General features: G+C 37.5%; 52 protein-coding genes and 1 pseudogene (2 of these 53 cut by a window edge). 36 read left to right on the top strand and 17 right to left on the bottom strand.

All coding sequences use genetic code 11. The features are described 5' to 3' along the window. Positions 1-1450, bottom strand: partial view of a glucose-6-phosphate dehydrogenase gene (gene zwf, locus IV512_RS01135; RefSeq protein ID WP_209399848.1) — the 5' portion only. The gene continues 83 nt to the left of window position 1, outside the view; 1450 of the gene's 1533 nt are visible here — the first part of the coding sequence; the start codon lies at positions 1448-1450; the stop codon falls past the left edge of the window. Positions 1451-1610: 160 nt separating this feature from the next. Here zwf and gndA point away from each other — a divergent pair, with 160 nt between their 5' ends. The 5 genes from gndA (at position 1611) to IV512_RS01110 (ending at position 8082) form a co-directional block, all read left to right on the top strand. Continuing rightward, a complete protein-coding gene (gene gndA, locus IV512_RS01130) occupies positions 1611-3023 on the top strand; it encodes an NADP-dependent phosphogluconate dehydrogenase (protein WP_209399846.1) in 1413 nt (470 codons plus the stop codon). Positions 3024-3105: 82 nt separating this feature from the next. Next, positions 3106-3633 (top strand): DUF3124 domain-containing protein, encoded by a 528-nt coding sequence (locus IV512_RS01125; RefSeq protein WP_209399844.1) that lies wholly within the window; start codon positions 3106-3108, stop codon positions 3631-3633. 134 nt (positions 3634-3767) lie between these two features. Then, positions 3768-5972 carry a response regulator gene (locus tag IV512_RS01120; RefSeq protein ID WP_209399842.1) on the top strand — a complete coding sequence of 735 codons (2205 nt, stop codon included), beginning with the start codon at positions 3768-3770 and terminating at the stop codon, positions 5970-5972. Between the two features lie 59 nt (positions 5973-6031). Then, positions 6032-6382 carry a ribose-5-phosphate isomerase gene (locus tag IV512_RS01115; RefSeq protein WP_209399840.1) on the top strand — a complete coding sequence of 117 codons (351 nt, stop codon included), beginning with the start codon at positions 6032-6034 and terminating at the stop codon, positions 6380-6382. A gap of 74 nt (positions 6383-6456) precedes the next feature. Beyond that, a complete protein-coding gene (locus IV512_RS01110) occupies positions 6457-8082 on the top strand; it encodes a long-chain fatty acid--CoA ligase (RefSeq protein WP_209399838.1) in 1626 nt (541 codons plus the stop codon). A gap of 53 nt (positions 8083-8135) precedes the next feature. On the opposite strand, the gene carB is transcribed toward IV512_RS01110, so the two are convergent. Beyond that, the gene (gene carB, locus IV512_RS01105; protein WP_209399835.1) at positions 8136-10991 is read right to left on the bottom strand and encodes a carbamoyl-phosphate synthase large subunit; all 2856 of its coding nucleotides are present in this window, start codon (positions 10989-10991) and stop codon (positions 8136-8138) included. Between the two features lie 122 nt (positions 10992-11113). Then, positions 11114-11281: a 50S ribosomal protein L34 gene (gene rpmH, locus IV512_RS01100; RefSeq protein WP_072991142.1), complete on the bottom strand. Its 168-nt coding sequence runs from the start codon at positions 11279-11281 to the stop codon at positions 11114-11116. A gap of 182 nt (positions 11282-11463) precedes the next feature. On the opposite strand from rpmH, the gene IV512_RS01095 reads away from it, so the two are divergent. Together IV512_RS01095 and IV512_RS01090 are read left to right on the top strand one after the other, a co-directional pair. Further along, positions 11464-12363, top strand: coding sequence for a DUF6263 family protein (locus IV512_RS01095; RefSeq protein WP_209399833.1), 900 nt, complete (start codon positions 11464-11466; stop codon positions 12361-12363). A gap of 9 nt (positions 12364-12372) precedes the next feature. Further along, complete coding sequence (locus IV512_RS01090) at positions 12373-12888, top strand: hypothetical protein (protein WP_100868900.1); 516 nt, start codon at positions 12373-12375, stop codon at positions 12886-12888. A gap of 56 nt (positions 12889-12944) precedes the next feature. On the opposite strand, the gene IV512_RS01085 is transcribed toward IV512_RS01090, so the two are convergent. Next, on the bottom strand, positions 12945-13400 hold the full coding sequence (locus IV512_RS01085; protein ID WP_209399831.1) for a hypothetical protein: 456 nt from the start codon (positions 13398-13400) through the stop codon (positions 12945-12947). A 142-nt stretch (positions 13401-13542) separates the two neighbouring features. On the opposite strand from IV512_RS01085, the gene mnmE reads away from it, so the two are divergent. The 9 genes from mnmE (at position 13543) to IV512_RS01040 (ending at position 22030) form a co-directional block, all read left to right on the top strand. Continuing rightward, entirely contained in the window at positions 13543-14955 is a 1413-nt protein-coding gene (mnmE, locus tag IV512_RS01080; protein ID WP_209399829.1) for a tRNA uridine-5-carboxymethylaminomethyl(34) synthesis GTPase MnmE, read from the top strand. Positions 14956-15190: 235 nt separating this feature from the next. Continuing rightward, positions 15191-15544, top strand: coding sequence for a helix-turn-helix domain-containing protein (locus IV512_RS01075; protein ID WP_209399827.1), 354 nt, complete (start codon positions 15191-15193; stop codon positions 15542-15544). Between the two features lie 35 nt (positions 15545-15579). Then, a complete protein-coding gene (locus IV512_RS01070) occupies positions 15580-16737 on the top strand; it encodes a site-specific integrase (protein WP_209399826.1) in 1158 nt (385 codons plus the stop codon). Between the two features lie 22 nt (positions 16738-16759). Next, a complete protein-coding gene (locus tag IV512_RS01065) occupies positions 16760-18310 on the top strand; it encodes a hypothetical protein (protein WP_209399824.1) in 1551 nt (516 codons plus the stop codon). An 82-nt stretch (positions 18311-18392) separates the two neighbouring features. Further along, a complete protein-coding gene (locus IV512_RS01060) occupies positions 18393-18743 on the top strand; it encodes a helix-turn-helix domain-containing protein (protein ID WP_209399823.1) in 351 nt (116 codons plus the stop codon). Then, positions 18743-19045: a hypothetical protein gene (locus IV512_RS01055; protein WP_209399822.1), complete on the top strand. Its 303-nt coding sequence runs from the start codon at positions 18743-18745 to the stop codon at positions 19043-19045. The genes IV512_RS01060 and IV512_RS01055 overlap by 1 nt, the downstream gene beginning before the upstream one ends. After that, a complete protein-coding gene (locus IV512_RS01050) occupies positions 19042-20112 on the top strand; it encodes an AAA family ATPase (protein ID WP_209399820.1) in 1071 nt (356 codons plus the stop codon). Before IV512_RS01055 ends, IV512_RS01050 begins: the two co-directional genes overlap by 4 nt. Positions 20113-20180: 68 nt before the next feature. Beyond that, entirely contained in the window at positions 20181-21281 is a 1101-nt protein-coding gene (locus IV512_RS01045) for a DUF6371 domain-containing protein (protein WP_209399818.1), read from the top strand. 140 nt (positions 21282-21421) lie between these two features. Then, the gene (locus tag IV512_RS01040) at positions 21422-22030 is read left to right on the top strand and encodes a hypothetical protein (protein ID WP_209399816.1); all 609 of its coding nucleotides are present in this window, start codon (positions 21422-21424) and stop codon (positions 22028-22030) included. Positions 22031-22224: 194 nt separating this feature from the next. Here IV512_RS01040 and IV512_RS01035 read toward each other — a convergent pair whose 3' ends face one another. Continuing rightward, the gene (locus IV512_RS01035) at positions 22225-22704 is read right to left on the bottom strand and encodes a hypothetical protein (protein ID WP_209399814.1); all 480 of its coding nucleotides are present in this window, start codon (positions 22702-22704) and stop codon (positions 22225-22227) included. A 533-nt stretch (positions 22705-23237) separates the two neighbouring features. Next, positions 23238-23534, bottom strand: a complete 297-nt coding sequence (locus tag IV512_RS01030) for a helix-turn-helix domain-containing protein (protein ID WP_209399812.1) — start codon at positions 23532-23534, stop codon at positions 23238-23240. A gap of 157 nt (positions 23535-23691) precedes the next feature. Between IV512_RS01030 and IV512_RS01025 the strand changes: the two genes are divergently transcribed. From IV512_RS01025 to IV512_RS01000, 6 genes are all read left to right on the top strand, one after another. Beyond that, positions 23692-24228, top strand: a complete 537-nt coding sequence (locus tag IV512_RS01025) for a hypothetical protein (RefSeq protein WP_209399810.1) — start codon at positions 23692-23694, stop codon at positions 24226-24228. A 374-nt stretch (positions 24229-24602) separates the two neighbouring features. After that, a complete protein-coding gene (locus IV512_RS01020) occupies positions 24603-25622 on the top strand; it encodes a HipA domain-containing protein (protein ID WP_209399808.1) in 1020 nt (339 codons plus the stop codon). After that, positions 25619-26008 carry a HipA N-terminal domain-containing protein gene (locus IV512_RS01015; RefSeq protein ID WP_209399806.1) on the top strand — a complete coding sequence of 130 codons (390 nt, stop codon included), beginning with the start codon at positions 25619-25621 and terminating at the stop codon, positions 26006-26008. The genes IV512_RS01020 and IV512_RS01015 overlap by 4 nt, the downstream gene beginning before the upstream one ends. Before the next feature lie 475 nt (positions 26009-26483). Beyond that, positions 26484-26702 (top strand): helix-turn-helix domain-containing protein, encoded by a 219-nt coding sequence (locus IV512_RS01010; protein WP_100872163.1) that lies wholly within the window; start codon positions 26484-26486, stop codon positions 26700-26702. Continuing rightward, positions 26699-27028 carry a HipA N-terminal domain-containing protein gene (locus IV512_RS01005; protein WP_209399804.1) on the top strand — a complete coding sequence of 110 codons (330 nt, stop codon included), beginning with the start codon at positions 26699-26701 and terminating at the stop codon, positions 27026-27028. The genes IV512_RS01010 and IV512_RS01005 overlap by 4 nt, the downstream gene beginning before the upstream one ends. After that, complete coding sequence (locus IV512_RS01000) at positions 27025-28011, top strand: type II toxin-antitoxin system HipA family toxin (RefSeq protein WP_209399802.1); 987 nt, start codon at positions 27025-27027, stop codon at positions 28009-28011. Before IV512_RS01005 ends, IV512_RS01000 begins: the two co-directional genes overlap by 4 nt. Before the next feature lie 800 nt (positions 28012-28811). On the opposite strand, the gene IV512_RS00995 is transcribed toward IV512_RS01000, so the two are convergent. The 10 genes from IV512_RS00995 to IV512_RS00950 form a co-directional block, all read right to left on the bottom strand. Beyond that, positions 28812-29771: a fumarylacetoacetate hydrolase family protein gene (locus tag IV512_RS00995; RefSeq protein ID WP_209399800.1), complete on the bottom strand. Its 960-nt coding sequence runs from the start codon at positions 29769-29771 to the stop codon at positions 28812-28814. A gap of 11 nt (positions 29772-29782) precedes the next feature. Then, a complete protein-coding gene (locus IV512_RS00990) occupies positions 29783-30922 on the bottom strand; it encodes an FAD-dependent monooxygenase (RefSeq protein ID WP_209399798.1) in 1140 nt (379 codons plus the stop codon). 36 nt (positions 30923-30958) lie between these two features. Then, on the bottom strand, positions 30959-32074 hold the full coding sequence (locus IV512_RS00985; protein ID WP_209399796.1) for a S9 family peptidase: 1116 nt from the start codon (positions 32072-32074) through the stop codon (positions 30959-30961). A gap of 112 nt (positions 32075-32186) precedes the next feature. Then, a complete protein-coding gene (locus tag IV512_RS00980; protein WP_209399794.1) occupies positions 32187-33179 on the bottom strand; it encodes a VOC family protein in 993 nt (330 codons plus the stop codon). 191 nt (positions 33180-33370) lie between these two features. Further along, positions 33371-33667, bottom strand: coding sequence for a DUF3861 domain-containing protein (locus tag IV512_RS00975; protein WP_209399792.1), 297 nt, complete (start codon positions 33665-33667; stop codon positions 33371-33373). Positions 33668-33760: 93 nt separating this feature from the next. Then, positions 33761-34975, bottom strand: coding sequence for an MFS transporter (locus IV512_RS00970; RefSeq protein ID WP_209399790.1), 1215 nt, complete (start codon positions 34973-34975; stop codon positions 33761-33763). A 12-nt stretch (positions 34976-34987) separates the two neighbouring features. Further along, positions 34988-36613, bottom strand: a complete 1626-nt coding sequence (locus IV512_RS00965) for an arylsulfatase (protein WP_209399787.1) — start codon at positions 36611-36613, stop codon at positions 34988-34990. A 150-nt stretch (positions 36614-36763) separates the two neighbouring features. Next, positions 36764-39646 carry a TonB-dependent siderophore receptor gene (locus IV512_RS00960; RefSeq protein ID WP_209399785.1) on the bottom strand — a complete coding sequence of 961 codons (2883 nt, stop codon included), beginning with the start codon at positions 39644-39646 and terminating at the stop codon, positions 36764-36766. 595 nt (positions 39647-40241) lie between these two features. Beyond that, a complete protein-coding gene (locus IV512_RS00955) occupies positions 40242-41153 on the bottom strand; it encodes an AraC family transcriptional regulator (RefSeq protein WP_100868913.1) in 912 nt (303 codons plus the stop codon). A gap of 11 nt (positions 41154-41164) precedes the next feature. After that, positions 41165-41923 (bottom strand): cyclase family protein, encoded by a 759-nt coding sequence (locus IV512_RS00950; RefSeq protein ID WP_100868914.1) that lies wholly within the window; start codon positions 41921-41923, stop codon positions 41165-41167. A 218-nt stretch (positions 41924-42141) separates the two neighbouring features. On the opposite strand from IV512_RS00950, the gene IV512_RS00945 reads away from it, so the two are divergent. The 6 genes from IV512_RS00945 to IV512_RS00920 all read left to right on the top strand — a co-directional run bounded on the left by IV512_RS00945 (position 42142) and on the right by IV512_RS00920 (position 49198). Further along, a complete protein-coding gene (locus IV512_RS00945; RefSeq protein ID WP_209399783.1) occupies positions 42142-43203 on the top strand; it encodes an aromatic ring-hydroxylating dioxygenase subunit alpha in 1062 nt (353 codons plus the stop codon). After that, a complete protein-coding gene (locus IV512_RS00940; RefSeq protein WP_209399780.1) occupies positions 43203-44180 on the top strand; it encodes a PDR/VanB family oxidoreductase in 978 nt (325 codons plus the stop codon). The genes IV512_RS00945 and IV512_RS00940 overlap by 1 nt, the downstream gene beginning before the upstream one ends. A 24-nt stretch (positions 44181-44204) precedes the next feature. Beyond that, complete coding sequence (locus IV512_RS00935; protein WP_209399778.1) at positions 44205-45503, top strand: MFS transporter; 1299 nt, start codon at positions 44205-44207, stop codon at positions 45501-45503. A 442-nt stretch (positions 45504-45945) separates the two neighbouring features. Further along, positions 45946-46395, top strand: a complete 450-nt coding sequence (locus IV512_RS00930; RefSeq protein WP_209399777.1) for a hypothetical protein — start codon at positions 45946-45948, stop codon at positions 46393-46395. A 443-nt stretch (positions 46396-46838) separates the two neighbouring features. Then, positions 46839-48107, top strand: coding sequence for a DNA cytosine methyltransferase (locus tag IV512_RS00925; RefSeq protein ID WP_209399776.1), 1269 nt, complete (start codon positions 46839-46841; stop codon positions 48105-48107). Further along, positions 48104-49198, top strand: a complete 1095-nt coding sequence (locus IV512_RS00920) for an HpaII family restriction endonuclease (RefSeq protein WP_209399775.1) — start codon at positions 48104-48106, stop codon at positions 49196-49198. The genes IV512_RS00925 and IV512_RS00920 overlap by 4 nt, the downstream gene beginning before the upstream one ends. A 328-nt stretch (positions 49199-49526) precedes the next feature. Here IV512_RS00920 and IV512_RS00915 read toward each other — a convergent pair whose 3' ends face one another. Then, positions 49527-50396, bottom strand: coding sequence for a helix-turn-helix domain-containing protein (locus tag IV512_RS00915; RefSeq protein ID WP_209399774.1), 870 nt, complete (start codon positions 50394-50396; stop codon positions 49527-49529). A gap of 205 nt (positions 50397-50601) precedes the next feature. On the opposite strand from IV512_RS00915, the gene pcaH reads away from it, so the two are divergent. The 8 genes and pseudogenes from pcaH to pcaF form a co-directional block, all read left to right on the top strand. After that, positions 50602-51309: a protocatechuate 3,4-dioxygenase subunit beta gene (gene pcaH, locus IV512_RS00910; RefSeq protein WP_100868923.1), complete on the top strand. Its 708-nt coding sequence runs from the start codon at positions 50602-50604 to the stop codon at positions 51307-51309. A 17-nt stretch (positions 51310-51326) separates the two neighbouring features. Next, on the top strand, positions 51327-51863 hold the full coding sequence (pcaG, locus tag IV512_RS00905; RefSeq protein ID WP_209399773.1) for a protocatechuate 3,4-dioxygenase subunit alpha: 537 nt from the start codon (positions 51327-51329) through the stop codon (positions 51861-51863). Positions 51864-51877: 14 nt separating this feature from the next. Continuing rightward, positions 51878-53194: a 3-carboxy-cis,cis-muconate cycloisomerase gene (pcaB, locus tag IV512_RS00900; protein ID WP_209399772.1), complete on the top strand. Its 1317-nt coding sequence runs from the start codon at positions 51878-51880 to the stop codon at positions 53192-53194. Beyond that, positions 53155-53940 (top strand): annotated as a pseudogene (gene pcaD, locus IV512_RS00895) (3-oxoadipate enol-lactonase); the annotation flags it as partial. The gene pcaB and the pseudogene pcaD, both read left to right, overlap by 40 nt. A 3-nt stretch (positions 53941-53943) precedes the next feature. Next, positions 53944-54330: a 4-carboxymuconolactone decarboxylase gene (gene pcaC, locus IV512_RS20005; protein ID WP_371743252.1), complete on the top strand. Its 387-nt coding sequence runs from the start codon at positions 53944-53946 to the stop codon at positions 54328-54330. A 4-nt stretch (positions 54331-54334) separates the two neighbouring features. Next, on the top strand, positions 54335-55528 hold the full coding sequence (locus IV512_RS00890) for a 4-hydroxybenzoate 3-monooxygenase (protein ID WP_209399770.1): 1194 nt from the start codon (positions 54335-54337) through the stop codon (positions 55526-55528). 6 nt (positions 55529-55534) lie between these two features. Then, positions 55535-56884, top strand: coding sequence for a 3-oxoacid CoA-transferase (locus IV512_RS00885; protein WP_209399769.1), 1350 nt, complete (start codon positions 55535-55537; stop codon positions 56882-56884). An 89-nt stretch (positions 56885-56973) separates the two neighbouring features. Then, positions 56974-57671, top strand: the 5' portion of a protein-coding gene (gene pcaF / locus IV512_RS00880; RefSeq protein WP_209399767.1) for a 3-oxoadipyl-CoA thiolase. It continues 517 nt past the right edge of the window; the window shows 698 of its 1215 coding nt (coding positions 1-698); the start codon lies at positions 56974-56976; the stop codon falls past the right edge of the window.

The raw sequence follows: 57671 nt of genomic DNA, 5'->3' as shown, positions 1-57671 counted from the left end.
CGGAATTTTCCGGACCCCATACACCTGCTGCGTAACCATACATTCGTACATCTTTGCCGCCCTCCCAATATTTTAAAATAGGATCCACAAACTCCCATGCCGCTTCAACCTCATCTGCCCTGGCATAAAGTGTAGCGTCACCCTGCATAGCGTCTAAAAGTAGTCGTTCATAAGCATCCATAACATGAGTTTCGGCCAAATTAGCATAGTAAAAATCAAGGTTTGCCCGTTCAACTTTGAAGCCTTGCCCAGGTACTTTGACTCCGAATTTTACTAAAATTCCCTCATCAGGCTGAATGCGAATAATCAACTTATTGTCTTTGTCGTGCACACCTGAATCTTTAAAAATCTGATGGTGAGGAGTTTTAAAGTGAATGACAACCTCGGTAACCTTCGTGGGCATTCTTTTGGCCGTTCTAACATAAAACGGAATGTTCTTCCACCTCCAATTATCTACAAAAAACTTTATCGCTGCATAAGTTTCGGTGGTCGAATTTTTATCTACCCCTTCTTCTTCTCGATACCCTTTGACCGATTTGCCATCAATCGTTGAACTGGTATATTGTGCACGTATCGTATTGTCGAACAGCTCTTTTTCATCTTTCATTATTCTAAGCGACTTCAAAGCCTTGACCTTCTCATTTCTGATATCTTCCGGCGCATCGCTAATAGGTGGTTCCATAACCACCAAAGAAACAATTTGTAACAAATGATTTTGAAACATATCACGAAGAGCACCCGACTTATCATAATACCCACCTCTCTTTTCTACACCAACCTGTTCGGCATTGGTGATTTCAACATGGTGAATATAGTTCCGGTTCCAAAGGGGTTCGAAAATACTGTTCGCGAAACGGGTAACTAAAAGGTTTTGAACCGTTTCTTTACCCAAATAATGATCGATACGATATATCTGATGTTCTTTAAAGAATTGCTGCAACCCTTTGTTCAACTGCTTTGCGGTTTCTAGGCTATACCCGAAAGGTTTTTCAACGATCAAACGTTTCCAACCGTGGTTTTGGGTACTCATACCAGCATCTGCCAAGCGCTGAGCTATTGTCTCGTATAAGGTAGGGGGCGTCGAGAGATAATAGATAATATTACCTGAAGTGTTATGCTTGTTCTTGAGGTCCTCTATTCTATTTCTCAGTTTACCATAATCGGTATCGTAACTTCCCCCCAAATCTTCGTAAAAGAATTTATCGGCGAACTTTTTAATATACTCTTCATCTTGATCCTTAATCTTATCCTTAAGATAAGAACTGTCAGAAACTACTTTTTTTCTAAATTCCGTATCGGTCATATCGCTTCTACTGGCACCTAAGACCACAAAATTTTCGCCTAACTGATCAGCCACATAAAGGTTGAAAAGTGCCGGAACTAATTTTCTTGCCGTCAAATCGCCTGAAGCGCCAAATATCACAAGAATCTGATTTTCTGTCTTATTCATAGCCATAGAAAAATTTAAGCCGTAAAAGTATCGAAAAGTATAGGCATAAGCAACGAGTTTACCCTAACTTAATCACTTGTCTCAATATTTTCATTTAATTTTGATATTCATGGTTCAGCAGTCAAATTTTGAACCCTTTGGTTAAACAGAAAACTATACTATGGAAGGAAAATATGATTTTGGATTGGTCGGTCTCGGAGTTATGGGACGCAATTTTATATTGAACGTTGCCGACAATGGTTTTTCGGCTTTTGGTCACGATCTCGATGCCGAAAAAGTAAAAGCTCTTAAGGAAGAAGGAGGGCACGAAGCAACGGTCAACGCATCTACAAGTATCAAAACCTTTGTGCAGGCTTTAAAGCAACCTCGTAAGATAATGTTATTGGTGCCTGCCGGTAAGATTGTAGATTCTGTGATCGAGAGTCTTTTACCACATATTGATAGGGGAGACATTATTATTGATGGGGGCAACTCGTTCTTCACAGATACCGACAGACGCGAAGAATATCTTCAAGAAAAAGCTATAAATTTCTTTGGCGCAGGTGTCTCCGGAGGTGCGAAGGGCGCCCGTTTAGGGCCTAGCATTATGCCGGGAGGCTCTAAATCGGCCTACGCTCACATAAAGCCCATATTCGAAGCCGTATCCGCGAAATACAATGGTGAGCCCTGCGTGGCATACTTAGGCCCTAAATCATCGGGTAATTATGTAAAAATGGTACATAATGGTATCGAGTACGGACTCATGCAATTGACTTCTGAAATATACGATCTTCTTAAAAAGGCCGGAGGATATTCGAATGAAGAACTTCATACTACATATACCAAATGGAACGAAGGTCGTTTACAATCGTTCTTGGTAGAGATTACTTCTAAAATATTTATTCAGAAGGATGATGTTAACCTAGGAAAACTAGGGTTACTAGATCAAATCTCAGACAAAGCCAAGCAAAAAGGCACCGGCAAATGGACAAGCCAAAATGCCATGGACCTTGGCATACCCGTACCCTCAATAGATATCGCCGTTAGCATGCGTGAAATTTCGGCACTTAAGCTTGAGCGCACGGCCGCCGATAAACTTTATGACAAACCTGAAGTGGAAACTATTGATAAAGCGGAACTAGAGAAAATGGCAGAAGAGGCCTTATATTTTGCATTTATCATTACCTATGCCCAAGGGCTTCATCAATTGGCCGATGCTTCAAAGGAATATAAGTACAACCTAGATATCGCTACCATTGCCAAAATTTGGCGTGAAGGTTGTATTATACGAGCAGGTCTTTTAGCCGATATAACCGAAGCTTTTCAAGAAGATGCCAATCTACCTAATTTATTGGTTTCGCCTAACTTTGTGAAGAAAATTCAGAGTACTGTCGGTTCAGCAAGAACATTGGTAGCACACGCAGCAAAAAATGGCATTCCATTACCTGGGTTAACGAATTCACTAACCTATTTCGATGCGTATACCTCCACCCGATTGCCCTTGAATCTAATTCAGGCACAGCGTGATTATTTTGGTTCGCACACCTATGAACGATTGGACCAAGAAGGTATATTTCACACCGAATGGGATTAATAAAATTGCAAGAAGGGCTATCTAGAATTAGATAGCCCTCTTATTTTTCTTTCCAATGACTAGATTCAATTTTACTCGGTTTATGAAGTGCTCCCTAGTTTTGACAGTGGGTAGTTGCCTTGCAATGACCCTATTTCTTTTTTCTTGTAAAGATGCAGGCGATAAAAAGATTCCTGTTGAAATTTTAGACGACCATATGCTCAATAGAAATGTACTAAAAAGCCCATTGGCCTCTGAAGTGCACGAAGTATATGTACCTATTTATTCTGACATCTATAATCAGACCCGTGATAGCCGAACGCTTCTTACCGCAACATTGAGTATAAGAAATACTAGTATTCGAGACAGTCTATTCGTCGATAAAATAGATTATTATAACACCGAGGGCGATTTGGTAAGAAAATATATTGATAAGCCTATCTACTTACGACCGATGGAGACCATAGATTATGTTATTGAGCAACAAGATACCTCAGGTGGTAGTGGTGCGAATTTCATTATACATTGGTATGCCAAAAAACAACTTAATCCATTATTTCAAGCTGTTATGGTCGGTGGCCTTGGGGCTCAAGCATTTTCTTTCACAACTGAGGGTGTAGAATTGCCTTAAATCGTGTTAAGAGTAATAAAAGGCAGGCAGAGCACTCTATCGATCTCTAGTTAAGTATCTCTCTATTTTTATTTCAAATTGCTATATTAGTTGGCTAAAGGGCTTTCCCCACAATACTATACAGCCCCAAACTTATGAGTAAAATTAAGCTGCTAGCTTTACTGGGTTTTCTCTGTTGTTCTACTATTGCCATTGGCCAAAGCGATTCGATTTGGACACGTGATACGTTAGAGTCGTATCTAAACAGATCAAATGCAGCATACGACTTGTATCAATATAAAGAAGCCATTGAATATGCTTCGGAACTCGTCGAAAAGGGAAAAGAATACAAACAAAGAGATTATGAATTTCTGGGCTACGACCTTTTAGGTGCCATATACGCTGAATCAGATGATAGCGTTCAAGGAAAGAAATACTCTGAAAAAGCCCTTGAGCTTGCTAGAGAAATGGGCGAGGACAGCTTGATAGCTTGGGGAGCACTTAACCTAGGCATTCTATATTCTGACAACAAGAACACCTTAGACCTGGCCATTCATTATTTTGAGGAAAGTATTGCTCTTAATGAAAAACTAAAAGATTTCGACGAGGTTTACCTGACCTATATCAACCTGATATGGACCTATCTCGACAACGACGAACCCGATAAAGCGTATAAAATTCTTAAACAGGCCGAGACTCTACCGGTTAAAGATATCGATACGCTGAACAAAGTTTATATGGATCTTCTATATGGACGATATCATCTAACCCAAAAAAATTATAGGGCCGCCGAGTTGAAGCTAAAATATATTGCCGACTTGGCCGATGCAGAAGATAACACCGATCTTGCTCTTGAAGCCTATGAAAATCTGGCTAGTCTCTATAAAGAAACCTACAACTTCAAGCAAGCTTATAAGAATCTTGACAAATATCACGATTATAAACAAAGAGCCTATACACTAAAAAAATTAGAGGAAACTGAGAAAGCAAGAGCCAAGTTCGAGTTGGAACAAGCTCACAAAGACTTAGAAGCAGCCTTAAAAGAACAGAAATATTCTGAAGAGCTTATTTCTAAATCGAGGTCACTGACGAGTATGCTTATTTTCGTTGTAGCCATTTTACTTATTTCACTCTTAGGTATTTACATATTTTACAGAACTAGAAAGAAATATATAGAAAACTTACAGACAAAGAATAAAGAACTTAATGCAGCACGAGAAAAGGCAGAAAAGCTTTCGAAGGTAAAAACCAAATTTTTATCCACTGTAAGTCACGAATTGAGAACCCCATTATATGGCGTAATTGGCATATCTACTTTATTGAAGGAGGACAAAAATTTAGAAGCGTATTCCGATGATTTGAACTCACTGAAATTTTCAGCAGATTATTTGCTTTCATTAATTAACGATGTGTTATTGCTCAGTAAAATGGATGCTGATTCCATCAGCTTATCTAGAATCCCCTATGAATTAGACATTTTATTACAAAATATAGTTCGATCTTTTGAGTCTACCCTTCAAGAAAACGGAAATCAACTGCATTTAAATATCGATAAAGAAATACCGAATCATTTGGTGGGCGATCCCATTCGATTATCTCAAGTGCTCATCAATTTAGTCGGTAATGCAATTAAGTTTACAGAAAACGGAAATATATGGCTTGAATTAAAGCTGCTTAAAAGTCGTAAGAACAATACGTTTAAAACCCGGTTCATAATAAAAGATGATGGCCCCGGCATTCCCTTAGACAAACAGAGTGCCATTTTCAATGAGTTCACCCAAATAGAAAATAACAAGCGCGGTCATAATGGAACTGGTCTTGGCCTGACCATTGTAAAGAAAATTTTAAAACTTTATAATAGTAAAATTCATTTGAGAAGTGAACTTGGCAATGGTTCTGAGTTTAGTTTCGAATTGAATCTCACAGTTTTTGATGAAAAATCAGCTTCAAAAGAAACGATTCATAAAGTTTTAAATACCAATTATAAAGAGGAGACCTTAAGTTTAAAACGAGTTCTAATTGTTGACGATAATAGAATCAATCAAAAAGTGACCCAAAAAACGCTCGAAAAGTATCGTATAAAATCTAGTCTTGCCGATGATGGTTCAGAAGCTATTTCAATGTGCAAAACAAACCATTTCGATTTGGTATTGATGGATATTAACATGCCCAAAATGAATGGAACAGAAGCTGCACGCCATATTCGAAAATTCAATAAAGATTTACCGATAATTGCTTTAACAGCGGTAGAACTTGATGAGAACAAGACTGAAATTTTAAACTCGGGAATAAATGATATTATTCACAAACCCTATAATCTTTCAAAATTTCTAGAAATTATCTTGAGTTATCTTTCCTAATTAGCAGACCAAATATATAACCGGTATGTTTACCGTTTTAGAGTTTATTTTAGTACTTAATGCCTAGAAACCAATACCACATTTACGTTATCGAGCTATCAAAGAAGGTCTATTCTGAAAATAGAAAATTCAGAGAAGCAAACCCGCAGTTTAATGGGGTGTTGGAGTGTCTTTATGTAGGCATGACAAGCAAGACGCCCAAAGAGCGGTTCGAACAGCACAAAACGGGATATAGAAACAAGAAAGGATATAATTTATCATCGAGTATAGTAAAAAAGTACGGCTCCTATCTAAGACCTAGTCTCTACAATCACATCAAACCGTTGAATACCAGAGCATCTGCCTTAAAAATGGAAGAAATCCTAGCGCTCGAACTTCGTCGCAGGCGCTATGCGGTCTGGTTCAACTAAAGAACATCTCCATTTTTCCTTCCCGTACCAAAAATCACTAACTTTAGAGAAGTACCCCTCAACAACTGCAATTTATGGAAGGACTGATAATGGATTACCCGCTCACGACCACCACTATTCTTAAATATGGAAACAATGCCTTTAAACATAAAAAAGTAATCAGCCACCTACCTGATGGCTCAAGACATGAATATACTTTTGGTGATCTCTACAAGCGCTGTAAACAACTGGCCAATGCTCTGATTAATAAACTAGGGGTTGACAAAGGTGATATTATAGGCACCTTTGCATGGAACCATTACCAGCACGTTGAACTATACTATGGCATACCAGGTATCGGCGCTATTTGTCATACCATAAACATTAGGCTTTCATTGCAACAGATTGAATTTATCATCAACCATTCTGAAGATAAGGTGATTTTTGTCGATGCCTCTCTCGTACCCTTATTGGAAAAAATTGCAGATAAGCTAGAGACAGTAGAGCATTATATCGTAATCAATGCTCCAAAGAAGTTCAGCACTTCTTTATTGAATGTTATACACTACGAAGATTTACTAGAGAACCAATTAGAAGAATATGAATGGCCGGTACTAAACGAAAACGATGCTTGTGGCATGTGCTACACTAGCGGCACAACAGGTTTACCAAAAGGAGTGCTTTACACACACCGTTCGACCTACCTGCACGCCCTTACGATTTCCACACCAAATGCGGCCAACTACAATAGTTCTGATATTGTTCTGCTCATCGTACCACAATTTCATGTTATGGCCTGGGGTTATCCGTATTTATGTTTGATTACCGGATCTGATATGGTCTTACCGTCTTCCCATTTACAGCCCGAAGCGATTATTTCTATTTTGCAGGAAGAGAAGGTTACCAAGGCCAATGGTGTACCCACAATCTGGATGGGTGTTTATGAGGAAATGAAGAAAAATCCACCCAATCCTAAATTAGCATTGCAAGAGTATTTAGTGGGCGGCTCGGCATTACCCGCGAGTCTCATTAAGAATATGGAAGATGATTTTGGTATTCGTGGTGTACAAGCGTGGGGAATGACAGAAACTTCACCGCTAGGCACCGTAAGCCGTTTACAGACTCATCATGAGCAATTAAGTGAAGAAAAAAAGATACAGATAAGAGCCAAGCAGGGCATAGAATTTCCGGGTATTGAAATGCGTATTATCGGTAACGACGGTTCTGTAGCCGAACGCGACGGTAAGACAATGGGAGAACTTCAGGTTAAAGGTGCTTGGGTCATTAAATCTTACTTTAAAACTAATAATCGGGACAATTTTACTAAGGATGGATGGTTTAGAACCGGCGATGTAAGCACAGTAGATGATTACGGGTACATGCAAATTACAGACCGAACAAAAGATTTGATAAAAAGCGGGGGTGAGTGGATATCTAGCGTAGCTCTTGAATCTGCACTGATGTCACACCCAAAAATAAAGGAAGCTGCGGTAATTGCCATTCCTGATGAGAAATGGGCCGAACGGCCCCTAGCGTTAATTGTCAAGGCCACTGCCGAAGAACTTTTATCTAACGAAGAACTGAGAGAATTTTTATCACGGGATTTTGCCAATTATCAAATACCTGACAAGTATATATTCGCCAATCAGATACCACGCACCAGCGTTGGAAAATTTGATAAAAAGGAAATCAGAAGACGTTACGCCCAAGGTAAACTATAAAAAAGGTCGTGGCACAAATTGCACCACGACCTCTTCCATTTATCAAAAGTAAGTTACTTACTCAAGTACATTTTTCTACGTCCGTAAAGGTCATAGAACTGGTCATCTTTTAAGCTATCGATAAACAAAATACTCTCACCCGTACTCTTCATCTCAGGGCCAAGATTCTTGTTCACATTCGGAAACTTGTTGAAAGAGAAAACCGGTTGTTTGATAGCAAAACCTTCTAATTGTGGATTAAAGTTAAAGTCTTTAACCTTTTTATCACCCAACATCACTTTAGTGGCATAGTTCACATAAGGTTCTTTGTATGCTTTTGCGATGAACGGTACCGTTCTAGATGCTCTCGGGTTTGCCTCAATGATGTACACTTTATCATCTTTGATTGCAAACTGAATATTGATCAAACCGACCGTGTTCAATGCTAAAGCAATTTTCTTGGTGTGGTCTTTAATCTGTTGCATCACGAACTCACCAAGGTTGAATGGTGGCAAAGTGGCATTAGAATCTCCGGAGTGAATACCACAAGGTTCGATATGCTCCATAATACCAATTATATACACATCTTCACCATCACAGATAGCATCCGCTTCGGCTTCAATGGCCCCGTCTAAATAATGATCTAAAAGCAATTTGTTATTAGGTATTTTTCGCAATAAGTCGACAACATGAGCCTCAAGTTCTTCTTTATTGATAACGATTTTCATGCCTTGACCTCCCAATACATACGACGGTCTCACCAATAACGGAAAATTAAGTTCGTTTGATAACTGCAAAGCTTCGTCGGCCGTTTCAGCCACCCCGAACTGTGGGTAAGGAATACCGTTTTCTTTCAATAGGTCTGAGAAGCTACCGCGGTCTTCAGCTAAATCAAGCGACTCGAAGCTTGTGCCAATAATTTTAATACCATATTTCGAAAGTTTTTCCGCAAGTTTTAAAGCTGTTTGCCCCCCCAACTGTACAATAACACCTTCCGGGTTTTCGTGACGAATGATATCATAGATATGCTCCCAGAATACCGGTTCAAAATAAAGTTTGTCCGCTGTATCAAAATCCGTGGAAACGGTTTCTGGGTTACAGTTGATCATAATGGTCTCATAACCGCATTCGGCAGCAGCAAGAACCCCGTGTACACAGCAATAATCGAATTCGATACCTTGACCGATACGGTTGGGCCCAGAACCTAGCACTACAATTTTCTTTTTGTCGCTGACCACACTATCGTTCTCGACATACCTCGTACCATCAGGTTTTTCAATTTCTTCTTCGAAACTAGAATAGTAATAAGGGGTCATCGCCTTAAATTCGGCCGCACAGGTATCTACTAATTTGTAAACCCTGTTAATATTCATCTCTTGAGTACGTTTTTTATGTACTTCGCTCTCGTAACAATCTAGCATGTGGGCGATTTGACGATCGGCAAAACCTTTTTGCTTGGCTTCGAGCATCAAATCTTTTGTCAATGTAGCTATAGTATATGTAGAAATCTCTTTCTCAAGCAAATGAAGTTCTTCGTACTGTTTTAAGAACCACATATCAATTTTCGTAATATCGTGTATTCTGCTCAACGGAATACCCAATTGAATGGCATCGTAAATTACAAAAACCCGATCCCAACTTGGTATGGTCAGTTTTTGAATAATTTGATCATAATCTTTATACCCTTTTCCATCGGCTCCTAAACCATTTCTCTTAATTTCGAGGGATTGGGTCGCCTTATGTAGAGCTTCCTGAAATGAACGGCCAATGCCCATCACCTCACCTACCGACTTCATCTGTAGACCTAAAGTTCGATCGGAACCTTCGAATTTATCAAAGTTCCATCGTGGAATTTTAACGATAACATAGTCTAGAGTAGGTTCGAACAAGGCCGAAGTAGACTTGGTTATTTGATTATCAAGCTCATCTAAATGGTAACCGATAGCCAATTTTGAAGCTATTTTGGCGATAGGATAACCAGTGGCTTTTGAGGCCAAAGCAGATGATCGTGATACCCTTGGGTTAATTTCAATAGCTATAATATCTTCTTTATCATCTGGGCTAACGGCAAATTGTACGTTACATCCACCTGCGAAATCTCCGATACTGCGCATCATATGAATTGCCATATCACGCATTTTCTGGTAGGTTCTATCAGAAAGAGTCATTGCCGGAGCAACGGTAATAGAGTCTCCGGTATGAATACCCATGGGGTCCATATTTTCAATGGCACAGATAATCACAACATTATCATTCTTATCACGAAGTAATTCCAGTTCATATTCTTTCCAGCCCATCAAGGCCTTATCGATCATTACTTCATGTATCGGTGAAATTTCTAAGCCTCGGCTCAGCAATTCATCAAAGTCTTCCGGTTTGTATACAATTGAAGCCCCTGCCCCACCTAGTGTATATGATGCCCTAATCACCAAAGGAAAGCCGAATTCTTGAGCGATTTCCTTCCCCTTCAAAAATGAGGTAGCTGTAGCTTGGGGCGCCATACCTATACCTATCTTCAACATCAATTCACGAAACTTCTCTCTATCTTCTGTGATGTTGATCGCATTGATATCTACTCCAATAATTTCCACCTCAAAATCTTCCCAAATACCTTTTTCATCGGCTTCAATACAAAGATTTAGAGCGGTTTGACCTCCCATGGTCGGTAGCACGGCATCAATTTGCGGATGCTCCTTTAAGATTTCTACAATCGATTTAGTGGTCAACGGTTTTAAGTAAACATGATCGGCCATAGTTGGATCGGTCATAATCGTGGCCGGATTACTATTGATCAAAATGGTCTCAATACCATCTTCTCTTAAACTTCTCAGGGCTTGGGATCCTGAATAATCAAATTCGCAGGCCTGACCTATAATTATGGGGCCTGAACCTATTATCAATATCGATTTTAAGTCTTCTCTTTTGGGCATTTTTAGTGTTCTTTTATTCTTGGGAAATGAGTGATAAGATACTGGATTATCTCTTAATAGGCCAAAAAAAAGGTGCTACTTTTAAAAAGTAACACCTATATTTTTTATAAAAAATAGAATCATTATTTCTTATGTCTCGGCTCAGAGGATACAGATAGTTTTTTTCTTCCTTTAGCTCTTCTTCGAGCTAAAACTTTTCTACCGTTTACAGAGGCCATACGCTCTCTAAAACCGTGTTTGTTTCTCCTTTTGCGCTTCGATGGCTGATATGTTCTTTTCTGTCCGGGCATTGTATTATCCTTTTCTTGATTGTAAAAAATGCGAAACCATTCGCAAAATCTGGGCGCAAATATACAAAGACTTTTTGCTTTGGCAAACACATTTAAAAAAATATTTTTCAAGAATGCCTGCCGCCCAGAAACTGGTTTTTATTACATTTGCCGAAATGTGATTTTAGTAACAAAATCGACCTATGAGACACTTTTTCAGCCTCTTATTGCTTACCCTTACCGCAACTTTTTCGTTTGGGCAAACGGTTTTGGAGTACAATTTAGAAAAAGATGCCGTATTTACGGTTAAACAAGAAGCCAAACAAATTATCATTCAAGAATTGGATGGAGCTACACATGAGCTAACCAATCTTATCGATGGGGTTCTTGAATTCAAGGTACTTGGTAAGCGTGACAGCATTTACGATATCGCTTTGACTTTTAAAGATTTGAACTTAATGATGACCTCTAGCATTCAAGGAGAGCTTATGAACGTTAAGGCCAATGAAGTAGATGAGACCGATATGCAATCCCAAATTTTCAATAGCTTATTGAACAAGCCGGTAAATATAATCTTGGCCAAGAACGGAGATATATTGGAGGTTAAAGGTGGAGACAGTTTAGTTTCTCAAATGGCCGAAGCTTCGGGTCTTGAAGATGAATTTTCTCTCAATATGATGAAAAAATCTTTAGAAAAGGAATTTGGTTCAGAAGCACTTTCAAACAGCTACAAGCAAATGACGTTTTTCTACCCGAAAAACAAAGTTAAAATCGGTGCCCATTGGAAAAACGAATATAGCGGAAAATTACAGGCGAAAAATGTTTGGACATTAGACAGCCTATCTAAGGAGAGTGCTAACATTAGTGGTGTTGCAGATGTCGTAATGGATGTCACAGAATTGGCCACTACAATGAAATTGACCGGTTCACAAAAAACAGCGATTACCACAGATATCGATACTGGGTTCATTACCAAAATGATTGTCGAAGGAATTTCAAAAGGAGCATCGACAATGGCTCAAATGGGTGATCAAGAAATACCAACTACCATTGAATCTACCATTACCTACGAATTAATTGCCCCAGAAGTACAAACTAATTAATATTTCAGAATGTTTCATAAGAATATAAAACTTGTTTTAGCAGGCCTCATTATTGCATATGCCGTATACCAATTTGTAGAAGGTAACATCGGTAACGGAATCTTTCTAATTCTTTTCTCGCTGATTTTCATTTTTCTCTATTTTAGAAATGAAATTCTATTGTTGGCATTCTTGCGTATGCGTAAACAAGATTTAGAAGGAACTCAAAAATGGCTTGATAAGATTAAAAATCCTGAAGCTGCTTTGATAACTAAGCAAGAAGGGTATTATAATTATCTGCACGGAATCATACATTCTCAAAAGAACCTGACCCAAGCAGAAAAATATTTTAGAAAAGCGCTAAAATTAGGTCTTAATATGGATTATGATGTGGCCATGGCAAAATTGAGTCTTGCCGGTATAGCCATGCAAAAAAGACGCAAACGAGAAGCTACAACGCTTCTTAAGGAAGCCAAAAAATTGGATAAGAACAATATGCTGGGCGAGCAGATTAAAATGATGCAGCAACAGATGAAAAAAATATAGCTTTACCACAGGTATAAAAAAAATCCCGAACTGTCTCAGTTCGGGATTTTTTATCTCTAACTCTTTCTGAGTTTAAGTTCAAGTTTTCTGAGTTTCTCTTTGTCTTTAATCACTTTCAACTTTTCCTTTTCAATCTTATTCTTGATTTTATCAATATCGTTAGGTGATAGTTTTCCTTTGATTTTATCGAGCTCCATATCTTCTTTAAGATCATTGACTTTGCGTTCGCGCTTGGCAATATCCTTTTTCTTATCGATAATGTCGTCTTTTAAATCTTCTCTCTTTTTAGCTGCCTTTTCCAGCTTCTTTCTAGCCTTTTCTGCCTTCTTTGCTTCCTTTTCAGCTTTTTTAGCTTCTTTCTCAGCCTTTTCAATTTCAGCTTGAAGCGTCTTAGCTTGATCTTCTGCCTGTTCAATCTGTAAAATAGAATCATTCTTCACCTCTTCTTGGGCAGATGAAAAGCTAACAACTCCGAGTAATAATGAAAAAATGGTAAGTGAACGTAAGTTCATATAATTGTGGTTTAATGTTTAATTTAGAAACGAAGGTAGATATTAAATACTATTACCATTATCCACTTTAACTATAATTTTAACGCAAACCAATGAACTGGGCATCTATTGGTTTTTATCTATTTTTGCCGAAAGTTCAAGAATGATTTCAAATGACACCATAATAGCCTTGGCCACACCTTCCGGTGCCGGTGCAATTGCCGTAATTAGAGTTTCCGGATTGGATGCTATTCCATTGGTAGCACCACTTTTTAAATCTGCTTTCGGTAAAAATTTGAACGATCAGCCCACTCACAGCATTCGGTTAGGGCACATTATTGATGGCGGAAAGATTTTAGATGAAGTATTAGTGTCCCTTTTTAAAGGTCCGAATTCATACACTGGTGAAGATGTAGTTGAAATTTCTTGTCATGGTTCCCCCTATATTCAACAGCAAATTATTCAGCTTTTTCTTAGAAATGGCTGCCGAACGGCCGAACCTGGAGAATTTACCCTTAGAGCTTTTCTGAATGGGAAGATGGACCTAAGCCAAGCGGAAGCTGTTGCCGATTTAATTTCTAGTGATAATGCCGCCTCGCACGAAATAGCGATACAGCAGATGCGCGGAGGGTTTAGCCATGAAATAAAAGAACTACGAACCGAACTCTTGAACTTTGCTTCGTTGATTGAATTGGAACTTGATTTTTCGGAAGAAGACGTTGAGTTTGCCGACCGAACTCAATTTAAAGAATTGCTAGTAAGAATCAGGGAAGTTCTGAGACGTCTTATCGATTCATTTGCCGTCGGTAATGTGATAAAAAACGGAATTCCCGTTGCCATCGTAGGTGAACCGAACGTGGGTAAATCTACTCTTCTCAATGCCTTATTGAACGAAGAGCGAGCACTGGTATCTGACATTGCAGGTACTACTCGAGATACTATTGAAGATGAGATCGCCATTGGTGGTATCGGATTTCGATTCATAGACACAGCAGGCATACGTGAAACCAAAGATGTAGTCGAAGGTATGGGCATTCAACGAACGTATGAGAAAATCGAAAAATCACAGGTTACCCTTTATTTAATAGACTCTTTGGCCGTTCTTCAATCTCAAGAACGTAGTGAGGCCTTATTGCAATCATTGAAAAAGATTAAAAATACCCACCCTCATAAACCGGTCGTTGTCATAGCAAATAAAATAGATTGTTTAGAGGTAGATCAGCAACTTACTTTAACCAATTTGCTTGAGGAAATTGAAGGTATTACCATTCAAATGCTTTCTGCCAAAACAAAAGAAGGTGTTGAAGAACTTAAGAAAGTTCTTCTCAGTTTTATGAATACGGGCGCTTTGCGCAACAATGAAACAATTGTGACCAATACCCGACACTATAGTTCTTTAGTTAGGGCACTTGAAGAAATTGAAAAAATTCAGTTGGGTATGGACGAAAACTTGTCAAGCGACTTGCTGTCAATTGATGTTCGTGAAGCGCTATACCATTTGGGAGAAATCACTGGGCAAGTGACAAATGATGAGTTATTGGGGAACATTTTTGCCAATTTTTGTATCGGAAAGTAACCACCGCAAAGTAATGAATTACAAAAAACATAAAAAACATTATTAAGCCCTATGATTAGGGCTTTTTTTACAACTCATCGTTAATATCTATTTTGTGTTGTTATGTGTTTATTAGGTACAAATTTGTACCTTTATTGTACCCCGAAGGGTTGAGGTACAAAATCAACCCTTTTTATGGTTAGATTATGGCACTTAATTACACTTAAATACATCTATTGATATTAAACAACACTAAATGAGTAGTAATATTAAGGTACAACGTATTTGTCTTTATTGCGAAGAAGAGTTTACTGCACGAACAACAAAAACCAAGTATTGTTCGCATAAATGCAATAGCAGACATTACAAAGCGAAAACAAAGAACATCAAAATCGATAACAGTAATAAGGAAACTATTAACAAAGTCCTATTTCCAATCGAACAATTGAAGGCTAAAGAGTTTTTGACGGTCAAAGATGTGGCCACTTTATTGAACAGTTCGACCCGAACAGTTTATCGTTTGATTGAACAGGGAGAAATAAAGGCGGTCAACATAGCAGAACGTAAAACACTAGTAAAACGAACTGATTTAGATAGCCTATTCACCTAACCAGTACAATTTATTTTCAATAATCATAAAAGACAATGGCAACCAAAGTAAGTTTAAGGCAAAAAACAATATCAAAAGGACGATTAAGTCTCTATCTTGATTTCTACCCTCCTATACCCCACCCTGAAACCGGTAAGCCAACCCGAAGAGAGTTTTTAGGCCTTTATATTAACGCCAAACCTAAGACGCCTATTGAAAAAAAAGATAATACAGAAACTCTAAAAATTGGACAAAGTATAAGACAGAAAAGGGAAAACTTTTTAAATAAACCCGAAATCTATAGCCAATATGAAAGAGAACAATTACGCATTAAGGAATTAGGCGAAATGTGTTTTGTTTCTTATTTCACCAAGTTAGCCAACAAGCGCAAAGGCAGTAATCGATTAAGTTGGTTTTCGGCACTTAATTACCTCAACTCCTTTACAAATGGTAGTTTAAATTTTAATGACCTCAACGAATCGCTTTTAGAAGATTTTAAAGAATATTTATTAACTACAAAAAGTAATAAGAGCGAAAAGGTCACGCTTTCACAAAATTCTGCTGTGTCGTACTTTAATAAAGTTAAAGCCACATTAAAACAAGCTTATAAAGATGGTATTTTACAAAACGACCTTAACGCTAGAATAAGACCCATAAAAGCGGAAGAAACAAGAAGAGAATACTTGACCCTAGATGAGCTAAATAAACTCGTCAGAACCCCTTGTAATGACGATTTATTGAAACGTGCAGCCCTTTTTTCCGCATTAACAGGGCTGAGGTTTTCCGATATACAAAAAATGTCATGGCGAGAACTGGAATACGTAAATGAGCAAGGATATTTTTTGAACTTCAGCCAAAAGAAAACCAAAGGTGTTGAGGTATTGCCTATTTCTGAACAGGCTTACAGCTTTACAAAAGGTAAAGAAAACCCAAAGAATATGCCACAGGATAAACCCGTATTTGAAGGCCTTAAATATTCGGCCTACCATAACAAACACTTATTTCAATGGATCGGGGCAGCCGGAATATCCAAGGATATTACCTTTCATTGTTTCAGACATACATTTGCCACTTTGCAACTGTTTAACGGCACGGACATTTATACCGTTTCTAAAATGTTAGGTCATAAAGACCTGAAAACAACACAGATTTACGCCAAAATAGTTGACGCAGCCAAACGTACAGCCGCTGACAAAATTAAACTAGATATGTAGGTTACTAAAGCATAAAAGACAGATGATAACAGAGAAGATAAAAGACATATTTGAGTTTATCAGTTTTTTAAATTCAAATACAAAAAGGTTTAAACAATATGTTGCAGTAGCTGAAGAATGCCTTGAATTAGGCAAAGAACTTTACAAATTGAATCCTGAGAATAATTTTAAAGAAAAGTTATTGTACGAAGAATTGGAGAAATTAAGAATTTCGAAAATTGACATTGTCTTCTCTAACGTAGTTAATCCAATCTCAGAAAGGGCCATTAACCTTAATATCTGTGATAAAATAAGAGATAGACTAGAATTTAATTGGGGGTTTGAAGCTATAAAGGAATTTCATGACGGTGCTAGTGAGGAAGATTTACCAATTGTCAGTGAACATCAAAAAATGTATTTAGACTTTAGGAATGATACAAACAGTTGGTTTTTATCATTTCATTTTTTCTTTGATGAATTAGATAGATATCTAAGGAAGCTGTTTGGCTTTTTTGACAAACAAGCATTTGAAAAATTTGATGCCTTAGAAAATAGCGCTTTTCCAAAAAGGAAAAAAGACAACATTCATGATAATAAACAAGAATTGAAAGACAAAATTAGTAGCTATCAATTGGTAGAACACCAATTTTTTGATTTGTCCTCTTATTTAGAAATCGGTAAACAAATAATTGAAATGAAAATGGGAGAGGGATATTTTGAAAAGCACCTTAACCATAAAAAAAGTTTAATTAATGGAAATGCATATTCTGAAGGTATAGCAATCTATAATGCAGAGTTATCTTTGATATTTTTAGCTGATACATTAATTAAATTAACTTTCGAAGATGGGTCTAGACCCCTTACCTATACTGATGAGAATACTTTGATAGACAACGATATGATAAAAGCATATTATGTACAAGGTTATATTAAAGGTGGTAAGAGTTGGGATAAGGAATATAGATTAAAAGCAAACCAACCGATAAATGATGATTACAAAAACCGCATCAATTATTTGTACTACAAACAAAGACTTACATTCGGAACAGATTTTTTCAAAATACATAGACCCTTTTTTGGTTGCAGCTTTGTGAAAGATTTTTTTCCAGTAATAACTAGTTTAAAGGGTGTTGAATGTTTTGGTTATTATTCAGCACTTACTTACCATATTGATGAATTTGTAAAGCAAACAGGCCTAACCGAATTAACCTCATCCCATAATTCATTAAACCCAATTCCACAAGAGAGACAATTACAAAACCAAGCCCTACCACTTCAGGAAACTACCAAGGAAAAGAAAACCATAAGATACACTGCTAAGCATTATGTTCTATCCTACTTAATTGAATGTAACGCTAAAGGTGAAAGTTTCCCTATTGGACAAAAAAAAGAACTGGAAAATATAGGAAACAGATTAATGGGTATAGGTAAGGGAAACCGATTTTACAAAGTATTTAATGAAGTAGTTAACAAAGACATAAACGCTGAAAACACACTTATTGAAATAGGAGGTGAAAAATGGCGTAAAATAGTAAAAGACCTTTCAAGTCAACCTGAAACAATAGAAACATACCTACAAAGCAAACAACTATGATTTAGGGCGAAAGTAGGGCGGCGCCCCGTTACGCCCCGAAAAACGCCCCGTCAATTTTGGTGCATAATTTAAAATAAAAATTATGCACAATTTAGTATTTAGCCCAATTGACCCCGAAAAACTTATAACTGATATTTCGGAGCGAGTTACTGCAAACATTCTTAAAGCAGTGCGAAACAATACCTCAACCTACGAGCAGCCCGAACAACTATTAACCATACAGGAAGCTGCACAATTTCTAAACCTTACAGTACCCACCATTTACAGCAAGGTAAGTAAAGGCGAACTACCAGTAATGAAAAGAAGCAAACGCCTGTACTTTTCCAGTATCGAACTTATTGAATACCTAAAGGAGGGCCGCAAAAAGTCAAATTCAGAAATTGAGCAGGAAGCAGAAGCGCATTTGTCTAAAAACAAAAAAGGGTTGAAGTAATGGAGAGCACTAACAACAACCCGTTTCATAAAAGACAGGGTAAAGATAAGGACTTTAAAAACCAACTAAAAACCATATTTCAATATTTACAGGAGCACGTTGCCACTGCTTCAATGGTTTCGGCTGCAACTGGAATACCTCAAAAGAACATCTGCCGTTACAAACGTGATTTAGAAAAGGCAGGGCGACTTTGGGAAATTGAAAAGAAGCATTGTAAACAAACAGGCTTCAAAGCATGGTACTTGACCACCAACCCAGAACAATCGCCCGGCAGCAATCAATTAAACCTTTTCGGAATATGAAGGCTGTAAAGATAAACCCACAGTTTGTAGACTTAAAGCATCCTCAAACCTATTTAAACCACGTTCAGGAAATTCAAAAGGAGGTTGAAGCAAAAAGGCTAAATAAGGGGCTTTTCAAAGTAAAGACAGCCAATGAATGGTTGAATGAGGCTAAAATCACACCAGTACCCGAAATGTTATTTAGCGAATTTTGGCACGAAAACGAAATATGCATTTTGTTTGCAGATAGCAATTTAGGAAAGTCAATATTAGCCGTGCAGATAGCAGACAGTATTAGTAAAGGCGAACAAATTCAAGGGTTCAAATTAGAAGCAAAAAAACAGCCAGTTTTATATTTTGATTTTGAACTTTCAGCTAAACAATTTGAAGTAAGGTATTCTGTTAAAAGTGAAACCCATAAAGTATTTGAAAATCATTACTCCTTTGATGACAATTTCAAACGTATTGAGATAAACCCCAATACTGAAATACCAAAGGAAAGTGACTTTGAAAAGTATCTTAATCAATCCATTGAGAAAAGTATAATTGAAACAGAGGCTAAGGTTTTAATAATTGATAATATTACATACCTCAAAACTGAAATGGAGCAGTCAAAAAACGCCTTGCCCTTAATTCAGCATTTAAAAGCTTTAAAAAGCAAGTATAGCCTTTCAATATTAATCCTTGCCCACACTCCGAAACGTGATTTGAGCCGCCCTATTTCGCAAAATGATTTACAAGGCAGTAAAATGTTATTCAATTTTATTGATAGTTGTTTCGCTATTGGACAAAGCACTACCGATAATAATATGCGGTACATAAAGCAGATTAAAGCACGTAATACAGCTATGATTTACGATGCTGAAAATGTGATTGTTTGCCAACTCGATAAACCCTACAACTACCTTGCATTTGAATTTTTAGATTTTGGAGCGGAAAGGGAACATCTTAAGCAGATAACTGAAAAAGACCGTAAAAGTCTTATTGGACAAGCTAAAGAGTTAAGCGAAAAAGGATATGCACAAAGGGCAATTTCAAAGCAATTAGGCATTTCACTTGGAACAGTAAATAAGTATTTGAAATTATAAAGTGTTCAAACCGTTCACGATGTTCACATCTGAACATTATGAACACCGTGAACGCAATAGCAAATAATATGAATACAAATCATCGATACATATTTGAGAAAGGCAGTAAAAAGTATCGCTGCCCGAATTGTGGTAAAAAACGCTTTGTACGGTATATTGATACGAAATCAGGCGATTACTTACCCAAACAGTTCGGACGTTGCGACCGTGAAAGCAAATGTGCTTATATTCTGAACCCATACAAAGACGGTTACGCAAAAGCAATTTGGGAGCAGGAACAGGGCAATAAAATTGACTGGCAGCCACAGCGACCAAAACGAACAAAGAAGCTCTTAAAAGAGCCCAAAAGAGCGTATATTCCCTTTGAGGTATTCAACCGCACCCGAGATGGATATGGACAGAATAACTTTATTCAAAACCTACTTAAAAGGATTACATTTCCTTTTGAAGTGCAGGACATTGAAAAGGTTATTTCCTTATATCATTTAGGTACAGTTCAAAACGGCTATCGTAAAGGGGCAAATACCTTTCCTTTTATTGATGCTCAGGGGAATGTTAGAGCCGTTCAGGTAAAGGAATTTGACGAACAGAACCACACCACAAGAACGGACTTTTTACATTCAATAATTGAAAAGTACTATAGTCGAAACAATAAGCCTTTCCCTGAGTGGTTGGTAGCCTATAATAAGAATGATAGTAAGGTTTCCTGTTTGTTTGGTGAGCATCTTTTAAACAAATACCCATACAACCCCATTGCTTTAGTAGAAGCCCCTAAAACCGCTATTTATGGTGCATTGTATTTTGGGTTCCCTGATAAACAAACCAACTTTCTTTGGTTGGCAGTTTACAATTTAAGTAGCTTAAACCTCAACAAATGTAAAGCCTTAAAAGGCAGGAACGTTTATTTATTTCCAGACCTATCAAAAGACGGCAAAGCCTTTGAGCTATGGAGCACTAAAGCAACAAAAATACAAAAGCGTTTAGGGAGTACATATTTCCATGTTTCAGATTTACTTGAACAGTTAGCACCACAGCAGGACAAAGAGCAGGGTAAAGACATTGCGGACTACCTGATTGAGATGGACTGGAATTTATTTAGAATAGGTCTAAATAATAATTTAATACTTTCTAAATTTAAACATAACCCCAAGGTTACCCCAATGGATTAATGGATTTTTAAAAATTACACGGTAAGATTGATGAGGCCAGGTTTAAATTCAAAGTGCAGTAAATAACTCAGCCTATAACAAATCATGAACAACATGATAAAATAATGTTCCTTAATAATTTAGGTTATAAAATTTTAATTATGCCAAAACCAAGTACGTGTACAACACTTTATGATGACACATTGCAGATGAATATTTCAAAGCTTAAAGAATGGGGATACCTTGAACCCGACAAGATTAAAAGAGGTACTATCACTTGGACTACAAAAAGGTGGGGAGGTTTTAAGGAGGATGTTGGGAGTATATCAATAATAGTGAATACCAGAAATGAATGGCCATACATCGAACTGAATTACAAATATGCCAATAAGCCCCGTAACTACCGGATAGAATTAGTTACACTTCCTTCTAACATAGGGAATGGCAAAATATGGTACTTTCTTTGCCCAAATACCAATAAGCGTTGTCGTAAACTCTATTCGATAGGAGGTTACTTTTTACACCGTGAAGCATTTAAAGGCTGCATGTATGACAGTCAAACCAAAAGCAAGAAATGGCGCAACATGGAAAAGGTTTATGGGGCTTATTTTGATAGTGAGAAGTGTTATGAGCAACTTTATAAAAAGCATTTCAAAAAATTCTATAGCGGAAAACCTACTAAACGCTATTTAAAGCTTAAAGGGGTAATTGAGCGAGCCGAAAGAATACCAATAGATGATATTCATAGGTTGATGATTGAAGGGCCTTAATTTCCAATTATTATTGATTAATCAATATTATTTCAAATTAATATTTACCAATCATCAAAACCCTTGGCAACTGTATTAGAAAGAACCTTAAACAAATTGTTGTAGTAAGTTTCTATTTGAGACTTTAAAATGGTTTTGTCAAATTTTATTCTTACCCGCGCGGACTGGCCCAAATATCAGTAGTTGCTATAGCTCTAATCATAATACCCTTGTAAAACGTAATCGATGGAAGAGGAGGAGCCGCTCAAAGAGAAATTATATTCAGTCAGACCACAACTCGAAACAAATCTGATATACACTTTATTCTTTGTTTTTAGAAGCTCGAAAAAATTTTCCTTCGATAGATTTTCAAAGTATGGGAAATGAATTGCATCCTTGTTAACATTTGCATGTGGGTTATCACAGTTTATAATCCCTTCATCGTCATTAAATTTTATTCTAATTGTATTTCTTGAACATCCCGAATAGCCAATTTCCGAAAGTTCAATTTGGGGGGGTGAATCTTCAAATCTAATAATTGAAAGTTTTGGCTTGTTGAAAGGGAAATCACCACCATTTCCAATCACATACGCAAAGCGATACTTTCCATCAAAGACATTTTCCTCTTGTCCTGTATTCCACTGAGAAAATGCAATAAATGGATAAAAAAGAAATAAATATAGAAGCGCTCTCATTTTAACCTATAAAAGCAAGGAAAAAACAAAAAAAACTTAGAAGAATTCCTATTGCGATAATCCAAACTATGGTGGATGTATTAGACCTTGTCCTTTCAGTCCTATTTTGAATGCTCCAGAGTGCATGAAGCATTTCCAATTGTATTTCACGGTCAGACATATCCTCTCTTTCCTCAATGAATTTATGAAGGCTCTTATTTTTCATTTTAACATAGATTTGTATACCAAGGGTAGGCAAATCATTTATCTAACTTGTTAATTTATAGATAAGAGGAGTAAATTTAACGTTCAAATGCCGACCTATTTAAGATTGTATAGCATGCTTGGAAATATATTTATAATATGACGTATGCGTTTCATGGTCTGAAATAATAAATCACTTTAAAATTGAAAATACCTCAATATGGTCAAACTCCCCTACCCAAATGACCAGCTATAAAGACTAAAACCTGAAATTTGATTCTATAAATCACAACTCATATCCGATAATCGCATTGCAAAGCAAGTAGGGTTAAACCTATATTTCGCCTTTTTTATTTCTTAACTCTCGTCAGCAACTTTTCCAAATCAACTACGGATAATATTCTATAAACTTCATCCCTATACTCGACAAACCCATTCAAAATTGCACCTCCTTTACTGGGCTTGAACAATTCCCTAATATCAATGTCCAATACTTTGGCAATCCTAATTAGTAATTCAGGTTTAGGAAAACTATTGCCATTAACGATATTGGATATACTTACTGGGGTTACTCCTGTTGCTTCAGCTAAATCCTTTCCTGATATGCCTTTATCAGCTAAGACTTCCTTTAATCTTAAAAGTTCCATTTAAATAATTTATTCCAAAAATATAAAATTAAAGAAAAACTATAATTTAAATGTTAAAATTAAAGTACAAGTATAATTTAATTAAAGTAACAGTTATATTTACAATACATTATTAACGTAAAACTTTAATATAAACTTAAATTTTAATAAAATGGTAATGACATTTGATAGTGCAAAGAAAAGATTAGAAGGCAAAGACAGTTATTATACTTCTCAAGTGCTGTTCTTAAATACAGAACATCTGCCATACACGATAGACCAAACCAAAATCGGTTGGGGTGTTGAGGTATTAAATCAAATTAACATGATTTCCATGGCAAATAAACTATTTAGAGAAGTAGATTCTAAAAGAATTATAGATTCATCTATTCTTCATGAAGTACTGGATTCAATAACTAACGAAGAACCTTTTGATGATGGTCAGTTGACGAGATATTATGAGCTTTCAAGAGATTTAGAAAAGTTTTTCAAAATAATAGAAAAATGGCATGATACTGATGTTTACTATTTTCCATTTGAACTTGATTTTTTTCTTTTTGGGTTGCCTCTAAATATCATTGATAATGAAGGAAATGATTTTAATAAATTATGTGATGATTATAGTTCAATTAATTGTGACGTTCGACATGGAGACTTGAAGGTAACTGACTTTATTATAAAGGCAAAAAAGCTAATTATCGGTACTATCCATTAACAAATATTATCTGGTTTGATTAGGACTTACTCGAAAATCCTCGAATCAATCTTTCTAACTATACGAAATCATGGAGGGCTATCACCCTCCATTTTTTTAACCCCTTCGTTAACGGAGATGAAAAGCACTGAATTCTGGACTGAAGTATTCATGCCGAAATATTGGAAATGACTTTGTAAAATTTTCCTAATCAGAATTTATTTTGGGATTTGGAAATACTAAAAATATAACGATTATTTCAATTTCTAGGAGTGCGGTTCATTGTATTAGTATTAATTTTGACTTAAAAATTACGACGTTATCTTTAGTTGATTACGAATATCTTATATTCAATTTATTAATTTCAGAGTAGTACGAACAGATGCGTTCCAAAAATGAGTAACGATACCATTTTCTTAAAGAAAATTAACAAAGAAAATTCTAAATTGGATTCGGGTTATGTTAATGTTCGAAAGATACCAAATTTAAAAGAATGCAACTATTATGTTCTACCCATACCTTTAGATGGTGAAGCCCCTAAACAATACATAAAAGCCTATTTTTATTATAAAAATTGTCCGAGAAAACAAAATCCTTCATCTTGGCATGGATTTTTCGCTAAATATGGAGGTAAGTCTTATCCCCATGAGTCCGTTTTAGAATACACGATAAATAAAATTGGGGAGTACTTAGGATTGGAAATGAATAAAACGAGGTTAGCTATAATTAATGGTCAAATAAGATTTCTAAGTCAGGATTTTATAAAAAAGAATAAAAAGCTAATTCACGGTATTGAAGTTATTACAGAATATTTTGAAGATGAGGAATTCGTTCAAAAGTTAAATCAAGATCGAAGCGAAAGAAGAAAATATTTGACATTTGAAATAGTCGAAACTGCCATACAAAAAGTATATCCTAGAAGTGCTGATATAATTTTAAAGTCGTTAGTAAAATTAATAACTTATGATGCGATTGTGGGCAATAATGATAGGCATTTTTATAATTGGGGTCTTATAGGAGATGTATTAAAAATAAATAAAAATCCTCCCAAATTTTCACCTATCTATGATACTGCAAGAGCTCTTTTATGGAATAAAACAGATGATAAGGTCAAGTTAATGTATTCTCATTACTTAACTGGTTCAAATGAAATCGATTTATTTATTAATAAATCAACACCACGTTTTAGTTATGAATCAAAACCAAATTCAAATCATTTTGAGTTTATAAAATTTTTAGTAAATTATAAGAAAAGTTATCGACTAATCGTTGAGGAGTTAATATGTGTTGAGAAAGAGAATACAGTACTCAAAAAATTAAAAGAAAATGAATTTGATTTCTTTATTAAGGAGCGTGCGTTATTAATGGAGATTATATTAAAAAAGAGAATGTCTAAATTAAGAGGTCTATTATGAGTTTTTGGAAAAACATATTCAATAAGGGTGATAGTGATGAAGGATTCTCTAATGAAAGGGAAGGTGTCACTATTTTTGTTATTAAACTTGAACATATTGAGGTTGGATATTTAAAATCAGAAAACAATAAGTGGTATTTTAATTACTCTGATGAATTTAAGACACAAGATAAATACCATAGAATTGTGGGTTTTTCTAATCTAGATAAGACTTACGAAAGTGAAGAATTATGGCCATTTTTCAAGGTTAGAATTCCAGGTTTAAAACAACCGTTGATTCAGGAAATAATCAAAAAAGAGAGTATCGATAAGACAAATGAAGTTGATTTATTGAAAAGGTTTGGGCGAAATAACATTTCAAATCCTTACAAATTGGAAGCGGTCTAAAAAATAGCTCTATTGTAAATTTAAGCCATGGATATAATTCCATGGTTTTTTTTAGCACATTTGTACCTTATTTGTACCCAATAAATATAAGTATCTGATTATCAATATTAGTTACTTTTTGTATCGCAAATAGCCTTGCTTTTGGTTAACGTTTTTCTTCTTTTGTTTGATATTTTGTGTTTGTTTGGTGGATAAAATAATCTTTAATCAATACGTAAATATGCACCCTTTATCGAACTTTACCCTAAACTATCATTCTAAATAGTTAATTTCTCTAGTTAAGACCGGCATCTAACATGCGAGGAGGTCATATTTAAAATCCGCTTTTTATGAACAGTCCATAGTGCACTATAAGGCACTATTTTGCATTTTCAAACTAACATCTTACGTAAATTCACCAATTAGTGCGTTAAAACGCACTTTTTGTTTGTTTATTGATATAAAGACCTATTTTTACAGTCAAAAGAGCCATATAATGCACTTTAAAAGCCTAATACAGAGTATAAAAGAACGGAGAGAAATGCTTCAGGTTACCCAAGAAATGTTAGCAGACCTTTCTGGTGTTGGCCTGCGTACCCTTAAACAGTTTGAAAGTGGTAGAGGCAATCCTACTGCAGAAACCTTAAATAAACTAGGGAGTGCCTTGGGTATGGAGCTTACTTTTAAAATTATAAAAACAGAAACTAGCGAATGAGACAGGCCGAAGTTTTTTATAAAAAAGCGGCTGCAGGTTTGTTAACGCAACTAGGTGATGGCAGCTTTATCTTCCGTTACCATGACCAATGGTTTGAATCGAAGAACACCCCAGCAATTAGTCTTACACTGCCTAAAGGTAAACAAGAATATCATTCAGAATATCTATTCCCTTTTTTTTACAACATGCTACCTGAGGGTTCGAACAAACAAAATATTTGTTTTGAGTTACGCATAGATCCGAAAGACAATTTTGGTCTATTACTGACTACAGCAAAATATGATACCATTGGGGCTATTCAGGTTAAAGAAATAAAAACACAATGAGTTCGATAAACATAAATAACTGTCCAGGTACTTTAAAGGAAGGGCTCAACACCTACAGTAAGACAGCGTTAAATCGTTTATTCAACGGCAGAAAGGTAAGTCCTACTCTACCCTATGAATCGCTGGTTACCAATGCCATTACTGAAGAGCTCTTCAAGGAGAATAAAAGGCGATTATCTATTTCAGGAGTGCAAGAGAAATTCTCCGTACTCCTAGAAAAAAACAAACTACGTTTAATAAAAGAAGGAGAACAAGGGCAGTATATTCTAAAACCTATCCCCAATGTAGGAACCCGAACAGAGCAAATGCCTGCCAACGAACATTTGAGTATGCAGATAGCACGTCAAGTATTCGGAATCGAAACTGCAGAGAACGGACTGGTATTCTTTAAAAATGGGGACCCTGCCTACATTACCAAGCGTTTTGATGTTGCCGCTGATGGCACTAAATGGGCTGTAGAGGATTTTGCATCGCTAGCTGGCAGAACACCGCAAACCCACGGAACGGATTTTAAATATGCAGGTAGCTATCTAGAGCTATTTGAACTGTTAAAAAAATATGTGCCGGCCTATCAAGTAGAAGCCATCAAATTATTTAAATTACTTCTCTTCAACTATTTAATATCTAACGGGGATGCTCATTTCAAAAATTTCTCTTTAATAGAAACTGCTTTAGGAGATTTTAAATTGAGTCCGGCATACGACCTATTGAATAGTAGAATTCATATTGAAGATAGAGACTTTGCCTTAGCGGATGGACTCTTACCACCGTACAAGGCCACAGGAAAAGTTACGGAGCAGTTTTTCAAACTGGCAGAACTAGCAGGTATTTCTGAAAAGCAATATGACAAGGTATTTAAAAGTTTAACGACAAATCAGGACAAAGTATTAGCATTAATCGAACTTTCATACCTTGATGAAAAGACAAAACGGAATTATGCACAGGCTTATCAAACTAGGCTAAAAAAACTCTTACGACCTTAAAGATTGTGGCTTGCTGTTTAAAATATTTATCATTGCATAGCATTCTAATATTTCCAGAAGCAACGATTCTGTTCAAATGTTTAACAACAGCCTCTTTCCTATTTACCTCACCCATAAAATCTACATAGGTGAACACATATTACTTTGGGAGTCTTATCCTTATCCTCAATGTATTTAGGTATTCACATTGAAATGTGTTTCAATATAATATGTTCAAAATGTCCAGTTTATTATCTAATAAACTGGACATTTTCATAAAGTATAACAAATTTATTTTGCGCCTAATTAGTGTAGAATTCTACTTGTAAGACAAGCTATCTGTCATACAAATCCATGTTTCTACGAAAGTTGAAAAACCTATGGGTTTTGTCACCTCCTCAAAACTGCACATATAAGCATAAACCACAAAAAGGTGCTCCATGCTCTTATCATACCAACGCTCGATTTATCCCACAAGATAAAAAGCCACTTAGAATTTGAAAAGTATAGATTGAGAATTTCTAAATTGTGTAAAACGCTTGTTTTTCATCAAAATCAGATGAATTTCATACCTTTAAAGTGTCAAAGTTTTGCGCGGGAATATTTTCGAATATTTGCAGGAAAACACTAAAAATAAGTACACCTCGGGTACACCTTTCCCTTCTAAAGCCCGATGTTACAAGGGTTCGAAAGATACTGTATCGGTAAGTAATTTTATATTTCCATTGTTAGATGATTAAGTCCAATAATTGTTTAGCCTTACCCTTTTAGGACATCAATAAGTCAAAACCTAAGTACGAGCATAGCATTGTAAATAAAAACTACAGCACTACATTTCTCAAAACACCAATCCCCTCAATCTCTAATTCAACAACATCTCCCGGTTCCAATGGTCTGTGAACCGAAAAATTATTTTCAATAAGGCTTCCCCAACCTACAGTACCACTGCCTAATATGTCACCAGGCATAAGATTTACATTGTTTTCAGAAGCACGCTCTATCATTTGTGGAAAAGTCCAATGCACGGTTTTATAATTACCCTCACACATAGTTTCTCCATTAATGCGCGCAGTCATTTTTAAGTCAAATCGCCCATTTGTGGTTAAGGGCATTGCTAAATGTTCTGGATGGGTATCCCTGGAAATGGTGCAACGATATTTTTCGAACTCGTCTTTGGTTACAATACAAGGACCAATTGCATTGGCAAAATCCTTTCCTTTATGCGGTCCTAAGGGCACGGTCATCTCTTGTCTTTGTATTGCCCTCGCGGTCCAATCATTAAATACGGTATAACCAAAAATATGGTCATCTGCATTTTCGGCTTTAATATCCGCGCCTTTTTTACCCATGACGACGGCCATTTCTAGTTCAATGTCAAATTTGGTTTCTTTCTCAGGCCTCTTTATCTCATCTTCTGGACCATAAATGGCTTGGTGATTGGTGAAATAGAAAATAGGAATATTATACCATTCTGGACTAACGGTATGTCCGAAAGAATTGGATGCATTCAACATATGCTGTTCAAAGGCAACATAATCCCTAAAGCTTCTCGGGTTGGGTAGTGGCGCTAATAATTTTATTTCCTCTAAATTATAGTGTGGGTCAATTTCCTCTAGATTATTATTCTTTATAATTTTAAAGTACGTTTCGTGGTCATCTATAAATGACAACATATCATTAGGCAAACGGTTATTTGCTTTCTGCATATGTACCACGCCTTCTGCTTTTAACCATCCGGTATGGCGGGAACCTTCTTTATCTTGAAATGTTACAAGTTTCATGAATGTTTTTTTTAAAATGGAGCCATTAGGGTACCTACTGCTTTGCCTACCACCTGGCCAATACTTGCACCTTCTGGCAAAGACTTTCCTTCAAATTCCAACAACTCCCATTCCGCAAGAGTTTCAGATGCATTAACAATGGCCATACACCGTTCATAACGCTTTTTCATAAAGGCGTTGAAAGCCTCTTCTACGGTATTTGCATTTTTTAATTCTTCTGCCAACACAACACCGTCTTCCAAAGCCAAAGCGGCACCTGACCCTAACTGTGGCACAGTGGCGTGTGCCCCATCACCGATTACAATGGCTCTATTCTTAAACCATGGGTCCGGTAGATGACTGGCCTCAATCGGACGATAGTTCACTAAATCTGGGTCAGTAATCTGTTCTCTGGCATCTTGGGCTATTTTTACCGGAAACTCAGACAAATAGTTCTTAAGCATTGGTATATATGCTGATTTCTCTATCCAAGGATTATGGGCACCTTCTGCAGATACCAAAAACATATACATTGTTTTTTCGCACATAGGTACAAAACCAATTTTACTACGTTTTCCATAATACATATATGAAGTGTCCAAGTCTTCGTGCTTTTTAAAAGGATATCTCCAAACAGAAACACCCATATATCGTGGTTTGAATTCACCAAAAATCAAAGAGCGCATATCAGAATTAATACCATCTGATGCCACTAAGATATCGTATGTGCTTTTGGTGTTATCGGTAAAGGTTACGGTTACCTCATTTTCACTATTTTCTATTTCGGTAACGGTCGTACCCATTTTATAGGTTACACCCATTTTAATGGCTTCAGCATACATGATCTCATGCAGTGTTCTTCGTGAAATACCATTGTGACTAGGATACTTTTCTACGGGTGGCGCTCCTGCAAGTCCTATAAAATGACCTCCCGCAGTATACATTTTCAATTGTCCGTATGGAAAACCTTCTTCCATAGTTTTATCTGCAAGACCAATTCTATCCAATGCCCTCAGGGCGTTGGATTGTTGAATGATACCAACACCATAAACGTTAAAAGCATCTAAACGTTCTGCAATTTCCACCTCTACTCCGTTTTTTGCCAAAGCAATAGCTACGGACTGCCCGCCAATACCACCGCCTACAACAAGTACTTTTTTTACCGCTGACATATTACTAACTTTTTAAATTATTATTCAGCAAAACAGCTATGCATGTATTTTTTCCGCAATCCAGTCGAACATATCTAGCGCTGGCATAAAATTATCCACTTGGCAGTGTTGTGATCCGCTTTCGCCTTCCGGAACTATTTTCATTGCATGCTCACAGGTCAAATGCTTTTCCAGTGTGATGGCATGCTCCACAAAATTTTGTTTATCTCCGCCACCGTGCATAATAAATGTGGGCATGGAAATTTTTTCCGCTACACCGTTCTCCAAGGTAAAACCTTCCAATTTTTTAAGCACACCTTCGTAGGTATCTTCATCCATAATGTGTTGTACAATTTCAGCTAGTGGATGTTTTCCACTTCGACCGGCCCATACCGAATAATATGACCAAACTGCCCCAAAAATCATACACACCTTAAAACGTGGCTCGAATGCCGCACAGCGTGCGGCCATATACCCTCCCATCGAAACACCAGCAATACCTACACTAGTGGTATCTACTTCCTCTTTTAAGTTTTCCAAGACCCAGTCTAAAACCGCTGTACCAGCTACATTATAGTCATATCTGGAATGGATATGGTTTAATCGTAAAGCAGCCCCTTGTCCGGGTCCGTCCATAGCCAATAATGCGACACCGCGCTCCATTAAGTGGTCACCAATTCCAAAATAAAGTTCTTCTGCCAAACTATCTAAACCTCCGAACATGACCATTACCGGTGGATTTTTAACCCCTTTTGGCTTAAAAAGATATCCTGGTAAAAAGGAACCTTCGAAAGGAACTTCTACGGTTATTGGCTTCTCGTCAAAGTATTTTGTCGCTTTAATGAACGCTTGACGTGCTTTCACATAGGTTTCGATTTTTCTTTCGTCTTGCAGGTTCATAAAGAACTCCGCAGTACGCAAATAATTGAAAGCCCTTAAATAGGTTCGTCTTGCGGAAACAAAGGCTTTCTTATTTTCGTAATCTTCTGCCCAACCATAAACTTCGTTGCCTTTATTTAACCAAGCTACGTTAAATGTTTCTCTATTATCTGGGTCTATATTGCCTGCCGCTTCTAAAATCTCGGCAAATTCACCCCCACCGTAATGCGCTTGGGTCAATGCTCTATTTACTTGATAAGAAGGCATATACTTGCCCGGAAAAAAATGCCACATAGTGTTTTAGTTTTTTATCGAGACAATTCTTTTTCTATCGATAGAAAGAATTCATCTTGATCTATAGTTATTCAATTTTCTTTTACTGCAATTCGATATACTTATAGCTACTCTAAATGTCAGCCGGTTTAACGGTTCCGTCTTCTGAAAGTCCTAATTTCTTGCCTTTGCCCATCTCCGCAAAGGGATTTACAGAACCCCATGCATCATTAGGATTGTCCTTTAAATAATGAACATCTAAATGGTCCGGTGCAAATACCAAGCGTGCACAAGCATAATATTCAAATAAGATTCCACTCCCTGGATCTACGATGTAGATAAAGAAACCTTCATCTGCTTTATGCCTCGTAGGCGCACCCATAACACTTTTATACCCTTTTTCTATAAAGTAATCTAAGGCCAAAAGCACTTCCTCACGGCTATCGACATTCCAACAAATGTGATTTAACACTGCTTGATTGGGCTCTATATTCGGGTCTGTAAAAATGGCAATGTCATGAGACAGGTTTGCTAGGGTGTGCAAGCCGCCTATCGGTGGTATATCGTCTGAAATACGAATCTCATCCGGATTTTTAAACCCTAAAGCTTTCCAAAATGCTTTTTCGGCAGGGTAGGCCCCTTTTGAAACCATATAGGTTACATGATCAAACCTTCGTGGGTTTGCACCATTTAAGCGATTGCTTGCATAGCGATCTGCATACACGCTACCCCGTTCCCCTTCTTCGCGAAGCCATTGCACATCCCAAAAAACTTCATGCATATGCCCTTCCGGAGATTGAAATTTAAACGCTTTACCGTGACCTTGGTCACCATCATACCATCCTCTACCAGCACCGATGCTTTCTAAATATTCAACTGCTTCTTCCAAAGCTTCTGGACTATCTGCACGCCATCCAATATGACCCAAACCAGAACTGTCGCTTTGGGTCAGTTTTAAGGTATGATGAAAATAATCGCCCCAGGCCCTTAAATAAACCGAACCTTCTTCCCTTCCTGTTATATCCATTCCAACGATATCTCCAAAGAAATGCACCGATTTCTCAAGGTCTTTGGTTAGGACCTCAACATGGGCCATTTGCGAAAAATAATGTGGATTTTTTGCCATTTCTATAAATATTTATACACTTTATTGCGAATCTATAATTACAAATTTAATTGTATTCCTCCTTTTTAATGAATCATATGGAGTGCATTACTATTCAATATCAACTCTTATTGAAACCCGTACTAATCAAGAGCAGTATTTACTATTCATTTAATCACACTCTTGAGTCACTAATGATGAAATACATTCTTTTATTCTTTGCTCTTCAATTTTTTCATCATAGCGCCAAAGGCTGGCCTAAAATCTTCAAACAAAGAATTGTCTTTGTTCCTTAACATTACTTCGCTAAAAAGTTTTAAGCCGATTGCAAATTCAACCGAATCTTGTTCTGTTTTAAAACGGTCTCGTTGTTTCATGCGTTCGATAATAGCGAATATGTTGTCGTGATTGCCAAACTCAAATTCAATAGGCGTATAGACCTTATTATCAGGTTTTAGCAGTTCTAAAGGCTCTAATTTTAATTTATACGTATTTGCCTTTTTAGCCATTCTCTTTATTTCAGAATTAATTAAATTTCGGCGTTTACTAATAGTTTCTCTTATAACTTTAACGCCTTGGTTGCCCGAGTTTCAACAATTTATCTACTCGCTTACACTGCTATCACTAAAAACTTTTCCCTTGGTTTCCTCTAACTTAGAAAGGAAAAACAAGGATAATACTGCTAATACGGCAGCTACCCATAAAAATGCGGATTCATCAATGGCATCTGAAAGACCTCCTGCCACTGCAGGAATAATAACTCCGCCTACAATTTCAGCTACGGCAGTTACAAAACCAATAGCCTTTGCTTTAAGACGATTGGGAACTGCTTCGGAAGGAATGATGGCCGCAACCAAAGGAATAGTCCCCACCATAGCATAGGTAATAAACATAGCTGGCAAATGAATACCTGAGCCGTTTAAAAAATAAACTGCAAACGGATAAAATATTCCTAAACTTACAGCGATCAATAAAGCTTTTTTTCTACCTATCTTATCGGAAATACCAGGAAAAAACAAAGATGAAATCAGCATCGCAACCCCTAGCAAACCCATAGTTTTTTGCATGGTACCGGCATCCATCCCCTGGACATCAGTAAAGAATTTAGTGATGAACGGTATGGTAGCAAACCACCAACCAAACACGCAACACGCGAGCATAGTTCCCCACTTGATATTATTGTGTTTCCACAATTCTTTGACATTAAATCCACCATTATGTACGCTTCCCCTACTTTCTACGGTTGATTTTTTTAAATAAAATACAGCTATCAACCCTAGAAGCAAGCCAGGAACACCCGCTATGTAAAATGCTGTACGCCAGCCAATATTTTCAGCGATCTGAATCAAAATCACCGGAGCTAGAATAGATCCAAACAGTGCGCCACCAACTGCTTGTAGAATACCTACGTTTAGACCTAATCTACCTGGTGTGGATTCTCGCTCAACAAAAACTTGCGCCAATGGAATAACCGGGCCTTCTGCCAAACCCATGACCAAGCGGGCTACCAATAAGGTGCCAAAACCAATCGCCATACCGGAACCAAATGAACATAACGAAAAGATGAAAATGGCAACAATGAACGTAATTTTGTTCTTGTTTCTAGACTCTGACCAAGCTGTTGTAAAATAACTGGAAAAGGCCCAAGCCAATGACAAGCCCGCAGCTAACAAGCCTATTTGGGTGTTGTTTAAATTGAGATCTTTTGCGACATAGGGCACCAAATAATTAAGTGCTAACCGGTCAAAAAATAGAACGCCAAACGTCAAGGCCATTAGGCCTACTATTCCATTCTCGTAGGAGAAGAATTTTTTCATAGCTTTAATTATTTAGTGTGGAGATTTTCTAAACTGTGTTTTTTTGCCCATCTCCTCTGACCAAGCAACAACCCCATTGGCATTTGCCCAAACGTTATAAATCGAATCCATTTTAGCAATGATTTCTGGCTTAGAAGCTGCGATATCATTAGATTCTGTTCTATCGGTAGAAAGGTCATACAGTTCCCACTCTTTTTGGTACTGATGAACACCCTTTAAATCGCCCAACCAAACGGCACGGTCACCAAACCATTCAAAACAAATGGGTTGTTCCCTGTTCCAATCTTCACCTTGTAATAAGGGCAGAAAACTTTCACCGGCAAGGGCGTTCGCTTTAGTGCCATTATAGGTTTCAGGGTATTCAATACTGGCGATATCTAATAAAGTGGGCATTATATCTACCACGTGGCTACCCCCTTTCATTACCTTTCCCGTTTCTTTTTGATTTGGATAGCGTATGATAAACGGTGTTGCTAGGCCCCCTTCATAAGGAGATGATTTATAACTTCTTAGTGGACTGTTAGATACCTGTGCCCATTTTTTGGAATACGATTCCATTGAACCCGCAGTACCCACAGAGCCTTCATTTCGTTTAACCGTAAAAGGCATTTTGCCAACATCCATATTTTCCGCGCCATTATCAGATAGAAAAATAACTACCGTATTATCCAATTGCCCCATAGTGCCTAAATGATTCAATAGTTTTCCAATATTTTGGTCCAAATTGTCTACCATAGCGGCATAAACTTCCATTTTCAAAGTCCATTCGCTTTTTTCTTCTTCAGTTAAACTATCCCAAGGTGGTAATAATTTATCTTTAAAAAGATTCCAGTCTTCATCAGCAAGTCCTAGTTTTTTGATGTTCTCAAAACGGAGTTTACGTAGTTCATCCCAGCCAGCGTCATATTTTCCTTTATACTTGGCAATATCTTCTGGTTTTGCGTGTAAAGGCCAATGCGGAGAATTATAGGCCATATAAAGTAGAAATGGCTTTTCTACTGGATTGTTCTTTACAAAATCGATAGCTCTTGTAGTGAGTTCATCGGTTAAGTAAAAATCTTCCTTCTCTATGTTATAAACCTCATTACCTTCATATAAGAATGCGGTTGAAGGCGGGCCCTTTAGTAATGGTTTAGTATCAAAATAACTGGCGCCACCATCCAAAAACCCAAAGAAATTATCAAAACCACGCTGTAGTGGCCAATGGGGTTTTTCATTGCCAACATGCCATTTACCGGCCATATAGGTGGAATATCCACCTGCCTTAAATACCTCACCCAGGGTCAATGATTCTTTATTGATATAACCTTCATAACCTTTTACCCCAAAATCTTCATTAAAGAAACCCATACCTGCTTTGTGCGGATATTGTCCAGTAAGTAAACTAGTACGTGAAGGAGCGCAGATGGTATTGGTGTAAAAACGCGTTAACCGTGTTCCTTCAGACGCAAGACGATCAAGGCTGGGCGTATTTATTTCTGATCCATAATTTCCCAAATCAGAAAAGCCCATATCATCTGCCAAAATCAAAACTATGTTCGGTTTTTTTTCTGGCTGGGTAGCCACTTCTTTATTTGTAGCGGCGTCTTTACAGCTAAGACAGAAAAGGGTAAAAACTCCTAAAATCAGTATTCTCATAAAACAATATTTTAAAATTATAAAATGCTCATTTTCAATTCGCAAAATATCAAATTGAGGTTTGTCTTTTGAAAGAAACTAAGGATATGGAACTTGAGATTCAATACCCTTAGCTTAAAAAAACACTTATTCAAAAAACGAAAGCAAACATTAGAATCTATAAGTGGCAGTTAAGAAATAAGCTCTTGGCATGCTACCCTGTGTTGAGAAAGTTGCATTGGGATTGTTGGCAATATAATCAGGACCAAAACCATCTCTGTTTAGAGCCTGTGGAAAACCACCTGGCCCTTGCCATCCTAAAATCCCGTATTTGTCCAACACATTATTAATATTTAGTTGCAGTCCGAATTTTTTAGAAAAATCATAACCAAAAGCTAAATCTACGTTGCCGTAGGCCGGTAGAACAAAAGCATTTGGCACATTCGCCTGTCTGTCTCCCATATAACTATAGTTTAATGACGCATAGAATTTTTCACCGTTGTAAATGGGGTTGATATTAAATATGAGGTTAGCACTGTTATCCGCCTCATTACCCGAGTAATCTACAATTGTATCGTCACCTGCACCATCTTCACCTTCGGCCCAAGCGGTGTATTTGTCTGCCTTAGCGTTTTGGATTACTGCATTTGCCCTAACCAACCACTTATCGGTAATATTATAGGTTCCTTCCAATTCAAAACCTAATGTTGTGTATTCGTTAAACTGATATGCCGGAGAGTAGTTTGTACGATTCTCAGTTGAAAAAGTTTGAATATTAGGTACATTTTTCAGGTTACTATAAAATGGTGTTGCCACCAATTTCAACTTTTCGGTATTTACTTTATACCCTATTTCAAATTGGGTTATTTCTTCTAGAAGCGATTCACTTTGATTCAAGGTATTCACTAAATCATCATTATTTAAATCTAAATAAAATGAAGTTGAAGGTGCTTTGTTACCACGGGCAAACCTTGCATAAATAGCCTGTTGATCGCTAAATTTATAATTAAGACCAGCAGTGTATGAGAAACTATTTAAATCATAATCGTAATTAATCGGAGTACCTGCTGTTCCACCACCATTGTCCCAAAGGGTAAGCGGATTACCATCACGACCTCCAAAAGAAGGGTCATTCTGTCGAGGATTTCCAATTGCTATAGAATTAAACCCTTCTGAAGTTATACTTTCATATCGAAGTCCGTAATCGAAAGTTAGTTTTGGTGTAATTTTCCAATTGTGCCCAAAGAAAAGAGCAAATATACCTTGTGTAGTTTCGCCATTGTCAGAACCTGTCCACCCTACATTCATGAAACCTTCAGGGCTTGTAACTTCGTAGGTGTTGCCATCATTGGCATCTAATGTTATCTGAGCGGGTACTGGTCTATCTTGAATTAGACCTCCACTAAGGCCCATACCTTTGTTATAGTTCGTGATATCCAAAGTTGAGCGGCTATAAAAGCTACCTAGGTTAAAACTGCTTTTTTCTGTTTTTTTGGTAAAGACTAACTGATTTGCAATTTCATTTCTGTCAATATCGGTATAGAACAATGGCATGAACAGCAATGAATTAGGCTGAATATTTGATCCAGGAAAATTATTATTTGCTCCCGGAGTAAAAAGTACCGGTGGCCCAGGTACAGCACCGGGCCCAACATTGGGGGTCAAGGTTACGGTACCGAATTCTTGACCGGTAGTTGGGTCTGCAAATCTGTACGTACCCGTACGGTGAGGTGCAGGCCCGGCAAATAAGCCCGGTATGGCATAGAATGGAATGTCGGTAGTGCTTATGGGCGTAACAACTGCAGTAGCATTTCTTTCATCATCTTTTCTAGAATACTTGAAATCATTTTTGAGTGAAAATCCTTTTCCTAAATCTTGCACCCAGTTGAAACCAACAGAGCGGTCTATATTGTGCAGCAAATCAGTAGAACTGATGGTTCGAGAGCCTTCGTCATTAAATGGCACTTCCATTGAGAAGTCATATAAGGCATAAGAATCATATTTAGAAAAACCATCTGCTATCTGTGGATCTTCCCAGTTTGTAGAAGGAATGAAAGCCATTCTATCGTTCTTATCGTTCAAATATTTTAGGTTTACCCTAAACGAACCTGAATTGTATTTTTTTACAATATTAGCTCTAATTTGACCGCCCTTGTTAATAGGATAACCACGGTCTCTTGCACCATCGGATTGGCGGAAGAAACCTCCAACATTATAGGTCCAACCCTTGCTCATTGGTCCACCAACATTAAAGTCAGCCCTGTAATATGGATTCTCACCATTGCCTTCAAGACCATATTTGGCACGTACTTCACCGGCAAACTCATAACCTCCAGTTTTAGATACGTAATTAAAGATTCCCCCAGGAGCATTGGCACCCAAGATAGAGGCAGTACCCCCTCTAACGGCTTCAACACGAGAGGTCATGGCATCAGCTCTCAAAAATAAATCAGGGTATAATTCTACGTTGGTTACAGGTAAACCATCCTCTTGTAAGGATACATATCTATATCCGTTAAGGTTATCAATTGAATTTGCTGAAAGCCCCCTTGAATAAACGGAGTTCCAAATCTCTCCCCTTGCTTGATTTACAAAAACACCCGGTATGTTCTTTAACAAATCTGCAGAACTAGTGGGCGCAACTCTTGCCAATTGTTTAGCTCCGATAGTTGTAATTGCCACAGAGGCATCCATACGACTGCGAGCATCAAATACACCGGTCACCACAACGTCATCCAATTGCGTGGCATCTTCTGATAGCGAAACAGATAAAGGTTGCGATTGCGGTACCGACACAGAAATTATCTGTTTTGTAAAACCGACAAAAGAAATAATTACTTGGTAATCTCCAGAATCTAGACCACTAAGCCTAAATTTTCCACCAAAATCGGTCATTGTTCCATTTTGTGTTCCATCAATTATAACGGACGCACCTGGTAATACAATACCGGATTCATCTTTAACTTGACCAGTGATTTCGCCCGTTTGAGCTTGAACAAAACCAATCATAAAGAATCCGAAACAAGTTAAAATTAATCGAACATGTGTTTTCATTTGAAGTTAGTTTAAGTTGAAATAAAATAACATTAATCATATTGATGTTCTAATTTTATCAATATATTAAAAATATTGTCTTCAAATTTCTAATATAATAATGATTAATGTGAATCAATAAAAGAACTATACTATTCAAAATCAATACATTTTTGTAAATCAAGAAAAATATTCCGTTTTAAACTTGAAAAAATTAGGGTCTTTTTAAATTCAACTTATTCATTAAAGCTTCAATTGGAAAGTTGGCCTTATAAGCCGTCGGTCAATTGAGATTTTAAGGATATAAAATACAGGTCTTGTCAGTACTCAACTTGACCATCAAAATTATTTTTTGAAGTAAAATATAATAGGACAACCATACCGGAATATATCTACGCCAATTGATGAATGGTAAAACCCCTTTATGTGTTATTTATGAAAATTAAAAAGTGTAGAGAAGTATTGGAAGCTCAACATACAGTTGTCTAAATACGGAAACTCAAAAAATAACTAAATTATGGGCCTACCCCCTACTTAGCAGCTGAATTGAATAGGTAGAACATCGTACATTTGTTATTAGATATACGACCGAAATACAACCTAATGGCCCTATAGCTTACGTTGTCTGTGCATATTCTTTAGGGGAAAGGCCTGTTTGTTTTTTAAAAAAACGGGCAAAATTACTTGGAGTTTGGTTACACAGTTTAACGGCGATTTCCGATACATTAAGTTCAGAATGCTTAATTAGCGTTTTAGCTTCTAGAATGAGCATTTCCTTTAAAAGGTCTTGGGCAGTTTTGTCAATCGCCGTTTTTACGCATTTATTAAGGTAGTTTGGGGTAACGTTCAATAAATCGGCATAATCGGTTATGTTTTGATAATCATAAATATGTTTTGCCAAAGCATGTTTATAGCGCTTGGTAATTTCAAAATTTGATTTTCTAGTTTTTGTAACTACATCTGGTATTTCGGTCTTTAACTCTTCGAAAATGGCCATTAGGTATAAAGAGAATAAATTTTTTCCGTAGTTCTCTCCTCTGTAAATCGTAAATAATCGATTTAGTATTCCGGTAATTATTTCTTGGGTTTCTGAGGTTATCTGTAATACCGGGTTCGACTGATATTGAAAAAAAGCAAAACGTTCGGTCAGCATGCCTTTCGGAAACATATCAAAAATACGTTCATGAAAATGACAGTAAAAACCTTCGGCATCTTCACTGATCATTTCGTGCTCCGTAATTTGGTAAGCAGGTAGAAAAAAAATGGCCGGGGCCTTAATTTGATAACTATTAAGACCTTTACTTCTTTTAGAAGTGCCTTTGGTCAAAAAGAAAAAATCGTGAAATGTCTTGCGATGGGGCAAAACATGAAAACTTTTTTTATCGCTTATGTCATCGATTCTGTTAATATGAAAATCATCGTGCCTTGTATTCGATATGATGGGCAACCAATCAATAGAATGCATATGAAAGTTTGAAATTTCATATGAACTCAAGATAGGTATACTTTTTTCTTTACCGATTTTCATAAGGGTTACTTTTATTCTTCAAGTATCGCTACCGCACGGGTCCACCCGCCACTTGCTTTTTCAATTTTAGCGGGAAAACAGGCTACTTTAAAGCCATAAGGAGGCAGCTGGTCTAAATTGGCCAATTTTTCTATCTGGCAGTATTCTTTTTCAATACCCACATAATGGGCCTGCCAAATAACGCCCTCCCTTGGGTTGGCCTTATAATCTTCTACCTGTAAATGCATAGGAATGTCCCACCCCCAGCCATCGGTACCCATTACCTTTATACCTTGGTCTATTAACCAATGGGTGGCTTGGGCCGACGCACCAACATGTATCTTAGTAAAATCATCATCATGTATTCTTTTATCGGCATCGCAACGGATCAATACGATATCAAATGGTTTCAAGGTGTAATCGATAGCTTCTAACTTTTCTATTAAATCTTCGGGTTCAAACATATACCCATCTGGCTTGTCTGTAAAATCTAAAACCACACCATCTCTAAAAAACCAATCCAGGGGCATTTCATCTATAGTTCTAGAGGGCTCGCCATTACATGTTGGGTAGTAATGATAAGGAGCATCTACATGCGTGCCACAATGACTAGTAACCGTCAAAAATTCACCTGCCGGACCATTTCCATTAGGAAATACATCGGTTAGACCGCCAAAGAGAATACTTCCCATTTTTTGAGCACCGTCTTTATGGTCTTCATATACAATTTTGGTAGGCAGGGGCTCTTTAATTTTTTCTGAAATGGTTACGGAAAGGTCTATTATCTTCATAGTGTATTAGTAAAAATTCAAAATTTAATTCAATTTTAGCCCTATATGACATTGTAGGTAGGCTATTATTGTAAAATTGATAAAAAGAAAATTAAAAATTGAATCATTTACAAGCTAAATATATTCAATATCAATCCTTTATTGTGAAATTTATTAAAAATGTGTCAAATTGTATTCTAAATCATAAGGTTTAGCTGATAATCCTATAAAATAACATCATGTCTACACATACTTTTACAATGAACGAATCTTTCCCCATGAACGCTTGGTATGCGGTTGCTTGGGATGTAGAATTAAAGCATAAATTACTACCACGTACTATTTGTAACAAGCCATTGGTGTTATATCGAAAAAAAGATGGAACGCCAATAGCTTTAGAGGATGCTTGCTGGCATAGGCTTTTGCCCTTATCAAAAGGTAGTTTAAGGGATGATACGGTTGTTTGTGGCTATCACGGTTTGGAGTATAACAGTGATGGACGTTGTTCGTATATGCCTTCGCAAGAAACCATAAACCCATCTGCCTGTGTACGCTCCTATCCTGTAATTCAGAAATATCGTTTTATTTGGGTGTGGATGGGCAACCCGGCATTGGCCGATGAATCAAAAATTCCGGATATGCATTGGAACGATGATCCAGACTGGGCAGGTGACGGACAAATGATCAAAGTACACTGTAATTACAGGTTGGTGGTAGATAATCTGATGGACCTTACCCACGAAACCTTTGTACATTCAGAAACTATTGGTGATCGTAATGTGGCAGAAGCACCTTTTGATGTACACTACGATGAGAAAACGGCGACCGTTACGCGTTGGATGAAAGATATACAGCCACCACCATTTTGGAAAGGGCAATTGAACAAAGTATTTGACCATGATGGTACCGTAGATCGCTGGCAGATCATAAAATTTGAAGCCCCGTGTACCGTAAATATAGATGTTGGCGTAGCCATAGCCAATACAGGTGCTCAAGAAGGTGATAGGTCTAAAGGGGTCAATGGCTATGTATTAAATACCATAACACCATCTACGAACCAAACTTGTCTTTATTTCTGGGCGTTCAGCAGAAATTATAACTTAAAGGATCAAAGTAATACTACAGAACTTAAAAATGGGGTCGCCCATATTTTTTCTCAGGATGAGGATATTTTAGAGGCCCAACAAGAGGCAATCAACGAAAACCCGGATCGTGAATTTTATAATTTGAACATAGATGCCGGTGCTATGTGGGCAAGAAGAATTACTGATAATATGGTAGCAAAAGAAAAGAACAACTAATGAGGTATAGGAATACTTGGGAAGATGCTGTGGTGGGCAAAATGGAAAAAGTTGCTGATAATGTCATGCAGATTCAAATTATCCCTGCAGGTGATACAGCGGCCTTTACCGTGGGGTCGCATTTAGATATTGCTGTTTTGATCAATGATTTGCCGGAAATCAGAAGCTACTCTTTGGTGGGGCAGTACGATCCTAATAAACCTTATACCATAGCGGTAAAGCGTTTGCCCGCAAGCCGTGGCGGATCCAAATATATGTGGGGATTAAAAGAAGGTAGCAAGTTGCGCATTTCACAGCCCACCAATCATTTTGAACTTAGTTTTAATACTCCAAATTATTTACTTATTGCAGGAGGCATTGGAATTACACCCATTCTAGGGATGGCCGAAGAGTTGATGGCAAAAACTGACAAGAATGTACGCATGTTGTATTTGGGCAGGTCTGCTCAAGAAATGCCTTATATAGAAGTGTTACAAAAGTTATTGGGGCAACGCTTAACAGTACATTATAGTGATATTGATGGTTTTTTTGATACGTCAAAGATTCTACATCTTTGCGATATTGAAACGCAAGTATATCTATGTGGCCCCATTGGTTTAATGAATGCAGTTCGTAAGACCTGGGAAAACGGTCCGTTTCACAATCAGAATTTACGGTTCGAGACTTTTGGGGCTTCGGGTTTGTTCGCTCCCCAGGCATACACCGTCAAATTACCGAGGTTCAATAAAGAAGTACAGGTAAATGAAAATCAAACCTTGTTGTCAGCTTTGCTTGATGCAAAAATTGATGTCATGTATGATTGTAAAAAAGGCGAGTGCGGACTTTGTCAATTAGATATAATCGAATATTCTGGGGATATTGATCACCGCGATTTCTTTTTTAGTGAAGCAGAAAAAGGTGAAAATAAAAAAATGTGTGCCTGTGTAAGCAGGGTTGCCAATGGTAATATTACCATAGACACAGCTTATAGGGGGTAGTTACAACATCTAATACCAAATAAAATGTCAAAACCAATTGCGCTGCAGTTAGATGAGCGCGGCATCTCTAACTTGCAATACGCAACCATATTCGTTTGTTTTTTAATGAACATTTTAGATGGTATGGATGTGCTGGTCATCTCCTATTGCGCCCCTGCAATCGCTACATCTTGGGCTATTGGTCCAGAAGCCTTAGGTATGGTATTTAGTGCGGGTCTTGCAGGTATGGCATTGGGGGCATTGTTTCTGGCGCCTTACGCGGATAAGATTGGCCGAAAAAAAATGATTCTGATAAGTGCCTTTTTAATGGGTTCAAGTATATTTCTAACTGGCTACACAGAAACAGTACCGCAATTAATTTTTCTACGTTTTATTAGTGGTTTGGGCATTGGTAGCATGCTCGCCAGTACCGCATCTTTAACGGCGGAATATACCCCTAACAGATCAAAAGACTTTTGGGTTAGTTTTGTTATTGCAGGCTATCCTGTAGGGGCGGTATTGGCAGGGTATGTTGCAGCTTCTGTAGTTCCATCAAGTGGGTGGCAAATGATGTTTAAACTAGCAGGGGTGGCTTCGTTCATAACCATTCCGTTAATTTTTATATTCCTTTCTGAATCCATTGAATATTATGTAAAGAAGCAACCAAAACGTGCACTTGGTAAGGTCAACAAGATTTTAACCAAACTAAAATTACCTGAAATTTCAACCTTGCCTGAAAAGCCGGCTAAATCGTTGGGTATTCCTGTAAATCAATTGCTTACTAAAAAATATAAACGGTCTACCATTCAGTTATGGGTAGCCTTATTTTTTGCCTTCGGATGTTTGTATTTTCTCATTAGTTGGATTCCAAAACTGGCATCTAATGCAGGTTTATCTATGGAGCTTGCTATTTATGCAGGTACGGTATTTAATATCGGTGCATTTTTTGGAGTTTTAATTCAAGGATATATTTCATCTAAAATAGGCCTCAAGAAAACAATCGCAATTTTCTTCGGAATAACAGCAATATTCATGGCAATATTCAGTGTATTTGTGGGTTCAGATTTTATACTACTCGTTTTTGGACTACTAGGTTTTACCCTACAAGGTGGTTTTGTGGGGCTGTATGCCGTGGCTGCCCGTATGTATCCCACAGAATTTAGAACTACAGGTGTGGGTTGGGCCATTGGTGCAGGTAGATTGGGTGGTGTATTGGGCCCTGCACTTGGCGGTGTACTCGTAGGTATGGGGCTTTCGATGTCCGTCAATTTTATGATTTTTGCCGTTCCTGCGCTTTTGGCGGGCTTGGTAACCTTTTATATCTCTTCTAAGGCTATTACCTAAAGGTACTGGAATGGATACATTTGCCCCTCAGAAGATGATTCTATAGAAGGGGTTTCAGCAGATATAACCCTTGCATTTACAGCTATACCCTTGAGTACTGTCAAATTCAAAAAAGGGGTTGAAAAAGTGATGTGTCTAAGCGTCCGTTTGGTATTGAAATGGTATTAACCACGGAAGAATTGAGCCCAGTTTTAGAGGAGATTGTTGATAATGGCCCTAATCGTATTTAAGGTTCTACTATACACTCCGTTCGGATGACTAGAATTAAGCTTCGCAGAAATGTCACGCTGAGCGCATTCGAAGTGCCATCAAATTTCATATAAAATAACAATATGCAAATCGTATCGTTACTTTTTAGTAGCGGTAGGTAACCAAAAGTGCCCACATAGGGTTACTACACTATGGGGAGTATGTTGAGAAATCAAAAAAGAACAGGTACAACATGGTAACGAAGAGCGTAGTATCCAATTTTAAGCATATCATGAGCGGAAAAATGTATTTCTTCTTTAAGAAAAGTGTGTGGCGCTACCTTTTGGCCACCCTAATGATTGCTGTTGTGGTGCCTGTAAAACAGTATAATGTATTCACCTCTTTTTTGATCTATTTTTTTGGTTTACTGCTGATCGTATTTCCAATAATGATCATGGCCGCTAAAGTTCAGGGTAATCAAATGGAATTTGATGCAGAGGTAACATTTTCTGAAGAAAAGATAACAATAAAGCATAGGAATAAAGACTTGGTAGAAACCAAGGATTGGAATTGGATCAAGAACATAAGTGCTACGAAAGATAGGTTTGTGTTGGTAATAAACCAACGACAGCAATTTGTAATCTCTTTAGCAAAAGATGAGCTAACACAAGCTGATATAGCATTTTTTGAAAACAAAATATAAGTAACCCTTTACTCCACTCATAAAATTCAACAATCAACAACTAACAATCTACAACCAATCTTTACGGTTTCCCGTAATCTACTACAATCAAAATTTTTATATTTCCAATAAATAATAAAGCATACTTCCCTCTACTGCTTTAGAGATTAGAATGGCTTGTAAGGATGTGAAGGTGTGATTAATCATATTCCTGAATATAGTAACTTGTAACTATATTCAACCGTTATCAGCAAGCTGAAAAAAAAGCCAGCCGCATATTCTAGCACATTTGATTTTTTGCCAATACTTCAGCCACAACAAAAAAATCAAAAGAGCTAAAATTTTCCAACGCTCTAGCTTGTTTGCGGGAATTGTTGAAAAATGTCTCGTAAATTCCAAAAGTGGTCTGAACGAATTTAGTCTTTCCTTGCTATCTTGCGAGTACAAACTTGAATGCAACACTAATGGAATTAAAAGAACGGATAACAATTGAAGACTTTGACGGCACTTCATTCAAAATTAGATTAGTAGAGCCAGAAAACGAGCAGAAAGCTTCCTTTACCCATTATTTGCATAATCACAAAAATGGTGTTTCTCAGTTCTATAAAAAGGGTGCCATTGAACATGTTAAGGACATTTTAGAAAAAAAATATCCAGAAGATAAAATATCACATAAAGCAGCGGAAGAGGCATTACAATATTTACTTTACGATTTTAAAAATTCAGTTCCATTTCCCGAACCTAAAAAACAAAAATTCAAATTTATTGACCTCTTTGCGGGAATCGGGGGATTTAGAATGGCTTTACAAAACCTTGGAGGAAAGTGTGTTTTTACAAGCGAATGGGACAAATATTCCAAACGAACTTACCAAGCAAATTTTGGAGAAGTACCTTTTGGCGACATAACAAAACCTGAAACAAAAAGTTACATTCCAGATGGATTTGACGTTCTGTGCGCTGGCTTTCCGTGTCAAGCTTTTTCAATAGCTGGTAGAAGAGGTGGTTTTGAAGATACTCGCGGAACACTATTTTTTGATGTCGCAGAAATCATCAAGAAAAAACAACCAAAGGCAATATTTTTAGAAAATGTAAAAGGTCTTCGAAGTCACGATAGAGGTAAAACTTTAGCTACGATTTTAAATGTACTTAGAGAAGATTTGAACTATTATGTTCCTGAACCCCAAGTAATAAATGCGAAAGAATTTGGCGTGCCCCAAAACAGAGAGCGAATTTTCATTGTTGGTTTTAGAAAAGATTTAGGGATTTCGGAATTCCATTATCCTGAGCCTATAAATGAAAAAATAGTTTTAGAAGACATTCTAGAAGAAGAAGAGGTGTCTGTAAAATACTATCTATCAACAACTTACGTAGACACCCTTCGGAAACATCGGGCAAGACATGAAAGTAAAGGTAATGGTTTTGGTTACGAAATAATCCCGAACGATGGAATCGCCAATGCTGTTGTTTGTGGCGGAATGGGTCGCGAAAGAAATCTAATCCTAGATGACAAACTAACAAACTTCATACCCGTAACCAATATATCAGGCGAGGTCAACCGTGAAGGAATTAGAAAAATGACACCAAGAGAATGGGCTAGGCTTCAAGGTTTTCCTGATGAGTTTAAAATTGTTGTTTCAGACCAACAGGCTTACAAGCAGTTTGGTAATTCAGTTGCAGTTCCTGCAATTCAAGCAACTGCCGAAAAAATATTAGAAAAGCTTAACCGCAAATGATTACAGGAAATAAAGGAGAATGGAGCGAAATTTATGCTCTTTTTAAATTACTAGGCGACAAACAATTATTTCTTGGAGACAAAGACATTGAAAAGTTAGAAGGTTTAGTTTATCCAATCATAAAAATACTTCGTAGCGAAAACAATGGTAATTTTAAGTATTCTATACAAGATGAGATTATTTTAATTTCGGGTAATGAAGAAATCTTGAAAATCCCAATTTCAGAATTTAAAGACAAAGCCCTTTTTCTCTTAAACGTAATCAAGAAAAATAAGGAAAGAACTTTTTCTGTTCCAGAAATTGAGGAGTTTATGCATTCTATAAACTGTATTTCACTTAAAGCCAGTTCTTCTGCAAAAACTGATATTACAATTGTTGTTCACGACCAAAGAACGAATCAACAACCAACATTAGGTTTTAGCATAAAATCTCAACTTGGTAGTCCTTCAACTCTACTAAATGCTGGTAAAACGACAAATTTTATCTACAAAATAAATGGTACAATAGAACATCAAGAAATCAGTAAAATAAATTCTTTAATAGTAAAAAGAGGAAAAAAAGAGTCAGCTGATTTGAAAGGACGAGTAAAAGCTATTATAAAAAACAATTGCTCTTTAGATTTTCATAAAGCTCAAAAACCAATATTCTCAAATAATCTTATTTTAATCGATAGTTTACTTCCTGAGATTTTATCACAAATCGTTTTTGATTTTTATTCGAGTGAGTTCTCTCATTTGACAGATTTGGTTAATAAAACGGCAGACAAAAATCCATTAAACTTTGATATAGAGAACGAACATAAGTTCTATGAGTATAAAATAAAACGATTCTTGACAGATGTTGCATTAGGAATGATGCCGTCGAAAGTTTGGACAGGAAAATATGATTCTACAGGTGGATATTTAATTATAAAAGAAAATGGAGACGTTTTATGTTATCACATTTACAACAGAAATGAATTTGAGGATTACTTACTCAATAATACGAAACTAGAGACAGCAAGTTCTACTCGACACGGCTTTGGTGAAATATATGAGGAAAACGGAGAATTATATTTTAACCTTAATTTGCAAATTAGGTTTACAAAATAGCCAACGCTGAAAGCCATACACATTTGCAATTCGCACAAGCCAACGCTTAAGCCATAATTGCAGGCAGCGTATGTCTTACCAACGCTAGCAAGTTTGCGGAATAAATCCAGCAGATAACATGTGTATAAAACCTAGCTAATAAAGGCTTTCCAAAAGGTTTTGCCTATTTGCGAAGTCCGACAAATTTTTAATTTGGTTATATTTAGAAAAGAAAATTAAACATAAAAATTAAAAATTCGGCTCTGTGTTAATCCGAAAAGTTGGTGTCTTTTTATACACTTCGTTTTATAAACAGAACCGTCATCCAAAACCAACCACCAACCAATAATCATCCCTTCCTAAACTCCCCAGGTGCTACGCCTACCCGTTTTTTAAACAAGCGACTAAAATAGGCAGGGTCGTTAAAATTTAAGAAGTAGGCTACTTCGGCAATAGAGTATGAGGTGTTGAGCAGGTATTTTTTGGCTTCGTTCATGGTAAAATCTTGTACCACTTTAAGGGCAGATTTTCCGGTTACGGTATGGCAAACGCGGTTAAGATGGGTTTGGGTAATGCCCAAAGCATCGGCAAAATCTTTAATAGAAAGTAGACTTTGGGCATGTTGCCGAATTGAGTCTTGAAACTGCTGAAAGTATTTAAGCGACCGATTATTAGAGATGAGCTCTTGCGAAGTAGTCCTGAATTTCTCTCGATACAGCTCTAGGTAAAAGAGCTCGAAACAGGCTCTCAAGGCCAATATTTTTTCCGGAGCTTCTTCAAAAAGTTCTCGTTGTATATGCTCTTTCAATCGTAGTAAACTCTTAAAGCCTTCTGAATTATGGTCAAATGAGAAACGACATAACCGATTGATCTCTTTTTTAATATCCGGTTTTTCCCGTAATAATGAATCCAGAAAACCAGTTGAAAATGTAATGACGGTACCCAACATTTCTGGCTTAAATTGAAAGCCATGAAGTACATTGGCGGGAATGGTTATAATACACGGAGACTTTATTTCCGTTTTTTTTCTCTCAGAAACCAAAATACCTTCACCAGCTTGAATTATAAATAGCTGAACCAAATCGGTATGAAGATGCTCTTCTATTTCCCATGAATAGATTTTACTCCGTTCTTCCAATGGTTCCATATGAATAAAATCGGACACCATGGGTAATTGTTGATCCCCATAAAGGCCCTGATATCTTAGAATGGCATCCATAAATGTGTATTTATAACAAAAAAATATAACGCTACTAAATTAGGTAATTTAATTATAATCAGGTTTTTAATAAGATTATTGAAGGTGTTTAGAACCAAATTTTACTATACAATGTTCATTTTGTACTGGTAAAATGATAATTTATCCAATTGTAATTACCTAGATAAGACTACTTTCGGAATACTTAGAAGTAAAGACCTTTACAATGAATGAAAGTAACAAGGAGGGGTTCGATAGGGAAATTCAACCGGCCTATTTGTATGAAGGGTATAAATCGACCATTCTACGAGCACCCACCAAGCCCTTAGTAGTTCCTAAAAAGTCCGATATAAAACTAAGCGGACCGGTATTCAAAGATTTCGAACTAGGAGTTTTAGATCATGACCTTACCAAAAATGCCATTAAAAATGGAGAGCCTATAGGTGAACGCATTGTCGTTCATGGCAAGGTCACCAATGAAAGAGGGCAACCGATTCCGCATACCTTGCTCGAAATTTGGCAAGCGAATGCCGCAGGCAGGTATGTACACAAGGTAGACCAGCACGACGCACCTTTAGACCCCAATTTTCTAGGTACCGGGCGTTGCATGACCGATGCCGAGGGCAACTATAAATTTTACACCATAAAACCAGGCGCCTACCCTTGGGGCAATCACCCCAATGCATGGCGGCCCAACCATATTCATTTTTCCCTATTCGGCGGCGACATCACCAGCAGATTGATTACGCAAATGTACTTTCCCCACGATCCTCTTTTTGACCAGGATCCTATGTTTCAATCGATACCCTTAAAAGGTAGAGAGCTGTTGGTTTCTAAATTCGATTACAATTTGACCGAACCTGATTTTGCCTTGGGCTACCGCTTTGATATCGTATTACGTGGTCACAATGCCACACCTTTTGAAAATATTTAGGCTTTATATTGAACACAATGGATAAGAAAAAACTTCAAACACCTTCGCAGACAATCGGACCTTTTTTCGCCTACGGACTAGTGCCTACGCAATATGGATATGATTTTGACTCTTGGGTGGATAATGATATGGCTTTCGATCTAAAAAATCAGGAAACCATAGAAATAACGGGCATTGTCTATGATGGTGAAGAAAATGCTATCAACGATGCCATGGTCGAATTATGGCAAGATGATGGAGAACATAGGTTATTCGGCAGATACGGTACAGGTACGGACAAAAGAAATCGTTTTTTCTTCAAAACTATAAAACCGAAATCGGTCAACGGGCAAGCCCCTTTTATTCATGTCATCTTATTTATGCGGGGGCAATTATTGCACTCCTATACCCGTATTTATTTTTCGGATGAACATAAGCTGAATGAAACGGATCAGGTTTTGAATGCCATCGATCACGAACGAAGAAATACCTTGATCGCTGAAAAAAGAGATGGAAAATACGTGTTCGACATCTATATGCAAGGCCCAAAAGAAACGGTCTTTTTTGATCTTTAAAACACAAGCAGACCATGTCATTATATTCCGAGACATTTTATACCGGCGAATTGACCGCGCTTTTTTCTGACAGAAATGCGGTTTCAAATCTATTACGGGTAGAGGCAGCCTTGGCTGCGGCCCAAGCCAAACTGGGTATCATTCCCGAGAAAGCTGCCACGGTCATTGCTGATTGCTGCATGGTCGATGCTATAGATATCAATGCGTTAAAAGCCGATGTAAGCCTTGGTGGAAATACAGCCATACCTTTGGTTAAACAGCTGACCAAAGCCATTAAGAATAGAGATTTTGAAGCTTCAAAATATGTGCATTTAGGGGCGACAAGTCAAGATATTATCGACACAGCGACCGTGTTGACCATTAAGGAATATCTCGGTTGGTCAGAAAATAAGTTGAACCGATTACAGCAAAACTTGGTGCAATTGACCCAAGAACATAAGAACACAATTATGATCGGCCGTACTTTGCTTCAACAGGCCAAACCCATCTCTTTTGGATTAAAAACAGCCACTTGGTTAGAAAGTATTACTCGAAGTCTCAATCGGTTACAGCAACTAAAAAAGAGATTACTATGCATTCAATTGGGCGGTGCCGTTGGTAGTGGCAATGAATATATCACGCGCCAAGTACAAATTGAGTTTGCTAAAATTCTTGGATTGAGCCCCAGCTTTCCATGGCAATCGGAACGGGATACATTCAATGAATTTGCCTCCTTTTCGGGCGTGCTTTCCGGAAGTTTGGGTAAAATAGCAAAAGATATCTCCCTTCTCATGCAGACTGAGATCGCCGAGGTTTTTGAAGGTGCCTCAGAGGGTAAAGGAGGCTCGAGTACCATGCCCCATAAAAGAAACCCTGTTTCATCTGCCTTAATATTGAGCAACAGCTTGCGAACTCCAGGTCTTGTTTCCACGCTACTTAGTAGTATGGTACAAGAACACGAAAGGTCTGCAGGAAGTTGGCATGCCGAATGGGAAACCTTGACCCAATTAATGGAACTTACCGCCGGTTCACTGGACAAGACCGTTGATTTAATTCAAAATCTTGAGGTAGATAGGGAACGGATGCTCTTGAACATTGAGGTGACCAATGGATTAATTTACGCCGAAAAAGTAGCCTTACAACTTTCTAAGACCATGGGAAAAATGCAGGCCCATGAAGCCGTTCAAAAAGCCTGTAAAATTACGAATTCGACCGAAAAGCATCTAAAGGAAGTTATTACGGAATTGTATCCGGAAATAGATAATCTGGACAAATTGTTCCGACCCGAAAATGCTATTGGACATAGTGTAGAATGGGTCGAAGCCATTCTAAAGAACTATTTGGAAAAATAAAAAATATGAAGACGAATTATAAGATTCAAGGCACTCCCAATAGTCCGGTGTTGGTATTTTCCAACTCCTTAGGTGCAGATATGAGTATGTGGAACGAACTCGTACCCTACCTACTGCCCTATTTTAGGGTATTACAGTACGACACCCGTGGACATGGACAAAGTGAATATACCGATGGGCCATACACAATCAAACTTTTGGGTCAGGACGTGATTGATCTTTTAGATGAATTGAAGATTGATAAAGTGTATTTCTGCGGATTGTCTATGGGCGGGTTAATCGGACAATGGTTAGGAATCAATCACCCTGAAAGATTACACAAACTTATCATAAGTAATACCAACTCAAAGATTGGTACTGTGGAAGGATGGAACGACCGTATTAAAACCATCAATGAAATAGGCATGCAAGCTATCGTAGATGCCACAATGGAAAAATGGTTTACCGAAAGCTATCACCAAACGCATCCATCCCGCGTAGCGGAAATGAAAAAAATATTCTTGGCGAACAGACCAGAAGGATATACCGCCTGTTGTGCTGCAATTGGCCATGCCGATTTTAGGGAGGATATTAAACAAATTCAGCTAGAGACTTTAATCATTACAGGTGATGAAGATGCCGTTACCAATGTGGCCCAAGCTGAAATCATGCAAAAAGAAATAGCAGGTGCTGAGCTAAAAGTGTTTCATGCCAGACATTTACCAAGCACCGAATTACCGGCATATTATGCAGAAACGCTTATCAATTTTATAGTCGGCGAAGATACTTTTGACAGGGGTATGCATGTGCGTAGAACGGTTTTAGGTGATGCCCATGTAGATAGGGCCAACGGAAACAAGAATGAATTCAACACCGATTTTCAAGAATTTATTTCGCACTATGCATGGGGAGAAATTTGGACCCGACCGGGTTTACCCAAACATAACAGAAGCCTTATAACCCTTGCCATGTTGATACCGCTCAATAAAAAAGCGGAGTTTAAAATGCATGTAAAAGCGGCATTCAACAATGGTGTAACCATAGATGAAATAAAAGAAGTCATTCTACAATCGGGAATTTATTGTGGTTTACCGGCGGCCAACGATGCCATGCATTCGGCAGAAGAAGTATTTACAGATTTAGGAATAGAATACTAACCGGATGATACATATTAAAACACAAGTAGGAATTATAGGTGCCGGACCTTCTGGGATGGTCTTGGCAAATTGGTTAAGAAAGCACGGTATAGATGCTGCAATCATAGAACTGCGTTCACGGGAATATGTTGAAGGTAGGGTTCGTGCCGGTTTGGTAGAACAGAACACCAAAGATATCTTGAAGGAATTGGGTCTTGATGCCAGAATGAAAAAAGAAGGCATTGTTCATGATGGCGTATACCTTAGCTTTGATGAGGAACGTGTTCATATCCCTTTTGGCGAATTGACCGGCGGCAGAACCATAACCATTTACGGTCAACAGGAAATTACCAAAGACCTTACGGATGCTTGGTTACAAGAGGGCGGAGAACTGCACTTTGAAACTAGGGCGACAAAAATAGTAGATTTTGATACGAAGCGTCCTAAAATACATTTTGAAAAAGACGGCGAAGAAGGAATTCTGGAATGCGATTTTGTGGCGGCCTGTGACGGTTTTCATGGCATTGGAAGAAAGACCTTGCCAAAGAAAAGTTTTCAGTCCTATGATATTACCTATCCGTTCAGCTGGTTGGGAATATTGGCAAATGTAGAACCTTCAACAGATGAATTAATATATGCATATCACGAGAATGGTTTTGCATTACACAGTTTACGTTCAGAGACTGTAAGTAGATTATATGTTCAGGTAGACAATGATGAATCGGTAGATAATTGGTCTGACGATAGAATTTGGAGTGAATTATCTAAGCGATTAGCTACACCTGGTTGGGAGCTTAAAGAGGGTCCTATTGTTGAAAAAGGAATAACGCCTATGCGCAGCCATATGATCGATAGTTTACGAAGTGGTAGATTATTATTGGCTGGCGATGCTGCACATATAGTTCCACCAACAGGGGGTAAAGGAATGAACTTGGCCATTGCCGATGTAAAACATATGGTTGACGCCTTTGTGGCCTATTATAAAACGAATTCTGAAACGTTATTGGACACTTATACCAATGATGCCCTTCGTAGAATATGGAGAGCGCAGGACTTCTCTAATTTTATGACCAAGTTATTTCACAAACAAGACGCTCATGGGTCATTTACCTATCGCTTACAAAAAGCAAAATTTGATTATCTAAAAGTATCTAGAGCATATAAAACCACCATAGCAGAGAACTATGTAGGGCTACCGTTTGAATCGTTTAAAAATTAATTTTCAATGAAAACAGTTCCAATAATAAGTGCTGAAAAAGCGGCAAGTTTAGTAAAAGATGGAGACATCATTTTAGGGGGTGGTTTTGGTATGACGGGTAACCCCGTGAATATCATTCATGAATTGGCAAAGACCAAGACTAAAGACCTCACCTTTATCGCAAACAATGTAGGCGAACCCAATATGGGCGGTGGTCGCTTGTTGAACAATGGACAATTAAAGAAAATGATCGGCTCTTTTTTCACTTCGAATAGAGAAGCCGTTTTAGCGGCACAAGAAGGTCGTGTGGAATATGAATTATTGCCTCAAGGAACTTTGGCAGAAGCTATACGGGCAGGTGGTGCAGGTATTGGCGGATTTTATACGCCCACATCTGCAGGAACCTTGATTGCTGAAGGACGAGAAACCAAAATGCTTAATGGAAAAGAGCAAGTTTTTATAGAAGGTATTCGAGGAAATGTAGCCATAATAAGAGCTTGGAAAGCAGATACGGCAGGAAATCTGCAATACCGCATGACGGAACAAAATTTCAATAGAGCCATGGCAACAGCTGCTGATATTGTAATTGCTGAAGTGCAAGAAATTGTTCCTAATGGGGAAATTGACCCTAATGAGATTCATACTCCAGGTTGTTTTGTGGACTATTTGGTGGAGCGAAAACTAACGGAAGAAGATTTGGGTTCATCAGCATCGGTAGGTTCCTCAAAAGTAATTGATGAAAAACGGATGAATATGGCCAAACGAGCGTTTGCGGAATTAGAAAAAGGCGATGTGGTGAATCTTGGAATTGGCATCCCAACTTTAGTAGCCGATTTGATAAAACCAGAAGACGGAATCATTCTACATACCGAAAACGGAATGCTCGGTGTAGGTCCCGAACCAAAAGATGGTGGCGGCGCTATGTATTATCCTGTAAATGCAGGTAAAGTACCCGTTACGGCGTTGCCTGGAAGCAGTTATTTTGATAGTGCCGATAGTTTTGCCATGATTCGTGGCGGGCATATTGATGTAGCCATTATGGGGGGATTGGAAGTAGATGCGCAAGGAAATCTGGCCAACTGGTCCGTACCCGGAAAACCTTTATTAGGAGTAGGCGGTGCGATGGATTTAGCATCGGGCGCCAAAAAATTAATAATTACATTACGTCATACGGATAGAGACGGCGGTTCAAAAGTAGTTGAAAATTGCACGTTACCTATTACCGATTTTAACTGTGTAGATATGTTAATTACAGAATTGGCCGTGTTCAAATTTATTGACGGACAGTTGACCCTTATAGAGATTTTACCAGGTAGTACCTTGGAAGAAGTCCGTGAAAAAACCGAAGCCAAATTTGTAGAACAGTTATCAAAGTAAAAAATCAAGTTCAAGTTCTCTGAGCTTACGGTAAGGAACTAAAAGAAAGAATCAATCTATAAAATCCAACAACGAACAACGACTTAAGAATGAAAGAAGCATATATAGTTGACGCGATAAGAACCCCAATAGGAAGTTTTAGAGGTGCTTTGGCACAAGTGAGAGCAGATGATTTGGCGGCAATACCCATCAAGGCCTTACTCGAAAAATATCCGAATCTACCCAAAGATGCGATTGATGATGTTATACTAGGATGCCATAATCAAGCCGGGGAAGACAATAGAAATGTGGCGCGTATGGCGCTACTCTTGGCAGGATTACCATATACCGTTCCCGGTGAAACGATCAATAGATTATGCTCATCAGGTATGTCTGCCGTGGTGCAAGCAAATCGTGCTATTAAAGCTGGTGATGGCGATGTATTTATTGCCGGGGGAATGGAACATATGTCTAGAGGACCTTTGGTGATTTCAAAACCATCAACGGCGTTTGGTAACGACTCTAAAATGGAAGACTCTAGCTTTGGATGGCGTTTTGTGAATAAAAAGTTACACGAAATGTATGGTACGGATGCCATGGGAATTACCGCAGAAAATCTAGCCGAGATGTTTAGCATAAGCAGGGAAGACCAAGATTTATTTGCATATAATTCTCAAATGAAAGCTGCAAAAGCACAGCAAAATGGAATTTTAGGGGAAGAGATTTGTCCGGTTGAAATTCCGCAACGAAAAGGAGACCCCATTATCGTGAGCCAAGATGAATTTATAAGACCGAGTACAACGGTAGA

This window comes from Pseudozobellia sp. WGM2, from assembly GCF_017810075.1.
Lineage (GTDB): Bacteria > Bacteroidota > Bacteroidia > Flavobacteriales > Flavobacteriaceae > JADNYK01.
Note: the sequence above shows the minus strand (reverse complement) of the source record. Positions and strands in the feature narration are given on the sequence as shown.

Excerpts from the sequence above, each read along its gene's own strand:
- IV512_RS01095 (WP_209399833.1), top strand. The coding sequence starts at position 11,464 with ATGAGACACTTTTTCAGCCTCTTATTGCTTACCCTTACCGCAACTTTT.
- IV512_RS00955 (WP_100868913.1), bottom strand. The coding sequence starts at position 41,153 with ATGAAAATCGGTAAAGAAAAAAGTATACCTATCTTGAGTTCATATGAA.
- IV512_RS00930 (WP_209399777.1), top strand. The coding sequence starts at position 45,946 with ATGGTAACGAAGAGCGTAGTATCCAATTTTAAGCATATCATGAGCGGA.
- IV512_RS00975 (WP_209399792.1), bottom strand. The coding sequence starts at position 33,667 with ATGGCTAAAAAGGCAAATACGTATAAATTAAAATTAGAGCCTTTAGAA.
- IV512_RS01085 (WP_209399831.1), bottom strand. The coding sequence starts at position 13,400 with ATGAACTTACGTTCACTTACCATTTTTTCATTATTACTCGGAGTTGTT.
- IV512_RS00940 (WP_209399780.1), top strand. The coding sequence starts at position 43,203 with ATGAGGTATAGGAATACTTGGGAAGATGCTGTGGTGGGCAAAATGGAA.
- IV512_RS00985 (WP_209399796.1), bottom strand. The coding sequence starts at position 32,074 with ATGTGGCATTTTTTTCCGGGCAAGTATATGCCTTCTTATCAAGTAAAT.
- IV512_RS00965 (WP_209399787.1), bottom strand. The coding sequence starts at position 36,613 with ATGAGAATACTGATTTTAGGAGTTTTTACCCTTTTCTGTCTTAGCTGT.
- IV512_RS01115 (WP_209399840.1), top strand. The coding sequence starts at position 6,032 with ATGCCTAGAAACCAATACCACATTTACGTTATCGAGCTATCAAAGAAG.
- IV512_RS00950 (WP_100868914.1), bottom strand. The coding sequence starts at position 41,923 with ATGAAGATAATAGACCTTTCCGTAACCATTTCAGAAAAAATTAAAGAG.
- IV512_RS01010 (WP_100872163.1), top strand. The coding sequence starts at position 26,484 with ATGCACTTTAAAAGCCTAATACAGAGTATAAAAGAACGGAGAGAAATG.
- IV512_RS01000 (WP_209399802.1), top strand. The coding sequence starts at position 27,025 with ATGAGTTCGATAAACATAAATAACTGTCCAGGTACTTTAAAGGAAGGG.
- pcaH (WP_100868923.1), top strand. The coding sequence starts at position 50,602 with ATGAATGAAAGTAACAAGGAGGGGTTCGATAGGGAAATTCAACCGGCC.
- rpmH (WP_072991142.1), bottom strand. The coding sequence starts at position 11,281 with ATGCCCGGACAGAAAAGAACATATCAGCCATCGAAGCGCAAAAGGAGA.
- IV512_RS01125 (WP_209399844.1), top strand. The coding sequence starts at position 3,106 with ATGAAGTGCTCCCTAGTTTTGACAGTGGGTAGTTGCCTTGCAATGACC.
- IV512_RS01040 (WP_209399816.1), top strand. The coding sequence starts at position 21,422 with ATGCCAAAACCAAGTACGTGTACAACACTTTATGATGACACATTGCAG.
- IV512_RS00925 (WP_209399776.1), top strand. The coding sequence starts at position 46,839 with ATGGAATTAAAAGAACGGATAACAATTGAAGACTTTGACGGCACTTCA.
- mnmE (WP_209399829.1), top strand. The coding sequence starts at position 13,543 with ATGATTTCAAATGACACCATAATAGCCTTGGCCACACCTTCCGGTGCC.
- IV512_RS00890 (WP_209399770.1), top strand. The coding sequence starts at position 54,335 with ATGATACATATTAAAACACAAGTAGGAATTATAGGTGCCGGACCTTCT.
- IV512_RS00945 (WP_209399783.1), top strand. The coding sequence starts at position 42,142 with ATGTCTACACATACTTTTACAATGAACGAATCTTTCCCCATGAACGCT.
- IV512_RS00915 (WP_209399774.1), bottom strand. The coding sequence starts at position 50,396 with ATGGATGCCATTCTAAGATATCAGGGCCTTTATGGGGATCAACAATTA.
- IV512_RS01065 (WP_209399824.1), top strand. The coding sequence starts at position 16,760 with ATGATAACAGAGAAGATAAAAGACATATTTGAGTTTATCAGTTTTTTA.
- IV512_RS00935 (WP_209399778.1), top strand. The coding sequence starts at position 44,205 with ATGTCAAAACCAATTGCGCTGCAGTTAGATGAGCGCGGCATCTCTAAC.
- IV512_RS00960 (WP_209399785.1), bottom strand. The coding sequence starts at position 39,646 with ATGAAAACACATGTTCGATTAATTTTAACTTGTTTCGGATTCTTTATG.
- IV512_RS01015 (WP_209399806.1), top strand. The coding sequence starts at position 25,619 with ATGAGTTTTTGGAAAAACATATTCAATAAGGGTGATAGTGATGAAGGA.
- pcaB (WP_209399772.1), top strand. The coding sequence starts at position 51,878 with ATGTCATTATATTCCGAGACATTTTATACCGGCGAATTGACCGCGCTT.
- IV512_RS01110 (WP_209399838.1), top strand. The coding sequence starts at position 6,457 with ATGGAAGGACTGATAATGGATTACCCGCTCACGACCACCACTATTCTT.
- IV512_RS01060 (WP_209399823.1), top strand. The coding sequence starts at position 18,393 with ATGCACAATTTAGTATTTAGCCCAATTGACCCCGAAAAACTTATAACT.
- IV512_RS01005 (WP_209399804.1), top strand. The coding sequence starts at position 26,699 with ATGAGACAGGCCGAAGTTTTTTATAAAAAAGCGGCTGCAGGTTTGTTA.
- IV512_RS01075 (WP_209399827.1), top strand. The coding sequence starts at position 15,191 with ATGAGTAGTAATATTAAGGTACAACGTATTTGTCTTTATTGCGAAGAA.
- IV512_RS00980 (WP_209399794.1), bottom strand. The coding sequence starts at position 33,179 with ATGGCAAAAAATCCACATTATTTTTCGCAAATGGCCCATGTTGAGGTC.
- IV512_RS01045 (WP_209399818.1), top strand. The coding sequence starts at position 20,181 with ATGAATACAAATCATCGATACATATTTGAGAAAGGCAGTAAAAAGTAT.
- IV512_RS00990 (WP_209399798.1), bottom strand. The coding sequence starts at position 30,922 with ATGTCAGCGGTAAAAAAAGTACTTGTTGTAGGCGGTGGTATTGGCGGG.
- IV512_RS01050 (WP_209399820.1), top strand. The coding sequence starts at position 19,042 with ATGAAGGCTGTAAAGATAAACCCACAGTTTGTAGACTTAAAGCATCCT.
- IV512_RS01090 (WP_100868900.1), top strand. The coding sequence starts at position 12,373 with ATGTTTCATAAGAATATAAAACTTGTTTTAGCAGGCCTCATTATTGCA.
- IV512_RS01030 (WP_209399812.1), bottom strand. The coding sequence starts at position 23,534 with ATGGAACTTTTAAGATTAAAGGAAGTCTTAGCTGATAAAGGCATATCA.
- IV512_RS01055 (WP_209399822.1), top strand. The coding sequence starts at position 18,743 with ATGGAGAGCACTAACAACAACCCGTTTCATAAAAGACAGGGTAAAGAT.
- IV512_RS01070 (WP_209399826.1), top strand. The coding sequence starts at position 15,580 with ATGGCAACCAAAGTAAGTTTAAGGCAAAAAACAATATCAAAAGGACGA.
- IV512_RS01120 (WP_209399842.1), top strand. The coding sequence starts at position 3,768 with ATGAGTAAAATTAAGCTGCTAGCTTTACTGGGTTTTCTCTGTTGTTCT.
- IV512_RS01025 (WP_209399810.1), top strand. The coding sequence starts at position 23,692 with ATGACATTTGATAGTGCAAAGAAAAGATTAGAAGGCAAAGACAGTTAT.
- carB (WP_209399835.1), bottom strand. The coding sequence starts at position 10,991 with ATGCCCAAAAGAGAAGACTTAAAATCGATATTGATAATAGGTTCAGGC.
- IV512_RS00920 (WP_209399775.1), top strand. The coding sequence starts at position 48,104 with ATGATTACAGGAAATAAAGGAGAATGGAGCGAAATTTATGCTCTTTTT.
- IV512_RS01035 (WP_209399814.1), bottom strand. The coding sequence starts at position 22,704 with ATGAGAGCGCTTCTATATTTATTTCTTTTTTATCCATTTATTGCATTT.
- IV512_RS00885 (WP_209399769.1), top strand. The coding sequence starts at position 55,535 with ATGAAAACAGTTCCAATAATAAGTGCTGAAAAAGCGGCAAGTTTAGTA.
- IV512_RS00970 (WP_209399790.1), bottom strand. The coding sequence starts at position 34,975 with ATGAAAAAATTCTTCTCCTACGAGAATGGAATAGTAGGCCTAATGGCC.
- IV512_RS00995 (WP_209399800.1), bottom strand. The coding sequence starts at position 29,771 with ATGAAACTTGTAACATTTCAAGATAAAGAAGGTTCCCGCCATACCGGA.
- pcaG (WP_209399773.1), top strand. The coding sequence starts at position 51,327 with ATGGATAAGAAAAAACTTCAAACACCTTCGCAGACAATCGGACCTTTT.
- gndA (WP_209399846.1), top strand. The coding sequence starts at position 1,611 with ATGGAAGGAAAATATGATTTTGGATTGGTCGGTCTCGGAGTTATGGGA.
- IV512_RS01020 (WP_209399808.1), top strand. The coding sequence starts at position 24,603 with ATGAGTAACGATACCATTTTCTTAAAGAAAATTAACAAAGAAAATTCT.